The sequence below is a fragment of the Arenibacter nanhaiticus genome (genome assembly GCF_900141935.1).
In the GTDB taxonomy this organism is placed as follows: Bacteria; Bacteroidota; Bacteroidia; order Flavobacteriales; family Flavobacteriaceae; genus Arenibacter; species Arenibacter nanhaiticus.
Map to the genome: position 1 here is coordinate 120,880 of NZ_FQYX01000002.1, position 57,671 is coordinate 178,550.

48 protein-coding genes (1 of these 48 running past the window's edge) are annotated in these 57,671 nt (G+C 39.2%); 34 read left to right on the forward strand and 14 right to left on the reverse strand.

The genetic code is table 11. From position 1 onward, the window contains the following. Window positions 1-39: 39 nt before the first annotated feature. Window positions 40-138, forward strand: coding sequence for a fasciclin domain-containing protein (locus BUA16_RS19160; RefSeq protein WP_394333064.1), 99 nt, complete (start codon window positions 40-42; stop codon window positions 136-138). Window positions 139-418: 280 nt separating this feature from the next. Here the strand turns inward: BUA16_RS19160 and yidC are convergent, their stop codons facing one another. The 3 genes from yidC to BUA16_RS01830 all read right to left on the reverse strand — a co-directional run bounded on the left by yidC (window position 419) and on the right by BUA16_RS01830 (window position 4,310). Next, window positions 419-2,275, reverse strand: coding sequence for a membrane protein insertase YidC (gene yidC, locus BUA16_RS01820; RefSeq protein WP_072762930.1), 1,857 nt, complete (start codon window positions 2,273-2,275; stop codon window positions 419-421). Window positions 2,276-2,396: 121 nt separating this feature from the next. Beyond that, window positions 2,397-4,013: a CTP synthase gene (locus BUA16_RS01825; protein WP_072762931.1), complete on the reverse strand. Its 1,617-nt coding sequence runs from the start codon at window positions 4,011-4,013 to the stop codon at window positions 2,397-2,399. Window positions 4,014-4,076: 63 nt separating this feature from the next. Continuing rightward, complete coding sequence (locus BUA16_RS01830) at window positions 4,077-4,310, reverse strand: DUF3820 family protein (protein WP_072762932.1); 234 nt, start codon at window positions 4,308-4,310, stop codon at window positions 4,077-4,079. Between the two features lie 236 nt (window positions 4,311-4,546). Between BUA16_RS01830 and BUA16_RS01835 the strand changes: the two genes are divergently transcribed. Then, the gene (locus BUA16_RS01835; protein WP_084668388.1) at window positions 4,547-5,335 is read left to right on the forward strand and encodes a hydroxypyruvate isomerase family protein; all 789 of its coding nucleotides are present in this window, start codon (window positions 4,547-4,549) and stop codon (window positions 5,333-5,335) included. Between the two features lie 203 nt (window positions 5,336-5,538). Here BUA16_RS01835 and BUA16_RS01840 read toward each other — a convergent pair whose 3' ends face one another. Beyond that, window positions 5,539-7,698, reverse strand: coding sequence for a PBP1 and LysM peptidoglycan-binding domain-containing protein (locus tag BUA16_RS01840; RefSeq protein ID WP_072762934.1), 2,160 nt, complete (start codon window positions 7,696-7,698; stop codon window positions 5,539-5,541). Between the two features lie 148 nt (window positions 7,699-7,846). Further along, complete coding sequence (guaA, locus tag BUA16_RS01845; RefSeq protein ID WP_072762935.1) at window positions 7,847-9,379, reverse strand: glutamine-hydrolyzing GMP synthase; 1,533 nt, start codon at window positions 9,377-9,379, stop codon at window positions 7,847-7,849. A 364-nt stretch (window positions 9,380-9,743) separates the two neighbouring features. Between guaA and BUA16_RS01850 the strand changes: the two genes are divergently transcribed. Then, window positions 9,744-10,289, forward strand: a complete 546-nt coding sequence (locus BUA16_RS01850; RefSeq protein WP_072762936.1) for a pyridoxamine 5'-phosphate oxidase family protein — start codon at window positions 9,744-9,746, stop codon at window positions 10,287-10,289. Window positions 10,290-10,316: 27 nt separating this feature from the next. Here the strand turns inward: BUA16_RS01850 and BUA16_RS01855 are convergent, their stop codons facing one another. Together BUA16_RS01855 and bshC are read right to left on the reverse strand one after the other, a co-directional pair. Then, complete coding sequence (locus BUA16_RS01855; RefSeq protein ID WP_072762937.1) at window positions 10,317-11,690, reverse strand: pyridoxal phosphate-dependent decarboxylase family protein; 1,374 nt, start codon at window positions 11,688-11,690, stop codon at window positions 10,317-10,319. A gap of 159 nt (window positions 11,691-11,849) precedes the next feature. After that, complete coding sequence (gene bshC / locus BUA16_RS01860; protein WP_072763073.1) at window positions 11,850-13,451, reverse strand: bacillithiol biosynthesis cysteine-adding enzyme BshC; 1,602 nt, start codon at window positions 13,449-13,451, stop codon at window positions 11,850-11,852. Between the two features lie 328 nt (window positions 13,452-13,779). Here bshC and BUA16_RS01865 point away from each other — a divergent pair, with 328 nt between their 5' ends. From BUA16_RS01865 to BUA16_RS01905, 9 genes are all read left to right on the forward strand, one after another. Then, a complete protein-coding gene (locus BUA16_RS01865) occupies window positions 13,780-16,233 on the forward strand; it encodes a M14 family zinc carboxypeptidase (protein WP_072763074.1) in 2,454 nt (817 codons plus the stop codon). A 61-nt stretch (window positions 16,234-16,294) separates the two neighbouring features. After that, complete coding sequence (locus BUA16_RS01870) at window positions 16,295-17,653, forward strand: aldehyde dehydrogenase (RefSeq protein ID WP_072762938.1); 1,359 nt, start codon at window positions 16,295-16,297, stop codon at window positions 17,651-17,653. 144 nt (window positions 17,654-17,797) lie between these two features. Then, window positions 17,798-18,250, forward strand: coding sequence for a DUF1569 domain-containing protein (locus BUA16_RS01875; RefSeq protein WP_072762939.1), 453 nt, complete (start codon window positions 17,798-17,800; stop codon window positions 18,248-18,250). Window positions 18,251-18,431: 181 nt separating this feature from the next. Continuing rightward, entirely contained in the window at window positions 18,432-20,537 is a 2,106-nt protein-coding gene (locus BUA16_RS01880; RefSeq protein WP_072762940.1) for a family 20 glycosylhydrolase, read from the forward strand. A 217-nt stretch (window positions 20,538-20,754) separates the two neighbouring features. Then, window positions 20,755-21,489, forward strand: coding sequence for a 23S rRNA pseudouridine(2604) synthase RluF (rluF, locus tag BUA16_RS01885; RefSeq protein ID WP_072762941.1), 735 nt, complete (start codon window positions 20,755-20,757; stop codon window positions 21,487-21,489). A gap of 46 nt (window positions 21,490-21,535) precedes the next feature. Next, the gene (locus BUA16_RS01890) at window positions 21,536-23,062 is read left to right on the forward strand and encodes a carbon-nitrogen hydrolase family protein (protein WP_072762942.1); all 1,527 of its coding nucleotides are present in this window, start codon (window positions 21,536-21,538) and stop codon (window positions 23,060-23,062) included. A gap of 76 nt (window positions 23,063-23,138) precedes the next feature. Further along, window positions 23,139-23,714, forward strand: coding sequence for a PepSY-associated TM helix domain-containing protein (locus BUA16_RS01895; protein ID WP_072762943.1), 576 nt, complete (start codon window positions 23,139-23,141; stop codon window positions 23,712-23,714). 553 nt (window positions 23,715-24,267) lie between these two features. Beyond that, window positions 24,268-25,572, forward strand: coding sequence for a carboxypeptidase-like regulatory domain-containing protein (locus BUA16_RS01900; protein WP_072762944.1), 1,305 nt, complete (start codon window positions 24,268-24,270; stop codon window positions 25,570-25,572). Window positions 25,573-25,682: 110 nt separating this feature from the next. After that, entirely contained in the window at window positions 25,683-26,744 is a 1,062-nt protein-coding gene (locus tag BUA16_RS01905) for a S66 peptidase family protein (RefSeq protein ID WP_072762945.1), read from the forward strand. A gap of 138 nt (window positions 26,745-26,882) precedes the next feature. Here the strand turns inward: BUA16_RS01905 and recQ are convergent, their stop codons facing one another. Then, complete coding sequence (recQ, locus tag BUA16_RS01910) at window positions 26,883-29,084, reverse strand: DNA helicase RecQ (RefSeq protein WP_072762946.1); 2,202 nt, start codon at window positions 29,082-29,084, stop codon at window positions 26,883-26,885. 203 nt (window positions 29,085-29,287) lie between these two features. On the opposite strand from recQ, the gene BUA16_RS01915 reads away from it, so the two are divergent. The 4 genes from BUA16_RS01915 (at window position 29,288) to lptB (ending at window position 32,230) form a co-directional block, all read left to right on the forward strand. Further along, on the forward strand, window positions 29,288-30,253 hold the full coding sequence (locus BUA16_RS01915) for a KpsF/GutQ family sugar-phosphate isomerase (protein WP_072762947.1): 966 nt from the start codon (window positions 29,288-29,290) through the stop codon (window positions 30,251-30,253). Next, complete coding sequence (tatC, locus tag BUA16_RS01920; RefSeq protein ID WP_072762948.1) at window positions 30,253-31,092, forward strand: twin-arginine translocase subunit TatC; 840 nt, start codon at window positions 30,253-30,255, stop codon at window positions 31,090-31,092. Before BUA16_RS01915 ends, tatC begins: the two co-directional genes overlap by 1 nt. After that, window positions 31,076-31,420 (forward strand): carboxymuconolactone decarboxylase family protein, encoded by a 345-nt coding sequence (locus tag BUA16_RS01925; RefSeq protein ID WP_072762949.1) that lies wholly within the window; start codon window positions 31,076-31,078, stop codon window positions 31,418-31,420. Before tatC ends, BUA16_RS01925 begins: the two co-directional genes overlap by 17 nt. Window positions 31,421-31,489: 69 nt before the next feature. Further along, window positions 31,490-32,230 carry an LPS export ABC transporter ATP-binding protein gene (gene lptB, locus BUA16_RS01930; protein ID WP_072762950.1) on the forward strand — a complete coding sequence of 247 codons (741 nt, stop codon included), beginning with the start codon at window positions 31,490-31,492 and terminating at the stop codon, window positions 32,228-32,230. A 73-nt stretch (window positions 32,231-32,303) separates the two neighbouring features. On the opposite strand, the gene BUA16_RS01935 is transcribed toward lptB, so the two are convergent. Further along, the gene (locus tag BUA16_RS01935) at window positions 32,304-33,065 is read right to left on the reverse strand and encodes a CDP-alcohol phosphatidyltransferase family protein (protein WP_072762951.1); all 762 of its coding nucleotides are present in this window, start codon (window positions 33,063-33,065) and stop codon (window positions 32,304-32,306) included. Window positions 33,066-33,341: 276 nt separating this feature from the next. On the opposite strand from BUA16_RS01935, the gene BUA16_RS01940 reads away from it, so the two are divergent. From BUA16_RS01940 to secA, 6 genes are all read left to right on the forward strand, one after another. Next, window positions 33,342-34,529 carry an Lnb N-terminal periplasmic domain-containing protein gene (locus BUA16_RS01940; protein WP_072762952.1) on the forward strand — a complete coding sequence of 396 codons (1,188 nt, stop codon included), beginning with the start codon at window positions 33,342-33,344 and terminating at the stop codon, window positions 34,527-34,529. A gap of 7 nt (window positions 34,530-34,536) precedes the next feature. Beyond that, on the forward strand, window positions 34,537-36,417 hold the full coding sequence (locus BUA16_RS01945) for an ABC-F family ATP-binding cassette domain-containing protein (RefSeq protein WP_072762953.1): 1,881 nt from the start codon (window positions 34,537-34,539) through the stop codon (window positions 36,415-36,417). Window positions 36,418-36,525: 108 nt separating this feature from the next. Then, window positions 36,526-37,032, forward strand: coding sequence for a hypothetical protein (locus tag BUA16_RS01950; protein WP_072762954.1), 507 nt, complete (start codon window positions 36,526-36,528; stop codon window positions 37,030-37,032). Window positions 37,033-37,335: 303 nt separating this feature from the next. Further along, on the forward strand, window positions 37,336-37,914 hold the full coding sequence (locus tag BUA16_RS01955) for a cob(I)yrinic acid a,c-diamide adenosyltransferase (protein WP_072762955.1): 579 nt from the start codon (window positions 37,336-37,338) through the stop codon (window positions 37,912-37,914). Window positions 37,915-38,048: 134 nt separating this feature from the next. Next, window positions 38,049-38,273, forward strand: a complete 225-nt coding sequence (locus BUA16_RS01960) for a DUF2795 domain-containing protein (RefSeq protein WP_072762956.1) — start codon at window positions 38,049-38,051, stop codon at window positions 38,271-38,273. Window positions 38,274-38,458: 185 nt separating this feature from the next. Then, complete coding sequence (gene secA, locus BUA16_RS01965; RefSeq protein WP_072762957.1) at window positions 38,459-41,818, forward strand: preprotein translocase subunit SecA; 3,360 nt, start codon at window positions 38,459-38,461, stop codon at window positions 41,816-41,818. Between the two features lie 243 nt (window positions 41,819-42,061). Here the strand turns inward: secA and BUA16_RS01970 are convergent, their stop codons facing one another. Next, window positions 42,062-42,301, reverse strand: a complete 240-nt coding sequence (locus tag BUA16_RS01970) for a hypothetical protein (RefSeq protein WP_072762958.1) — start codon at window positions 42,299-42,301, stop codon at window positions 42,062-42,064. A gap of 771 nt (window positions 42,302-43,072) precedes the next feature. Here BUA16_RS01970 and msrA point away from each other — a divergent pair. The 10 genes from msrA to BUA16_RS02020 all read left to right on the forward strand — a co-directional run bounded on the left by msrA (window position 43,073) and on the right by BUA16_RS02020 (window position 53,329). Continuing rightward, window positions 43,073-43,738 (forward strand): peptide-methionine (S)-S-oxide reductase MsrA, encoded by a 666-nt coding sequence (msrA, locus tag BUA16_RS01975; protein ID WP_072762959.1) that lies wholly within the window; start codon window positions 43,073-43,075, stop codon window positions 43,736-43,738. A gap of 138 nt (window positions 43,739-43,876) precedes the next feature. Beyond that, window positions 43,877-45,259: a 3-keto-disaccharide hydrolase gene (locus tag BUA16_RS01980; RefSeq protein WP_143150432.1), complete on the forward strand. Its 1,383-nt coding sequence runs from the start codon at window positions 43,877-43,879 to the stop codon at window positions 45,257-45,259. Window positions 45,260-45,263: 4 nt separating this feature from the next. Then, window positions 45,264-46,592 (forward strand): Gfo/Idh/MocA family oxidoreductase, encoded by a 1,329-nt coding sequence (locus BUA16_RS01985; RefSeq protein WP_072762960.1) that lies wholly within the window; start codon window positions 45,264-45,266, stop codon window positions 46,590-46,592. A 254-nt stretch (window positions 46,593-46,846) separates the two neighbouring features. Then, window positions 46,847-47,755 carry an aldose epimerase family protein gene (locus BUA16_RS01990; protein WP_072762961.1) on the forward strand — a complete coding sequence of 303 codons (909 nt, stop codon included), beginning with the start codon at window positions 46,847-46,849 and terminating at the stop codon, window positions 47,753-47,755. A gap of 145 nt (window positions 47,756-47,900) precedes the next feature. After that, the gene (locus tag BUA16_RS01995; RefSeq protein ID WP_072763076.1) at window positions 47,901-48,467 is read left to right on the forward strand and encodes a DUF2911 domain-containing protein; all 567 of its coding nucleotides are present in this window, start codon (window positions 47,901-47,903) and stop codon (window positions 48,465-48,467) included. Window positions 48,468-48,526: 59 nt separating this feature from the next. Further along, complete coding sequence (gene meaB, locus BUA16_RS02000) at window positions 48,527-49,504, forward strand: methylmalonyl Co-A mutase-associated GTPase MeaB (protein WP_084668396.1); 978 nt, start codon at window positions 48,527-48,529, stop codon at window positions 49,502-49,504. A 164-nt stretch (window positions 49,505-49,668) separates the two neighbouring features. Then, on the forward strand, window positions 49,669-50,382 hold the full coding sequence (locus BUA16_RS02005) for a glycosyltransferase family 2 protein (RefSeq protein WP_072763077.1): 714 nt from the start codon (window positions 49,669-49,671) through the stop codon (window positions 50,380-50,382). Beyond that, on the forward strand, window positions 50,383-51,006 hold the full coding sequence (locus tag BUA16_RS02010) for a lipid-A-disaccharide synthase N-terminal domain-containing protein (protein WP_072762963.1): 624 nt from the start codon (window positions 50,383-50,385) through the stop codon (window positions 51,004-51,006). Continuing rightward, window positions 51,003-52,646: an ArnT family glycosyltransferase gene (locus BUA16_RS02015; protein WP_072762964.1), complete on the forward strand. Its 1,644-nt coding sequence runs from the start codon at window positions 51,003-51,005 to the stop codon at window positions 52,644-52,646. The genes BUA16_RS02010 and BUA16_RS02015 overlap by 4 nt, the downstream gene beginning before the upstream one ends. Further along, complete coding sequence (locus BUA16_RS02020; RefSeq protein WP_072762965.1) at window positions 52,643-53,329, forward strand: hypothetical protein; 687 nt, start codon at window positions 52,643-52,645, stop codon at window positions 53,327-53,329. Before BUA16_RS02015 ends, BUA16_RS02020 begins: the two co-directional genes overlap by 4 nt. Before the next feature lie 34 nt (window positions 53,330-53,363). Here the strand turns inward: BUA16_RS02020 and BUA16_RS02025 are convergent, their stop codons facing one another. The 4 genes from BUA16_RS02025 to mazG form a co-directional block, all read right to left on the reverse strand. Continuing rightward, a complete protein-coding gene (locus tag BUA16_RS02025; RefSeq protein WP_072762966.1) occupies window positions 53,364-53,933 on the reverse strand; it encodes a phosphatase PAP2 family protein in 570 nt (189 codons plus the stop codon). Window positions 53,934-53,939: 6 nt separating this feature from the next. Then, window positions 53,940-54,167, reverse strand: coding sequence for a hypothetical protein (locus BUA16_RS02030; protein ID WP_072762967.1), 228 nt, complete (start codon window positions 54,165-54,167; stop codon window positions 53,940-53,942). A 73-nt stretch (window positions 54,168-54,240) separates the two neighbouring features. Further along, window positions 54,241-55,632 carry an MATE family efflux transporter gene (locus tag BUA16_RS02035; protein WP_072762968.1) on the reverse strand — a complete coding sequence of 464 codons (1,392 nt, stop codon included), beginning with the start codon at window positions 55,630-55,632 and terminating at the stop codon, window positions 54,241-54,243. Window positions 55,633-55,780: 148 nt separating this feature from the next. Then, window positions 55,781-56,554: a nucleoside triphosphate pyrophosphohydrolase gene (gene mazG / locus BUA16_RS02040; protein ID WP_072762969.1), complete on the reverse strand. Its 774-nt coding sequence runs from the start codon at window positions 56,552-56,554 to the stop codon at window positions 55,781-55,783. Window positions 56,555-56,909: 355 nt separating this feature from the next. On the opposite strand from mazG, the gene BUA16_RS02045 reads away from it, so the two are divergent. Then, a complete protein-coding gene (locus tag BUA16_RS02045; RefSeq protein ID WP_245795501.1) occupies window positions 56,910-57,557 on the forward strand; it encodes a GDSL-type esterase/lipase family protein in 648 nt (215 codons plus the stop codon). Window positions 57,558-57,583: 26 nt separating this feature from the next. After that, a protein-coding gene (locus tag BUA16_RS02050) for a beta-N-acetylhexosaminidase (RefSeq protein ID WP_072762970.1) crosses the window boundary here: on the forward strand, window positions 57,584-57,671 show its start. It continues 1,496 nt past the right edge of the window; the window shows 88 of its 1,584 coding nt (coding positions 1-88); its start codon is at window positions 57,584-57,586; its stop codon lies off the right edge, out of view.

A 57,671-nucleotide genomic window follows, 5' to 3' on the forward strand; every position in this document is an offset into this window, starting at 1 on the left:
ACCTTTGTAATAGGAGATGCCTCGGACAACAACGCCAATATTACCGCTGCGGATATCGATGCCTCCAACGGAGTTGTTCATATTATAGACAAGGTTTTACTACCACAATCGGCCATAGATTTCGTTGCGTCACTGTAGGAAGTACTAAGAATTGTTCCCTTATTAATTCAAAAGCCCCTTGGCAACTTTGATACCAAGGGGCTTTTATTCCTTATCATCCTTAAACCACAAATGTATACCACATAACATACAAAAAATAAGCGTAGACAACTATTAGTTTAATGCTCCCTAAAGATTGCTAATATTTGTAGTCCCAAATGTTATCAGACTAAACCTAGGCAAAAAAAAGCTCCTTAAAGCAAATCTTCCGATGCGCATTAAGGAGCTTAACTTTTATAAGAAGTTCAAGTTTCTTGAATTATTTCTTACCTAGTTTTTTTTGTTCTTCAGCCTGTTCCATCATCTCTCTCATTTTACGCTGAAATTTATTCTCTTTTTTAGGCTTCTTTTTGTTCTCCTGAATCTGAGCATGAATTTTATCCTCGTCCAAAATAAAATTCTTAATGGCCAACATTATAAAGATGGTAATTAAGTTAGACACAAAATAATACAAACTCAATCCACTTGCATAGTTGTTAAAGAAAACCAACATCATTAATGGAGACAAATACAGTATAAATTTCATATTTGGCATTCCTGGTTGGGTAGGCATATTCTGCCCAGTAGTCATCATCATATAAAAGAAGATAGCCACGGAAGCCAAGATAGGGAACAAACTAATATGATCTCCGTAAAACGGTATCGTAAAAGGCAATTGAGCAATAGCATCATAAGAAGAAAGGTCTTCTGCCCATAGGAACGACTTTTGTCTCAAGGCAAAAGAGGTCGGGAAAAACATAAACAAAGCGTAGAAAATTGGCATCTGCAACAAAGCAGGTACACAACCGCTCATAGGGCTTACTCCGGCCTTGTTATACAATTTCATGGTCTCTTGTTGTTTTTTCATGGCATTGTCCTTGAACTTTTCGTTCAATTCCGTGATTTCGGGTTTTAACACCTTCATCTTGGCCTGTGACAAGTACGACTTATAGGTCACTGGAGACATTAACAATCTAACCAAAATAGTCATCACAACAATAGCAATACCAAATGGCAAGAACGAACTTAACAAGGCATATAGCGGAGTAAAGATATATCTGTTAATCCATCCAAAGATTCCCCATCCAAATGGGATAGAATCTTCGAGTCCTAGTTCTTTGTACTGAGCCAACACCTTTACATCGGTAGGACCGTAAAACCAATTGAAATTATAAGCTAGTTCTCCTCCTTTTAATTTTAAAGGTACTTCGGCAGCAAATTCTTTGGTATACCCTTGGGTTTTGCTATCGTCTTCTACCAAATTGATAGAATTTAGCTTGGCAGATTCAAAAGCTTCATCTGTAGTAAGTATAGAACTGAAAAAATGCTGTCTGTACGACAACCATTTAACATCTTTTTCTAATTCCTCATCTTCACTTCCCTCCGATAATTTACTAATTTTACCATCGTCGTGGTTATAGGTAAGCCTAGTATAGCGGTTTTCGTACTGGATACTTTTAGAGTGACGTATAGCCTTTAGGTTCCAATCTAATTTAATAGGGTTGGTATTATTGATCACCTGGTTCAGCCCTTGGGAGCGCACCGTAAATCCGACCAAATACTCATCGGATTTCATTTCGTAACGATATTCCAAAAACTTATCAGAAGCCACCTTTGCTTTCATGGAAAGCACTTGGTTATCAGCAACAGTAGTAAGGGTAGGCTCAAAATACAGGTCATTTGTATTTAACAATCTATTGTCCGTAGTAGTAAAAGTAAGTCCAAAATTGGCATTACCATCCTTCACAAGATAAACAGGAATTGAATCGTAGGTCACAAATTCCTTCATCTTTGCTTCAATGATCTGTCCACCTTTATTACTTATCTCTAAGTATACCAGGTCATTTTCTAATATGGTCGTCTCATTGGACGGAGCTGTAAAGCCAAATGCTCCAATAGCACTTTTGTAATTGGCTATTGCCGTAGAATCCTGTAGATTAATTTCCTTAGGCTCAGCGATTTTAAATTCCCCTGCTGCCTCTTCTGCTTTTTTTGCAGCTTGCAATTGTTCTTGTTTTGCCTTTTGGGCTTCAAGCTCCTCAGGGGTCGGCTGATTTTGCCAAAACATAAAAATAAGAATCCCGAAAATCAGCACAAAGCCGATTATGGAATTAATATCTAACTTCTTTTCTTCCATCTAATTTATAATTTTATGAGACCTATTGAAGAAGCACTCATCTATGAACAGGCTTTCAATAGGTCTAAATAATTTGCAAATATATGCCCAATTGTAAACTTTATGCCAAAGTGGCGTAAGTTTATTGTTGTTGATGTTCTAAAGCAGCCTTTACGAAACTTACAAACAACGGATGTGGGTTATCTACCGTACTCTTGTATTCTGGATGGTATTGTACTCCAACAAACCAAGGGTGGGTCGGTACTTCTACAATTTCCACCAATCCTGTTTTCTTATTGATCCCAGAGGCTTTTAGACCTGCTTCCTCCAACTGTTTTTTAAACTCGTTGTTAAACTCATATCTATGGCGATGTCTTTCTGAGATTTCTGAAGCCCCATTGTACACCTTCTGAACCAAGGTACCGTCTTCTAAATGACAATCCCATGCTCCAAGACGCATAGTGCCTCCTTTATCGGTAACACTCTTTTGCTCTTCCATAATACTGATCACAGGATACGGAGTGTTCGGTTTCATTTCGGTAGAACAGGCATCGGCCAGTCCAAGGACGTTTCTCGCATATTCTATCACCGCCATTTGCATTCCCAAACAAATTCCCAAGAATGGAATCTTATTTTCTCTGGCAAACTGTACGGCTTTTATTTTTCCTTCGATACCACGCTCTCCAAAACCAGGAGCGACAAGAATACCGTCCAATCCGGCCATTTTACCGGCTACGTTTTTAACCGTAAGATGCTCGGAGTGGATAGATTTCACCTTTACCTTTACTTGGTTAACTGCACCTGCATGTATAAAAGACTCCAAGATTGACTTATAAGAATCCTGTAATTCTACATACTTCCCAATAAGCCCGATAGTCACTTCGTTCTTAGGGTTTTTATGCCATTGCAAAAACTGGTTCCATTTGGTAAGATCGGGAACAACATTGTCTGGTAAGTCCAGTTTTTTAAGCGTCACCGTATCCAAGCCTTCTTCTTGCATAAGAAGTGGCACATCGTAGATAGTTGAAGCATCGATAGACTGAATCACAGCCTCTCTTTTAACATTACAGAAAAGGGCTAGCTTTCCTTTAATCTCATCAGAAATCTCATGCTCTGTTCTACACACTAAAATGTCGGCCTTTATTCCGCTCTCCATTAAAGTTTTTACGGAATGCTGGGTAGGTTTTGTTTTTAACTCCCCTGCAGCGGACAAATATGGAACAAGGGTAAGGTGAATAACAATTGCGTTGTTATCGCCCAACTCCCATAAAAGTTGACGTACCGATTCGATATAAGGCAAAGATTCAATATCTCCGACAGTACCGCCAATTTCGGTAATAACGATATCGTATTCGCCACTTTTTCCTAAAAGCTGAATACGTTCCTTTATTTCATTGGTAATGTGAGGAACAACCTGAACGGTCTTACCTAAAAACTCGCCCCTTCGTTCTTTTTCAATTACGCTTTGGTAAATTCTTCCAGTAGTAACATTGTTAGCTTGGGAGGTTCTTACGTTTAAGAACCGCTCGTAATGACCTAAATCCAAATCGGTTTCGGCACCATCTTCGGTTACATAGCATTCGCCATGCTCATAAGGATTTAAAGTTCCCGGATCAACATTGATATACGGGTCTAATTTCTGGATAGTTGTTTTATAACCTCTGGCCTGTAATAATTTGGCAAGAGAGGCTGCTATTATCCCTTTTCCAAGAGAAGAAGTAACCCCACCGGTTACAAAAATATATTTCGTTTGTGACATGAAGCGTTAGGTTGAATTCGTAACGCGAGCAAAAATACGAATTACTAGTACAATTTACCGATATTACTTGGGAAAATCTTTTTGAATTTTTCGAATTAAACCTTCTAGCCCATTTATTTTAATTTCCAACATAGATCTTAATAAGAGCCCAAGCTTTCCTGGGGGAAACCCACTCTGTTGAAACCATATCAAATACGGCTCTGGAAGCTCTACCAAATACCTGCCCTTAAACTTTCCAAAAGGCATTCTATAATGTGCCAACTCTATTAGCTGCTTGTAATCTGGAGTGATATTCATTATTAAATATATCCTCAAATATACTAACTACACCTTAGTTACCCTATCAATCTTGGACAGAAATAAACGTTTTTGCCAACATTGGCTTCCATTATTTTTTTGGAAGCACTCCCCATTAATTTCAATTCTAGTATCTTTATTCATGTATAAAATACATTTAATATTAAAAACAACCCCTTTAATGGCACAGTGACAGAGGTCTACGAGGCCATATTTACCTAAAAATCAGAAAAATAATGAAACCAAAGACAGAAAACCTTTTAAAATACAATATCAACCAAAGTGTATGTTACTGGTGTTACGACAGCATTCCCCTAGAAGATTTTTTAATTTCTTTGAATGGACTTGGAGTAAAGGGTATTGATTTAATTGGCGAGAAGGATTGGCCGTTACTAAAAAAATACAATATTGACAGCGCCATGTGCAATGGGGCCGAAATTAGCCTTACCGAGGGATGGTGCGATCCCAAATACCATGAAACCCTGATCGCCAATTACACGGAGATGATTCCTAAGGTGGCCAATGCAGGGTATACCAACCTAATTTGTTTTAGCGGTAACCGAAGAGGAATGAATGACCATGAAGGATTGGAACATTGCGTAAAGGGATTACAACAGATTCTTCCTCTTGCCGAAAAACATGGTGTAATTTTACATATGGAATTATTAAACGCCAAGGTAGACCACGAAGATTATATGTGCGATAAGACCGAATGGGGCGTTGCGCTCTGCAAGAAACTGGGATCTGATAATTTTAAACTACTATACGACATATACCATATGCAAATTATGGAAGGCGATATTATTAGGACCATACAAGAACACCATGCCTACATTGGACATTACCACACCGGAGGAAACCCTGGAAGAAATGAAATTAACCACAGTCAGGAATTAAACTACCCTGCCATTATGAAGGCTATTCACCAAACCGGCTATAAGGGATATGTGGCCCAGGAATTTATCCCTACTTGGCCCGATAAAATTGCGGCTTTAAAAGAAGGCGTCACCATTTGCGATATTTAAAAAGTCGGCATAAAAAAAGGAGCAAAATGCTCCTTTTTTTATATACTGTTTAACACGCTGTTATTTTTTTGCGTTAGGGACCGCGGCGGCATCCCCGCAGCGGAGCAAGGGATATAGACAAGGCCCCGCCCGACGAAGGAGGGAACGCCCAAAATATTCCACTTAAGGATATGAAAAATACCCTCTTATCTCGTAGAAATAAATTACTCCTTTATTTCTACAATACGCATCTTATCGAAACCAAGGATATAACCGCCTTTGTTAGAATAACCAGCGTTAAATTCTTTGACAAAATTAAATTTATTTCCTGTATAGCTAGTCTCCCCAACGCTATTGGTAGCTCCGATATAATCATTTTTATAGGCGATTTTTAAAAGGATATCCATAGTCAGATCAAAACCACGTACTGCAAAGGCATCGGGTTCCGCACCAAACCGCTTCTTGTAGGCTGCAACAAATCCGTTAGCCGCAACTTCCCTGGACGCCGAAGGATAGGTAAACCTAAGATTGGACAAGTGGGAATAGGAAACGACTTCTGCATCAAAAGCTTTGTTTTTATTCGTGGTAAACAACCTTAATTTCACATCCTTACTGATCGAAGAATTCAATACAGAACCTACATGATACACCAAATTGGCCTGATCTGTTTCTAGGAAAACCCAATTCTCACGATCCAAGACAAACAATTGATTTAACTTATCTATACTCAGGGTACGATCGTCTTTTAAATCTACCGTTTTAGCCTGTGGAAATTTACTTATCAAGGTTTGTTCTATACCTTTATTTTTTTGATCTGCAATAATAATGATGTTCTCATCGGTCTTCACCCTTGAGATATAAGCAAGCATTTGTTCTCGCAACACCTTTTCGGAAGGCATGGCAAAAAACACATTAGCGGGACTTTGAGCAGCACCATCTGCCAATGGCGCTATAACCGGAATATTGTAAGACGCCACTTGAGCGGCAACCTCATTCAACATTTTTGGCTCCAAGGGACCAAATACAGCAGAAACGCCATTTAAATTTTCCCTTTGCAGCACCCCTCTTACATGCGTCGCATCTAACTGAGTATCAATGGTCTTCACATCGACAGAAACCCCTAATTTAGCGATAGAATCCAGGGCCACCATAGCTCCAGAATACAATCCGAGACTATAGTTGACATCTTTTCTGTTTTCTATAGCCAACATAGTGCTTTCCTTATCATTGACATTTAAACGATCTAATCGGAAAGGCAATAAAAAAAGCAATTTAGCCCTATTCCCGGAACGGATACTATCCAATAAGGATATTTTATCTAAAATAAGGGCATTTCTAACATCGAAATCGCCCATTTGGGTTTTCGGCAATTTTAAAACCATTCCTTCTTTAAGCCCATCTTTTAAATCGGGGTTCAGAGCAAGCAGTTCGCTATATCCAATCCCTAATTTTCTAGAAAGTGAAAATTGCGTTTCCTTGGCTTTAACCTCGTAGAAAATAAAATTTTCCGTGGTAACCCCGGCAGCAGTTTCGGACGATTTTTCAGGGATGCGCAACACCATTCCTTCCTTTAAGCCTCCTCTTTCCTTTATTTCGGGATTTAGAGCTATAATATCTTTAGACGCTATTCCAAACTTTTTCTCAAGACTGTAAAATGTTTGTTTTGCCGGTACGGTGTACCAAATAAATTTTTGTGGATTTTGAACTTTCGTCCCCTCGGATCCTATTTTAGGAAGCAACAATTGTTGACCACCGGCAATATAGTTTGAGGTCTTGGATAATACGGGGTTTAACACCAATAAACTATCAATTGTAATCCCGTATTTATGGGCTATACTCCAACGAGTTTCTTTAGGCTGTACGGTATATATCTCATAGTCGGCTTCATCTATCTGCCGTTCTTTTGAGGTTTCGCGACGAAATTTAGGGATTCTCAATTCCATTCCTTTTTTCAATTGAATAGAGTACAATTCCGTATTGTAGCGCTTTAAATCGTCTTCGGATACCTTGTATTTTTTAGAGATACCATACAAGGTTTCCTTTCTACGGGTTTTGTGCGTATAAAAACCTACGGGTACTTTTTGTTTTTCGGCAGTTTCCTTCCCTGTAATTTCTTGTAACAAAGAATGTACAGAAACTACATTTGTCACAGGCTCTCCACTAACAGGAATTACCAAAATGGTGTTGGCCTTAACAGCGCCTCCTCTTTGAATTTCCCTATTCAATTTTAATATTGACTCTTGCGAAACCTTGTATTGTTTGGCAATACTCTCTAATGTTTCGCCCTGCTTTACGGCATGGGTCTTAAATTCTTGAGCAAAAAGACTACCGCTCAACAACAATACAAGCACCGTTAACAAAAATGTTTTCCTGTAAATTTTCACACGTTTTTATTTAAAAAATTATAAGAACACTAATCTAATTAAAATCCGAGAAGCTAAAAATGCTCCGGACCTTATTCTTACAGACCTCCATAAACAAACAATTCCTTCTAAAAAGGAATTGTTTGTTTTGGTTTTACCCACATCGTATTTATTCCCATTCAATGGTAGCCGGCGGTTTAGAGCTTATATCATATACAACCCTATTGACCCCTCTTACCTTATTGATAATATCATTCGATGTTTTCTGTAAAAACTCATATGGCAAATTCACCCAATCTGCAGTCATTCCATCGGTACTTTCTACCGCACGTAATGCCACACATTTCTCATAGGTACGTTCATCGCCCATAACTCCTACACTATTTACAGGAAGAAGCATTGCTCCTGCCTGCCAAACTTTATCATAAAGCCCCCATTCTTTCAATCCATTGATAAAAATAGCATCAACTTCTTGTAGAATAGCAACCTTTTCAGCGGTAATATCGCCCAAGATACGAATAGCCAAACCAGGACCTGGGAAAGGGTGTCTCCCTAAAAGCTCTGGATCTATGCCTAAACTAGCACCTACTCTACGAACCTCATCCTTAAATAACATTCGCAAAGGCTCTACTACCTTTAATTTCATATAATCTGGCAAACCACCAACGTTATGGTGGCTCTTAATTGTTGCCGATGGGCCTCCGGTTGCCGAAACAGATTCAATCACATCTGGATAGATTGTTCCCTGCGCCAACCATTGTGCATCCTCCACCAAGTGCGATTCGTCATCGAAGACTTCAACAAAGACCCTTCCAATGGCTTTTCTTTTTTTCTCTGGATCGCTTTCTCCTGCCAAGTTCTCCAAAAAGCGTGCCGAAGCGTCTACACCTTTCACATTAAGTCCCATTCCTTCGTATTGATCCAATACGCCTTGGAACTCATTTTTACGCAACAAGCCGTTATTTACAAAAATACAGTGTAGGTTTTTCCCTATAGCCTTGTGCAACAAGACGGCAGCCACAGTAGAATCTACACCACCTGACAGGCCAAGGATTACCTTTTCACCACCGATTTTTTCTTTCAACTCGGCGACCGTCGTTTCTACAAAAGAATCTGGTGTCCAAGTTTGGGCTACGCCGGCTATGGTGACCAAGAAATTTTCCAACAATTGTTTTCCATCGGTAGAATGATACACTTCTGGGTGAAATTGAATGGCATAAGTTTCTTCGCCTTCAATTCTGTAGGCAGCATTTTCCACGTCGTGCGTACTCGCTAATTTTTTAGCGCCAGTAGGCAAACTTTTAATGGTATCACTATGACTCATCCATACCTGGCTACCTACGGATATCCCGTTGAAAAAAGGCTCGTCATCTTCCACAAAAGACAACTTTGCCCTTCCGTATTCCCTAGTATTGGAAGGTGCTACATTACCACCATTAAAATGGGCCAAATATTGTGCGCCATAACATACGGCCAACAATGGCTTTTTTCCCTTTATTTGGGACAAGTCCGGATGAGGGGCATCTTCGGCTCTCACGGAAAATGGAGATCCCGAAAGGATTACCGCCTTATATGCCGACAAGTCTTCGGGCAGGTGGTTAAATGGTTTAATTTCGCAGAAAATATTAAGTTCCCTAACCCTTCTAGCTATGAGTTGAGTATACTGGGAACCAAAATCTAATATGAGGACGTTATTTTGCATGGGCAAAAATAGTCATTTGAAAATTTTGTAAAAATATCTTTAGCATTTTTTTTACTATTAAGCATTAAAACCAACAAACATAGGAAGTTAATTTTCAATCATCTGTTAATACCTCTGTTTTTTAGGGCTTTTAAAGGTGTTTTCAGCAAAAAAATTCTCACAATAATGATGATCATGCACTTCATATTCAGAATAAATAGTGCAATACCATCAGATTCGACACCTCAAAAAAACAAAACACCTACTTTGACCTTCTCTTTTAGTGCTTTTATAAGGCCTTTAATTTCTCCTCAGAAAGCTAGTCTACGATAAGCTTTGCACCAACTTTTATTTTTACCTTTATATACATTAAAATTTTCCAAGGATGACAAGTCATTTTTTTGAGCAAATAAAGGACGAACTGAAAAAGGGACCGACGGAACCAAAACATCCGTTCCGATTTTTTACTTTCGCCACAGTAGGTCTAGATCAGGTTGCCCGGTTGCGTACGGTAGTATTGCGAAAAGTAAACGAGGACTTAAAACTCACCTTTTTTACCGACAAACGTTCCAAAAAAATTACTCATATCAAAGAAAACAAAAAGGTTGGCCTACTTTTTTACAACCCCACAAAAATGCTACAGTTAAAAATTGAAGGCATTGCCACTTTTAAGGACGACGAAGGGACAAAAGCGCAATTTTGGTCGACCATAGCCCCAGCTGCCAAAAAAGCATATACCACCAGCATGCCCCCTGGTAGCGCCCTTACAAATCCTCAGAACCTTGAATTTTTAAACGAAGAAAATCATTTTTGTACTGTAGAGATCATTCCTTTTAAAATGGAGTATTTACAATTGGCCCAACCCAACCATATCCGTATTCGCTTCTCCAGGACCGAAACCCACTGGGAGGGGGAGTTTATAGTTCCCTAAACCGACTCCCCCTTATTTATATATTCATCACTCCTCCATTGACGCCAATATCATGGTAATATCTTCTTCCTTGGTATCTGGATTGATAAAACAAAAGCGCGCTACGGTTTCGTATACTCCGTCCTTTTTATATTTGGTAGGGGTTACCAAGGAAAAACCTTCTCTATGGTTTTTATAGGTCCAGTTGGTATAATCGGCGGGCGACCATCCTTTTCTACGGAATAAAACACAAGATAAGCTAGGTTCTCTGACCAGTTCTACCAAAGGATGTTCTTGGATAAGTTTCCCTGCTAAATTAGCTAATTCAATTCCCTTATCTACGGCCCAGGCATATTTATCGGTACCATGCATGGCCAAGGAGAACCAAAGCGGTAATCCCCTCACCCGTCGTGTTAATTGAATCTGGTAATCGGATGGATTAAATCCGTGTGCGCCTTCATCTTTAAAAATATCCAAATACGACCCATCTTGTGCATGGGCTTCCTTGGCTAGTTCGGGCTGTTTATACAATATGGCCCCACAATCATATGGTGAAAACAGCCATTTATGAGGATCTATAGTAATACTATCTGCCCTTTCTATACCTTTAAATAAATGTTTGCTAGAGGTAGAGGCCAAGGCACCGCCACCATAGGCGGCATCGACATGAAACCAAAGATTTTCTTGTTCGCAAATCGCTGCGATCCCCGACAAATCATCGATGATCCCTGCGTTTGTAGTTCCGCCTGTTCCCACCACGGCAAATAACCTATGTCGTTGTTGTGGGTCTAGGGATCTTATTTTTTCTTGCAAAGCCACCGCTGTCATTTCCTCTTCGGTTTCTACCAAAAGCACATCGCAATCGATCACCTTTGCCATTGATTTTACCGAAGAATGCGCCCCGCTTGAGGTTATGATCAATCCTTTTACGTTTTGGTGTTTTGGATTTTTACGCCAGTTCTCCCTTGCCGTTACCATTGCCGAAAGATTGGCCGCGGTACCCCCGCTGGTAAAAACCCCAAAAGCCCCATCGGACATTCCGGTAAGGGACACCAACCATTTCATCGCTTCATTCTCACAGAAGATACCTCCGGCGCCCTCCATCCAATACGCGCCATGGATACTGGAAGCCGAGGTCACCAAATCGAACATCACCGCTGCTCTGGTCGGGGAGGCCGGTACAAAGGCCAAGTGTCGTGGGTGATCTATGGGCACGGTGGCTTTTACCAAAACATCTTTGAACAATTGAAAGGCTTTTTCTCCTCCAATGCCCGCTTCCGTAATAGTTTCACCTACCAAAGCTTTTAATTCCGCTTCTTTTTTGGGTTTTCCTAATTCTGGTGAAGGATGTGTTATTCTACCGATGGCGTATTTCATGACATCTAAGGTCATTTCCACCATTTCAAAATCTACTTTATGCATGGATTCGTTGAGTTTTCACCAAAGATAACTTTTTGAAAAATTTTATAACCCCAAACACAAACTAATCCTTTCCATAGCATCACATCTATGCCGATAGGTAAGAAATCACTACAACAACACAAATCTTAATACTGGGCTTAAAAGAAGTGAGGTATTGGACTAATCCATGATAACAACAGTAAATTCGGCCTTTAACGGCTCAAGAGCTTGCATAAGATTTGGGATCAATTCTTGCCCATATTCTAAATATAGTTCAGAAAAATTAAGGTTCCGCTCTTGCAGGGATTTGTTAGGAAAAAGTTCGTTCTGAATTGCGGTCATACGTTTCACATGATCTTCCAATTTGCGTTTTTGGGCTTTCAACAACCGCTTCTCAAGGTGCTCTAATCCTTTCAATTGTTTAATTTCCTGAGCTTTTACGGCTCCAGTAAATGAGGGATCTGTTTGGGCTGCTAGTTCGTACATCCCTGTAAACTGTTCTTTTAAAAGATTTTTTTGTGGTGTGAAATCGATATCGATATTCGAGATCTCCCGGATTTTCTTATTGATAAAACTGCTCTGTTTTAGAAATATATCGGTTAAGGAAACTCCCATCCGTTCTAGTTTTCCAAATTGCTTTCCTGTAATCACCAAGGCTGAGTTACGCAACAACAATATAGGAAAAGGCACTTCCATGGCCGAAAAAGTCTCTTTTAGTTCTAACCAATAGGCCAGTTCTCCCCCGCCGCCGATATAACAAAGGTTTGGCAATATCACTTCTTGAAATAAGGGCCTACAGATTACATTGGGGGAAAAGCGCTCGGGGTGATTGTTAAGTTCTGTTAAAATTTCGTCTTGAGAGAATTCTATTTTGGTATCGTTCACGTAATACCTTCCCGATTGCTCTATAATCCGCTCCCGAAGACCATCCTTTATATAAAAGTAATTTATTTCCCTAGGGGTCACCTGTATCCCATAATTTTCTGGTAAGCCCTGCAGTTTTTCTATGGTCGTCTTCACGTTTTCGAAGGATGTTTTTCCCAGTAATTCCTTCTTTACATAGGGTATCATTAACTGCTTCAATGCTACATCGTCACCATCCAAAATCACCAAGCCATACTCTCCAAAGAGCTCATTGGCCAAGAATCGGGTAGCATCCGTTAGGTTATTATGCTCCAGATAGGCCTTTTGGAACATTTCCTTTAACTTATTAGCCTGGTGGCTATTCCCAATTTCGTTAGAAAAAGCTTCCAATATCGCTTCCAAACCATCGGTTTCCAAAAGCCCTACAGCTCCAGAAGTTTTTTTATTCCACTGTAATTTCTTTCCCCTAAAATTAAAATAGTTGATTTCTTCGAAGTCGTGGTCTTCGGTAGCCATCCAATAAATGGGTACAAAATTATACTCGGGATTATCTCGCTTTAATTCCTTCGCTAGATTAATCGTGGAAATAATTTTATATAGGAAATACAAGGGTCCGGTAAACAAATTTAACTGGTGCCCGGTAACCACAGTAAAAGTAGATGGTGCTTTGAGTAAAGAAATATTGGTGGCTGTATCTGCAGAAGTCTGGGTAATCGCGTACTGCCCAATAAGAGCATCGTGCAAAACATCCCTATTGCTTTGTGAAAAACTTTTCTTCTCTATTATCTGTTCCTTAAATTGAGCTAAGGTAGGCTGCCTATTGTAAAATGGAGACAAAGTTTCTTTCCCGTTTAGATAGTCACATATTAAATCGGAAAAATAACCGGTATTTTTAAAAGGTATGCCTTTAACTTTCATGAGCAGATATTTATTGTTTTTATTAACGGTTATATGTAATTCGCATTTCTTCCTTGGTATTTGCAAGCAGTTTTCGGCCATGCCCATTTCATGGAAACGTTCCTAATTGTCGCGTAAAGGTAAAATTATCCCTTTTTTGAAAGCCTAAAAATACGTTAAGAAGTTTAATAATCCATATCCGTATATCCCCAAGGCCTCCAACCATTGTCTTACAGTGTTTTACACAAAAATGCCCCTTAGCAAGAAAGGTATAGCTTTCTTGCTACCCTTAGTTTTGTTATCACTTATATTTCTTAGTTTTGATAAAAAGTCTATCAAGAAAATTAACATGAAAAATCTATTCATTGTCCTTATCCTTTTGATCTCAACCTTCGGGATTTCTCAAACCATCAGCTCCCCTTCCGAATTTTTAGGGTATGAACTGGGATCCGAATTTACACGTCACCACGAGGTTGTAGATTACTTCAATCATATTTCGAAAAACGCTTCGGATAGGGTTAAATTAATAGAATACGGTAAAACCAATGAACGACGGCCTTTGCTATTGGCCTATATTTCTTCGGCTGAAAACATCGACAATATAGAAGATATAAGGTCAGAACACTTAAAGGCCACCCAAGGCCAAGGGAACCCCAACAAGGCCATTGTTTGGCTGAGCTACAACGTACACGGCAATGAAAGCACCAGTACTGAGGCAGCCATGCAGACCATTTATGAGCTATTGACTACCAACGCCTCTTATTTAGAGAACACCGTTGTTATTATGGATCCCTGTATAAATCCTGATGGACGTGACCGCTATGTCAATTGGTATTACCAATATAAAAACACTCCTTTTAACATAGACCCAAATAGCAAGGAACACCATGAAGGCTGGTTAAATGGGCGGCCCAACCATTATATGTTCGATCTTAACCGAGATTGGGCATGGCTAACCCAAATAGAGAGCCAACAAAGAATAAAACTTTACAACCAGTGGTTACCACACATCCATGTCGATTTTCACGAACAAGGGGTAGACAACCCTTATTTCTTTGCTCCTGCGGCCGAACCCTTTCACGAAGTTGTTACCGATTTTCAGCGAGCGTTTCAGGAAACCGTGGGAAACAACCACGCCAAGTACTTTGATGCCCAAGGTTGGTTTTATTTTACAAAGGAGGTTTTTGACCTGTTATATCCTAGTTATGGAGACACCTACCCTACCTACAATGGCGGGATTGGCATGACATACGAACAGGGCGGCAGCGGACGTGCCGGACTAGGGATAACTACAGGCATAGGCGATGTCTTAACCTTAAAGGATCGGATGATTCACCATATCACAACGGGCTTATCAACGGTAGAAGTAGCTGCCAACCATAGCAAGGTATTAAACGATGAGTTTAAGAAATTCTACCAGCATAAAAATTTCAAATACAAGAGCTATGTTTTAAGCGGCGATGAGGATAAGATTAGCGCCCTTGCCCATCTTTTAAACCAACATGAAATTACCTATGGCCGTGCCAAACCAGGATCTGTAAAAGGGTATGATTACCGTAGCGGAAAGACTTCTACCCGCAAAACCACCGCTAATAGCATGGTTATTTCGACCGACCAGACCAAAGGGACCTTGGTTAAGGTGTTGATGGAACCGAACACCAAATTAAGTGACTCACTTACTTATGACATTACGGCTTGGTCCCTTCCCTACGCCTATGGATTGGAGGCTATTGCTTCTGAAAAGAAGGTTTTAGCCGATGCTGTAGAGAATTGGAACATACCTACATCAAATTATACCCTCCCTGAAAATGCGCTCGCCTTTTTAACGGATTGGAGCAGTATGAGAGATGCCCGATTCTTAAGCGATCTTCTTAAAAACAAAATACGGGTACGCCATGCCAGGGAGCCTTTTACTATGAACGGAAAAGAGTACCACAGGGGAAGTTTAATCATCTATCGTGCTGACAACAAATCAAACCCTAACTTTATTAAATCCCTTACGGAGATTGCTAACAATCACAACATAAACCTCGCGGCAAGCAATACTTCATGGGTAGAAAAAGGGAAGGATTTTGGCTCTAGTTCCGTTTCTATGATTCCGCACAGCAAGATAGCCGTGTTATCGGGAGCGCCTACAAACACACTACAATTTGGTGAAGTTTGGCACTTTTTTGAGCAACAATTGAAGTATCCCATTGCCATACTAGACGCCGATTATTTTAAAGGGGTAAATTTATCTGCCTACGACGTTCTTATATTACCCAATGGTAATTACGGTAGTTTTATAGACCAGGAACTGTTGGATAATTTAAAGGAGTATGTTCAAAATGGCGGTAAAATCATTGCTATGGAAGGTGCTATTAATGCCTTCAAGGGCGAGGATGGATTTCAAATAAAAGCAAGAGATTTTAAAACAGACAGCACAGCAACCCTACTTCCCTATGCTGAAACAGAACGGGAGGGCATTAAAAACATTATCACCGGTGCCATTTTTAAAACCAAGGTAGACCACACCCATCCTTTGGCCTATGGGTATGACGACACCTACTTTAGCTTAAAACTCGGGCAGGATGCCTATGAATATTTAGATCGTGGCACCGTTGTTTATTTGGAGAACGACCCGAAGCCAGTATCTGGTTTTGCAGGGAGCGAAGCCAAGAAAAAAATTGGGAATACCCTTGTTTTTGGCGTAGAAGAATATGGTAGGGGACAAATTATATACATGGTAGACAATCCAGTATTCAGAGGGTTTTGGGAAAATGGCAAACTATTCTTTGTAAACGCCCTTTTCATGGTTCAATAAAAAAGTCATAAGCAAGATTGCAATTAAATAATCAAAGGATCACTGAGTAACAAGGAACAAGATGCAAGAACTAGTAGATTTACAAAAAACATTCTTCAATACCAACGCCACCAAGGATATTAGCTTTAGGATAGCACAGTTAAAAAAAATGCAGTCCCTACTCAAGGCCAATGAAGAAGTCTTGCATCGGGCAATCTACGCCGATTTTAAAAAATCGGCCTTTGAAAACTATACGGCTGAATTAAGTTTGCTTTATCACGATATACAGCAAGCCATAAAAAAGGTAAAAAAATGGTCGGCTGTCAAAAGGGTAAAGACCAATCTGGTCAATTTTCCCGCCAAATCGTATATCATTCCAGAGCCCTTAGGCGCCACCCTTATCATTGGGGCTTGGAACTATCCCTACCAACTTTCCCTTGCTCCGGCCATTGCCGCCATTGCTGCGGGAAACACGGTTATATTAAAACCAAGCGAACTGCCCGTACACACCAGTAATGCGATGGCCAAACTTATCAATGAGAATTTTGATCCTTCTTTCTTTAAGGTCGTTGAGGGAGGTGTCCCAGAAACTTCAGCGCTCCTAAAACAAGCATTCGACAAAATATTCTTTACGGGAAGCGTACAAGTAGGTAAGATCGTCTATCAGGCAGCTGCTAAAAACCTAATCCCGGTCACCTTGGAACTCGGAGGAAAAAGTCCGGCCATCATCACGGAAAACTGCGACCTCAAAGTATCTGTAAAACGCCTTATTTGGGCCAAGTTTTTAAATGCTGGCCAAACCTGTATAGCACCAGATTATGTGGTGGTCCATACTTCTAAAAAAGCTGAATTTTTAGCATTGGCGAAAAAAGAAATCGAAGCGTCCAATTTTTTGATCGAAGCCGATAACTACGTACAGATCATCAACCAAAAAAATCTAGAACGACTACTAGCTTTAATTGATAAGGACAAGGTATTCTATGGCGGAAACCACGATATAGAAAATAGGCTATTATCGCCCACAATCATGACCGATATTACTTTTGAGGACAAGGTTATGCAGGACGAAATATTCGGTCCTATTTTACCAGTTCTCGAATATGACAACCTAGATGGCATTCTGCAACAAATAAAATCGCGCCCAAAACCTTTGTCCTGTTATGTTTTCACCAATGATAAAAAAACAAAGCAGAAGGTCTTAAATGAAATTTCTTTTGGCGGAGGTGCCATAAATGATGCGCTTATGCATATTACCAATAGCCATATGGGGTTTGGTGGTGTCGGCGAAAGCGGCATAGGATCGTATCATGGCGAGTATGGCTTTAAAACTTTTTCGCATTACAAGGGCGTGCTGGACAAACCTACCTGGTTAGAGCCTAATATAAAATATTACCCCCATACCAATTTCAAACTAAAATTGATAAAACTCCTCTTTGGCTAAACCATTCTAATACTCTTTTAATTAGACCATCTATGCTACCGCTAGGCCGAAAGGGCAAAACACCCCGCGTTTGACCAAAAAAAAGTTAAACTTCCTTCTCGGAATAGTACAATTGAAATAACGACAACCTTACAACCTCTTACCGTGAAAAATGTTTTTGACAAAAACGATCTTACAGAAATTATCGATAGAATACAACAACTTAATCCGAAAAGCAAAAAGCTTTGGGGTACAATGAACGTTGCCCAAATGCTGGCTCATTGCAATGTCACCTACGAAATGATCTATACGGACAAACATCCAAGGCCCAATTCATTCATGCGGTTTATTCTTGCCCTTGTCGTAAAACCTATGGTCGTTAGCGAGAAGCCTTATAAAAAAAACATTAAAACCGCTCCACAATTTATAATTGCAGGGAAAAGGGATTTCGAAATCGAAAAAAAACGCCTTATAGATTATCTTATCCAGACTCAAGAGCTTGGGGAAACGCACTTCCATTTAAAGGAATCGCATTCCTTTGGTCCTTTGACAAAGACAGAATGGAGCAATTTGTGCTACAAACACCTAGACCATCATTTAAGCCAATTTGGCGTATAAGCACCCCTAATGGCTAATGGTGTCCTTTTTTCTATGAATTCTTAATGACCTCAATAATAAATTGTTTTTGGTTCCTTTTTCAAAAGAACGTATCTTCAGCAGTCGTTTTAAAACCAAATCCAAGCCTGTTAAGGTTTAAAACCTACGGCCAGGAATTCTAATAACCAAATACCGATCTATTATGAACAAAACTAATTGTATTTATCTCTTGACTATTGTTGCCCTGATGTTCTCGTGCACACCTAAAGAAAACAAATTAGGTGATTTTAAGATTTTACCCTTGCCACATGAATTCGACATTCAAGGGGTAAGTTCAATTTCCTTTGACACCCCTTTAAATTATGAGGCATCTATTTCCCCAGCGCCTCCTGTTTTTAACAAGGAATTAATTGTACTTAAGGAAACAAAAGACAATTCCCTGCCACAAATAAAGTTTTCCATCGATGAGTCCCTAGGCATAAAACCTCAAGGCTACACTTTGAATATATCGGACAACGAAATCATTATTAATAGTAAAGACGAAGCCGGACTCTTTTATGCTTTTAAAACCTTAGAGCAACTCTTTACCGATGCTAGGGACCAAAAGGTAAACCTTCCTCTTTGCAAGGTTACGGACTACCCCGCCTTAGCATATAGATCTATACAATTGGATGTAAAGCATCATTTGGAAAAAAGCGATTATTACTATCAGTTAATGGACAAACTGGCTAGTTATAAGGTGAATGGAATTATTATTGAAATTGAGGACAAATTAAAATACAAGCGACAACCAATGGTGGCCTCTGCCGATGCTTGGAGTATTGAAGATTGGAGAAAATTAAGCGATTACGCCAAGGAGCGGCATATAGAAATTAGCCCTTTGGTTCAAGGACTGGGACACGCCTCTTTTATCTTAAAGCACGAGGAATATAAAAACCTTCGAGATAACTTAGAAAGCGACTGGGCTTTTAACCCGCTCGACCCAAAAACATACGAGGTACAGTTTGACCTTTATTTAGACGCTATGGAAGCCTTTCCTCACGGAAAGTATTTACACGTAGGGGGCGATGAAGTACACACTACAGGAAGGGGCAGCAAAGAACCCGCCTTAAAACTTCAGTTGACCTGGTTAAATAAAGTTGCCAAATTTGCCGAAGAACACGGAAGGACCCCTATTTTCTGGGACGATATGCCTCTCCGACAAGCCGATGTTTATAGCCCCATGTTTAACAAGGATTTGACCCAAGAAGAGGTAGACAAGGTTTGGGAAGAAAACGAGCATAAGCTACTGCAGTTTTTAGACTTATTTCCAAAGAACTGTATCTATATGCGTTGGAATTACAAATCGCCCCAAGCATTGGGAAACATAAAAGCCATGCAATGGTTTTCTAGTCACGATTTACAGGTTATGGGGGCCACTGCTGGGCAAACCAGATGGGTACTGATGCCACAGGAAGACAGCAATATAGAAAATATCAGGTCCTTTGCCGAGAGCTCTATTAAAAGTGGACTTCCCGGATTATTATTGACCTTATGGGACGATGATTCTCCACATTTTGAATTATATATGCGTGGTATTTTAGCTTTTTCAGAATACGCCTGGTCTGGTGACAAGCAATCTAAGGATGCCTTAAAATCTGCCATTAGGCATAGACAATATGGTTATACTATGGCGGGAGAAGAGAATACCTTCATTACCGAGCTTGAACAAGCTGTTGCCTTCTGGAAAAACGCTTTGCTCCAAGGCAACCAGCGCAATTACCTTCCTTCTATGAAAAACGCATTGGAGAAGGCCGTCATAGATTTTCCAGACCCAAACAATAAAGGTGCATGGAGCACAAAATATGCCGAGCGCCTACAACAAGCATCGGAAATAAAACAAACGACCGATAGCATCGCTAAAAAAATTGAGGCCTCTAAAGCCAAAGCCCTAAGAAACATTTATACCTTAGAGGTCTACGAGCAAGTAAACAAATTGGCCCAATTTAGTCCACAAATCCTTTTAGCCTTACAAGCGTACGACAATGCCGGGAACCAAGAACAATTGGCACTGGCAGCTACTAATTTAAAAGAATTGCAAAAAACATTCACATCCTTGAGAGGGGAATTGGAGGAAGTTTATGGAAAAACGCGTATCTTATCAAAACCAGACAACTATATTCTAGATCAGGACCATCACGCTCATTTGGCCAACCAGTCCCTTAATTTTGACTGGCAATTTAAAGCAGAAATACTGTTCTTCGAAAAATTAAATCAGGAGATGAACAAAGAAATTTTTATGGAACGCGCAGATGCCTTAAAAAAATAAACACACTCCTATCCAACCTAGGTCCTAGCAAGAACCAGGTTGGACATTTTAGACAGCTATGGCCACATGATTTTGATAAGATTACAGAGGAAGCCGTTATTTTTTAATAGGGCAACAAATCAAAAAAAGCCATAAATTTGCTATTAGTTTCTGAACCATTTCAACGAAAAGGTTCGAGAAGGGATAACGCAATTTATAGAGCATTAGGAGTGTAAATATGGAAGAGAAGGAGGGCAAAAGAATTAATAAGTTTTTAAGCGAAATGGGATATTGCTCCCGCAGGGCTGCAGACAAGCTCATAGATCAGGGACGTGTAACCATTAATGGAAAAGTTCCGGAAATGGGGACAAAAATCACAACTGCAGATGACATTCGGGTAGATGGGAAGCTTATTTCCGAAAAGAAAGACAAACGTGTTTATATAGCCTTTAACAAGCCTTTAGGTATTGTTTGTACAACGGACACCAGGGTAGAAAAAGACAATATTATAGATTACATTAATTACCCTAGCCGTATTTTTCCCATCGGTCGATTGGACAAACCCAGTGAAGGCCTTATACTTTTGACCAATGATGGCGATATTGTCAATAAAATTCTTAGGGCTAGAAACAATCATGAAAAAGAATATATCGTAGAGGTAGACAGACCTATTACACAAGATTTTTTGGAAAAAATGAGCAATGGGGTCCCTATTTTAGATCGGGTTACCAGAAAATGCCATTTAGAAAAAATAAGTAAATACCAATTTAAAATCATCTTATCACAGGGGCTAAACCGTCAAATTAGAAGAATGTGCGAATACTTCAACTATAATGTAGTGGCCCTAAAGCGCATAAGAATTATGAATATAGAATTGGATGTCCCAGTCGGAAAGTGGCGCGATTTAACCGAAAAGGAACTAAAGGACCTGGAGGACTTAATTTCGAACTCCCAAAAGACCCACCACAAATAAAAACAGCCTGCCAACCAGCAGCACCTTCTTTTAAAAGGCTATTATCATGAATATGGAAGATATTGAAAATGTTGAATTAACCTATTTGAGTCTAGACGACTATCAAGAGTTAAAAAAAGTCATGATAGCCTCCTACAGCTCTATGCCCAATGCTTATTGGAGAGAAAATCAGATTGAAACATTGATCAATCAATTTCCAGAGGGACAGGTAGTCATAAAAGTAAACGATCAAATTGCGGGCTGTGCCCTCTCTATAATTTTGGATTATGCGAAGCTTGATGACCACCACACCTATGAGCAGATCACTGGAAACTACACTTTTAACACCCATACTGCGGAGGGGGATACCCTCTATGGTATAGAAGTTTTTATAAAACCCGAATTTAGAGGCCTTAGATTAGGACGTAGACTATACGATTACAGAAAGGAATTGTGTGAACGTTTAAATCTTAAAAGGGTCGCTTTTGGCGGAAGAATACCAAACTATCACAAATATATGGACACCTTATCTCCAAAGGCCTATATAGAAAAAGTGAAGCGTAAGGAAATCCAAGACCCTGTGTTAAACTTTCAGATATCCAATGATTTCCACCCTAGTAAAATCCTAAAGAACTATTTGGAAGGAGATTCGGATTCCAATGACTATGCGGTTCTGATGGAATGGAACAATATTTATTACGAGAAGAAAAACAAAAATGCTACTGCGACCAAAAAGATCGTACGCCTAGGGCTCATACAATGGCAAATGCGCCCGTATAAAAATTTAGAGGAGGTATTACAGCAGGCAGAATACTTTATAGATGCCGTTTCTGGCTACCGTTCAGATTTTGCCTTGTTTCCCGAGTTTTTCAATGCGCCTCTTATGGCCGAAAACAATCATATGTCCGAGCCCGATGCTATACGGGAACTAGCGAAACACACCGCAACTATCATACAGAGGTTTTCGGAATTGGCAATATCCTATAACATCAACATCATTAGCGGAAGCATGCCCGAAATCCAGAACGGAATGCTTTATAATGTAGGGTATGTCTGTAAACGCGACGGAACCAAGGAACGCTATGAAAAACTTCATGTCACCCCAGACGAAGCTAAAGTATGGGGCTTGCAAGGAGGATCCGAGATTAAAATTATCGATACCGACTGTGGAAAAATAGGCGTTCTTATCTGTTATGACTCCGAGTTTCCTGAACTAAGCAGGCTTTTGGCCGATGAAGGCATGGACATCTTATTTGTTCCCTTCCTTACCGATACTCAAAATGGTTTTTCTAGAGTAAGACATTGCGCCCAGGCCAGAGCTATAGAAAACGAATGCTACGTAGCCATTGCCGGAAGCGTTGGAAACTTGCCTAAGGTTCACAATATGGATATTCAATATGCCCAATCTATGGTTTTTACCCCCTGTGACTTTGCTTTTCCTTCCAACGGGGTGAAAGCAGAAACCACACCAAATACCGAAATGATCCTAATTGTCGATGTAGATTTAGACCTACTAAGACAACTCAATCAGTTTGGTAGCGTACGAAACCTTAGAGACAGAAGAGTAGATCTATTTCAGCTCAGCAAAAAGTAAACACTTACCTATGGGAATCCATGTCCCCTAAAAATTTGGATTCCCATTTTATTTTCAAATAAACCACCCTTCAACCGTGCAAAAAAATAAGAGGCAAAAACAGGCCAAGATTTTAAGAACATTCAGGAAAATTCATAGAACATCGGGCGCACTGTTATTTGTCTTCTTTTTTATCATCTCCATTTCGGGCTTACTATTGGGCTGGAAAAAACACAGTGGCGATTTAATTTTGTCCAAATCCCGTCAAGGAATTTCCACTGATCTTAAAGATTGGCTCCCTTTGGACGCGCTCCATACCAATGCCGTTAAAATATTTCAAGATTCCATTTCATCCACCCATTCTTTAGCCTTGGACCGCGTAGATGTCAAAAAGGACAAGGGAATGATCAAATTTATTTTTGAGCAGGGATATTGGGGCATACAGCTCGACGGCGCCTCCGGAAAACTACTACATATAGAAAGAAGGCGAGGCGATTTTATCGAGCAATTACACGATGGTTCTATCCTAGATAAATTCCTAAATACGGGAACAGGCCTTATTAAACTTGTGTATGCTACCATCATGGGGCTCGCTCTTTTTGTTTTTACCGCCACCGGATTTTGGTTATGGATAGGCCCTAAACGAATGCGAAAAGAAGCAGTCAAGGCCTAAATTCATCTTACATATTCCGTAAGGTACACCTAGTATTTTTTTTAAAAAAACATCTTATTTTAGGAGCATTCGCAATTTTTTAAACAATAGCCTAAAAATCCCTAGACGGTAGTTTCGCAGGCCGGGCATCAAAATTTGTTTAGGCCGAATCATCTTTTTTTGGGCGTTCCCTCCTTCGTCGGGCGGGCCCTTGGCTATATCCCTTGCCTTGCTGCGGGGATGCCGCCGCGGTCCCTAACGCGAAAAAATCAATCAATGTAGCCTTTCCTAAAAAAGGTAGTTAATCAGTTAAGAAATGTAGGACTCAGCCACTGAAGTTGCACCCTCCAAATACGACAAGGCCTGATTTACTTTCTTTGTCTAAAAGCAAAAAACCAATAATTTCTCGAAACCTCCACCATCTTCCTTACTATTTAACAAGTTAAACCTACCAAACACATAAGCCTCCTCCTTCAATTAAAAACGTTAATTCAATAGCATATCACCCTATAAATCATTAACTTAGAATTCAGCTGACTGATTAATCAATTGTATTAATAATAAGAAACTAATCATGATCAATGTCTACAAAAAAAACACTTTGCTAACAGCCATATTTATATTGTCGTTCATCAGTGCACCATATTTTATATCTGCTGCCCCTTTTGTTCAGGATTTACAGGAACAAGAAAGTCTTTACAACCAATACAAAGGAAAAATCGTAGATGGAAAAACCAACAAACCCTTGGTATTTGCCTCTCTTACTATAGAAAACACCAACATCAGTACCGTGAGCAATACCGAGGGCGAATTTATCCTTAAGGTTCCCAAGGCCTTGGACAAAGAGAACCTTATCGTATCTTTTTTAGGTTATAAAACAAAACTCCTATCCTTAGAAGAATTAACGGCGGAAAAAAATATAATAGCCTTAGAGACTTCGGTCACCGAACTTACTGAAGTGAGCCTTGCGATCCCCAAAAATGCCGCGAACCTTGTCAGGGAAACCCTTAAAAAAAGAGGGGAGCATTATTTTGACAAACCAACTCTTATGACTGCCTTTTATAGGGAAACTATTAAAAAGAGGAGGAAAAACGTCTCCCTGTCCGAAGCTGTGGTCACCATATACAAATCAGCCTATACTAATGACCGTAAGGATGTGGTTGAAATGTATAAGTCACGTAAAAGTACGGATTATAGCAAACTAGACACCCTTACCCTAAAACTTCAGGGAGGCCCATTTAATACCTTATTTGTTGATATGGTGAAATATCCCCAGTATATATTTACCGAAGAAACATTGGACTATTATGATTTTACAGTTTCTAGCTCTACCATGGTAAAGGACAAAGTGATTTTCATTATCAATTTTAAACAAAAGGAGACTATTAAGGACCAGTTATATCAGGGAAAACTATATATTGACGCGGAAAACAAAATTCTAACCAACGCCGTATATTCATTAAATATTACCAACAGAGACGAAGCGGCCAAACTCTTTGTCCGAAAAAAACCTGCCAATGCAAGGGTATGGCCCACCGATGTAGCCTATAGGGTAGACTATCGCGAAAAAAATGGCAAATGGTATTATGGCTATAGCAATGTACTATTGGAGTTTAAGATAAATTGGGACGATAAGCTATTCAATTCCGTTTATTCCTTAACTTCAGAAATGGCCATTACAGACTGGAGTGAAAACCCTACGGGTGAAGTTCCTAAACCAAGAAACCGATTAAAATCATCCATCATTATGTCGGACGAGGCTTCTGGATTTTCGGATCCTGATTTTTGGGGTGAATACAATATTATTGAACCTGAAAAATCCATAGAATCTGCCATCAAAAAAATCAAAAGACAATTAAAAAGATCTAGTGCCAAATAAGAACGGTCGGCCTATTGCTACCCTCTCGCAGTCATAATATTCAAACTGCTAAATTGACAGTCATATCTTAATGGGCAATGTTGTAAATTTAGCCCATTGACACTACAAGCATGAAAAAAAGGAGACAGTTTTTTAAAACAGCTTTGGGGGCTTCTGTAGCAAGTCTACTCCCCTCTACCATATTCGCTACTTCCACCCCCAAAAATCGACCAGACACACCCCCTGTTAAAGCCAAGGCGTTAAGAAAGGGCGATACTATTGGACTAGTAGCTCCAGGGTACTCTGTAAAGCCAGAGATGTTGGAAGAGGCCAAGGCCACTCTGATCAGCATGGGGTTTATTCCCTACCATACCGAGCGTATTATTGGGAATCATGGTTATTTCAGCAATACGGACGAGGAAAGGATCAAAGACCTTAATGAAATGTTCTCCAATCCCAATATCGACGGTATTCTTTGTGCAAGAGGCGGTTACGGATGTACTCGAATAATAAATTTGATCGATTACGAAAATATAAGACAAAATCCCAAAGCCTTTATTGGCTTTAGTGATATCACAGTCTTATTGAACGCCATCAACCAAAAAACAGGCTTAATCACCTTCCATGGCCCCGTAGGAAGCACGCTTAACGACGATTACAGTATAGCGCAACTACAAAAGGTAATCATGGCCCCTAGGGAATTTCAAGCTTTGGAGAACAAGGACTTGAGCGGTGAAAAAAAATATAGGCATCCGCAGTACGACCGTTATACTATTACCCCCGGAATAGCGAGCGGAAAATTGGCAGGAGGGAGTCTAACCATGGTCACTTCCCTGATGGGAACCCCACATGAGATAGATTTTACCAATGCCATTATATGCTTAGAAGAAATAGAAGAAGCCCCCTACCGCATAGACCGCATGTTGACCCAATTGATGCAAAGCAAAACCTTTTGTAAAGCTTCTGGAATTGTAATGGGTGTATTTGCCGGATGCGATACGCCACCAAACCGCCATAAGTTTACCTTAAAAGAAGTGATCATGGATAGAATCAAACCATTAGGTATTCCAGCGGTTTACGGTATGACCTTTGGCCATATAGACAACAACTTTACCTTTCCCATTGGAGCAATGGCTAGCTTGGACAGTGAAAAAATAAGCTTGGAAGTGTTAGAACAACCAGTGCTACCATAAGCAAAAAGAGTCTTATGGATTTTTAGCTGCCACATACTAACGACAACACTTAATAAAACAACCGCCCCTAGGGTTAAGAGCGGTTGTTTAGAAATAATCATTTTGACAATTAAAGCTTCGCTTCAATCAATAGAACTATTAGTTAGCTACCTCGCTAATAAACTTTAGGCGATATAGTCTCAGTTCCTCTTCTTCGTAATCTCCGTCGAACTCTTTTAGAGCTACTTTCAGGTCATCTGTTGTAGCTTCTAAAAAATAGTCGTGAATTTCTTCTTGCTGATCTTCATCCAAGATTTCTTCGATCCAATAATCAATGTTCAATTTCGTTCCGCTAAAAACGATCTGTTCCATTTCTTTTATAAGCTCATTCAGCTCTAGTCCTTTTGCCGAAGCAATATCATCCAAAGGCAGTTTCCTATCGACATTTTGAATGATATAAAGTTTAAGGGCAGAATTGGCCCCTGTACTTTTCACCACCAAATCATCGGGTCTTAAGATATCGTTCTCTTCTACATAGGTAGCAATTTCGGCAACAAAAGGTTTACCATATTTTTTGGCTTTTCCATCTCCTACCCCATAAATATTCACTAATTCTTCTATAGATATCGGATATTTCAAGGCCATATCTTCTAAGGAAGGATCTTGAAAAATAACAAATGGGGGCACTCCTAATTTTTGCGCCTGCTTTTTTCTTAAATCTTTAAGAATCCTCAACAACTTATCATCGGCCACACCACCTGCAGTTTTTGCCGCACTAACGATAGCATCGTCTGTCGCTTTATTATACACATGGTCGCGGGTCATCATAAATGAAGTAGGGTTTTCTAAAAACTCTTCTCCTTTAGGCGTCAGATGTAGTATTCCGTACTGTTCAATTTCTTTTTTCAGTAAACCGGCTACCAAGACTTGGCGAATCAGGGCCATCCAATACCCCTTATCCCTATCTTTTCCGATACCAAAGAATTCTTTTTCATCGGTTTTATGAGAAGCGATTAAGGCATTTACTTTCCCTGTCAAGGCCTTGACAATCTCTTTCGATTTAAATTTCTCACTGGTCCCTTTAACGACACTGATCAATTTAACGACATTGTCTTTAGCTTCGTGTTTTTCTTTAGGATTTCTGGTATTGTCATCCATATCGGCGCCCTCACCATTCACCTCATCAAACTCCTCTCCAAAATAATGTAAAATAAATTTTCTTCGGGAGATTGAAGTTTCGGCATATCCAACTATTTCTTGTAATAGTGCGTTACCGATTTCTTGTTCGGCTACGGGTTTTCCGGACATAAATTTCTCTAGTTTTTCTACATCCTTATAGGAATAAAAAGCTAGGCAATGTCCTTCTCCCCCATCTCTTCCTGCCCTACCAGTTTCCTGATAATAGCTCTCAATACTCTTGGGAATATCGTGATGGATTACAAAGCGCACATCGGGTTTATCAATCCCCATTCCGAAGGCAATAGTAGCTACAACGACATCTACGTCCTCCATAAGAAACATATCCTGGTGCTTTGATCTTGTTTTAGCATCAAAACCGGCGTGATAAGGCACTGCACTAATTCCGTTTACTTGTAACACTTGTGCCAACTCCTCGACTCGTTTTCTACTCAAACAATATATAATTCCAGATTTTCCCGAATTTTGTTTTACGAACCGAATAATATCACTGTCGACATTTTGGGTTTTTGGTCTTACTTCATAGTACAAATTAGGCCTGTTAAAACTTGCTAAAAATATTTTAGCATCGTTTATGCCCAAATTTTTAATGATATCTTCTTGTACTTTTGGCGTTGCGGTAGCTGTAAGGGCTATTAGGGGTATATTATCTCCCAACCTATTGACAATCGCTTTTAAATTTCGGTATTCCGGTCTAAAGTCGTGACCCCATTCTGAAATACAATGTGCTTCATCTACCGCTACGAAGGAAATTTTTTCCTTCTGCAAGAAATCGACATACTCTTCCTTTGTAAGCGACTCTGGTGCCACATACAACAGCTTTGTAACGCCACTACTAATATCTTTTTTTACCTGTTTTATCTCTGTTTTAGTCAAGGATGAGTTCAACACATGAGCAACCCCCATTTCTGAAGACAGCCCACGGATGGCGTCTACTTGGTTTTTCATCAAGGCTATTAAGGGAGACACTACAATGGCCGTTCCTTCCTGCATCAGGGCAGGTAATTGGTAACAGAGCGATTTTCCTCCACCAGTTGGCATTATCACAAAGGTATTCTCTCCCTGTAATATTGTTTTAACGACCTGTTCTTGTAAGCCTTTAAATTGGGAGAACCCAAAATACTTTTTCAAAGAGACACGTAAATCAATTTCATTTAATTTCATACAGTACTTGACCATTTAATAAACTCATGTTACAGCAACTGCAAAAATAAGATGCTTTAATAAGTTTTGGAACTTTAACTCCAATTTTTATTATAAATAAATTTGTTGAAATTTTAAATATTCTATAAACTTAAGTTTATGTAATTTTGTACACTAAATATAAGATTTCTTTAAAGAAAAATCACCATTAATCATAAATTACTTTGAGCGATACCAAAGCCATATTGGCTACAGCTAAAAAAACTATTGAAACGGAGGCCGATGCAATACACCAACTGGCTTCTTATTTAAACGAGGAGTTTTCCAGTGCTGTGGAATGTATTCGCCATTCTAAGGGACGTGTTATCATCTCTGGGATAGGAAAAAGCGCTATCATCGCATCCAAAATCGTAGCGACGCTGAACTCTACGGGCACTCCTGCGATTTTCATGCATGCCGCGGACGCGATTCACGGGGATTTAGGCACCATACAAAACCAAGATGTGGTTATCTGCATTTCTAAAAGCGGCAATACCCCTGAAATTAAAGTATTGGTTCCCCTCATAAAAAATGGCGGCAACAAATTAATAGGGATGACTGGGAATAGTGAATCATTTTTGGCCAACCAGGCCGATTTTGTCTTAAACACTTTTGTCGAAAAAGAAGCCTGCCCCAATAATTTGGCCCCTACCTCGAGTACCACGGCTCAATTGGTAATGGGAGACGCCTTGGCCATATGCCTGTTGGAATTAAAAGGTTTTGACAGTAACGACTTTGCAAAGTACCATCCTGGTGGTGCCTTAGGGAAAAAATTATATTTAAGAGTTTCCGATATTGCCAGCAATAATCTGATACCACAGGTAGATGTCGATGCCGATGTTAAAACGGTCATCGTAGAAATTTCCGAAAAAATGCTGGGCATTACCGCGGTATTAAAAGACAACAAAATAGTGGGCGTGGTTACTGATGGCGATATCCGTCGTATGTTGAACAAACATGACAATATCAGTGGCTTGACCGCTAAGGATATTATGAGCACTAACCCCAAGACCGTAGCCACAGATGTACTGGCTGTTAAAGCCCTGGAATTACTGCAAGACAAGGGAATATCACAATTACTAGCCGTGGAAGGCGATAATTACAAAGGAATAGTACATTTGCACAACCTAATAAACGAAGGCATATTATAATGACTAAAAAATTGAAGACCCCCAATGAAATGTCTTTCTTAGACCATTTAGAAGAATTAAGATGGCATATCATACGATCTGTTTTTGCTATAGTGATCATCGCAACCGTAGCCTTTTTAATGAAAGATTTTGTTTTTGGCACCATCATTTTTGGACCAATGAATCCAGAATTCCCAACCTACGATATCTTTTGTAGCCTATCGCAAAAATTAGGTTTCAATGAAGCTTTCTGTAATACGGAACCTGCTTTTACCGTTCAGAGTAGACAAATGTCCGAGCAGTTTTCTGCCCATATCTGGACCTCTATTTGGGCCGGTTTCATCCTTGGATTTCCCTATATTTTATATGAAATGTGGAAATTTATTTCCCCAGGGCTATATGACAACGAAAAACAAAACGCTAGAGGTTTTATTGCCATTGCATCTTTTCTTTTTTTCAATGGAGTATTATTCGGATACTATATTGTAGCGCCATTATCCATTAACTTTTTAGGAAGCTATTCTATTAGTGAAACCGTTGTTCGTGAGATCGATTTAAGTTCGTACATATCAACTGTTAGGGCCGCCGTAATTGCATGTGGACTAATCTTTGAATTGCCAATTATCATTTACTTTTTAACCAAAATAGGCCTGGTAACACCAGAAATACTGCGCAAGTATCGAAAAATGGCCTTGGTAGTTGTATTGATTCTTTCTGCCATCATTACGCCACCGGACGTTGCCAGCCAGATTATTGTAGCAGTACCTATTTTGATCCTATACCAAATAAGCATCTATATATCCAAAGTTGTTTTAAAAAGACAAGCTAAAAAAGAGCGAAAAAATGTCAAAGCAAATTGAAGAATTTAACGCCTATCGTTCTAAAATGAACGAGAAGTTGTTAGCCGACAACAATAAAATTATTAAAAGAATTTTTAACCTAGACACCAATGCCTATGCTGCAGGTGCCCTAGATGTTAAGACCAAGGAACTATTAGGATTGGTAGCTTCTGCCGTTCTGCGCTGCGATGATTGCGTAAAATACCACTTGGAGCGATCCTATGAAGAAGGCGCGAACAAGGAAGAGGTCATGGAAACCCTTGGCATTGCAACGCTCGTAGGAGGTACCATTGTGGTCCCTCATTTAAGGAGAGCATACGAGTTCTGGGAAGAACTTGAAAAACAATAAGTTAAAAAAAACTACATTTTATTTTTCTTGAAAAATATAAAGTTTAGTTTTGAAGGATAGCAAGATACTATGAAGCTAAGAGCAGAAAACATAATGAAGTCCTACCGAGGACGACAGGTAGTAAAGGGAATTTCTTTAGAGGTCAACCAAGGTGAAATCGTGGGTTTATTAGGCCCTAATGGCGCCGGAAAAACTACTTCTTTTTATATGATCGTAGGATTGATCAAACCAAATGGAGGCAGTATTTATTTGGACCAAAAGGAAATTACCAAATTCCCTATGTACAAGAGGGCTCAAAACGGCATTGGCTATTTGGCACAGGAAGCCTCTGTGTTTAGAAAATTAAGTATCGAGAAAAATATATTGAGCGTATTGCAACTGACCAAGCTCAGTAAAAAAGAGCAGTTGATGAAAATGGAATCGCTCATCGAAGAATTTGGATTGGGGCATATTCGAAAAAACCGTGGCGATTTATTGTCGGGGGGCGAAAGAAGGCGAACCGAAATAGCCAGGGCATTGGCAACAGATCCCAAATTCATACTCTTGGACGAACCTTTTGCTGGGGTAGACCCGGTAGCCGTAGAAGACATTCAACGTATTGTTGCTCAATTGAAAGACAAGAACATAGGCATTCTTATTACCGATCATAACGTACAAGAAACGCTGGCCATTACAGAGCGCTCTTATTTAATGTTCGAAGGTGGTATATTAAAATCGGGGATTCCCGAAGATTTGGCGGCCGATGAAATGGTCCGTAAAGTATATCTAGGACAAAATTTTGAGTTACGGAAGAAAAAACTTGACTTCTAAATCCATAAGAATAGAAATAAAAAAAGGCCGCGAATTGCGGCCTTTTTTTATTCATGGTATGTAATAATGAGCCTTACACCTTATTTTTAGCACTAATATTACTCACTATAGAGCTGCCCACATAAAAGGCAAGAATAGCCGGAATTGCCATAAATTTCATCGTCAGTAAAAATACCACACTGACTATTAAAAAGATATAACGATTTGCATTGTCCCTAAGGCTCCAGTTTTTAAACTTTAAGGCAAATAAGGAAATCTTAGCATTCAGCAAAAAGGCACTGAAAAGCGTCACCCCAATTAAAAACCATTGATTTAGGATCAACTCATTTAAGAAGTCGTTATTGTGGTAGATTAACATTAGGGGAAAGGACAGTATCAACAGGGCATTGGCTGGAGTTGGCAAACCAACAAAAGAAGAGACCTGATTTTCATCAAGATTAAATTTCGCCAATCGGTATGCGGAGGCCATGGTTATAATAAATCCGAAAAATGGCAGCAACGGCATCTCAAACAATTCCCAAGATATACTTTCTGTAGCCCCGTTGGCAACATTGAGGTTCCACCCCCCGGTGTAAGACATCCTCAATAACTGAAACATTGCTATACCAGGAACCAATCCGCTAGTGATCATATCTGCCAAGGAATCTAACTGTAGCCCCAATTCACTTTTTACGTTCAGTACCCGTGCTGCCAATCCGTCGAAGAAATCGAAAAATATGCCCAGAAAAACGAAGCCTGCAGCTACTTCTAATTTGTTAGAAACTGCAAATACCGTGGCAATGCAACCACAGAGTACATTTAATAAAGTAATGAAATTAGGAATATGACGTTTCATCTGTATGTTTTTTTGTTTGAATATTAATAGACTACCCTTACTATTTAGGCTAGGTTTATATGAATTAATTAGCGGGTCCGGAGGCGTAAATTCTGGTGTGCCATTTCACTTGCTACGCTATTTTCTTCGCACCGGACAGCGGTAAAAATAACATTAATTAAAAAATGCCGTCTATTTAAATCCGCTTTTTTATAATACAATAGCCCATAGTTCCTAAATCCTATTATTTATTCGATATTTGCGGTAACTATTTCAAAGGTAGTCAGTACTGATATTATGCGCTTAAAGATCCTTTTAATTACATTTCTACTGGTGGGGCTCCCCCTGTATACTATTGCCCAATTAAAACCACTTTCGTCCAAGGCCGAAGTCAGTGTCATTACCTGTGGCGCAGGTGATGAACTCTACTCTACTTTTGGACATAGTGCCTTTAGAGTTTATGATCCTGTGAATGGTATAGACGAGGTATACAATTATGGCACTTTTAATTTTGACACTCCAAACTTTTATCTAAAGTTCACGCAGGGCAAGCTGCTTTATTCCTTAAGCAAGCAGGACATGCCCTATTTCCTATATGCCTACCAGGTAGAAAATCGCTGGGTAAAAGAACAAGTGTTACATCTAGACAGCAGTGAGAAAAATGAATTATATGAGTTTTTAGAAAACAATCACCTTCCCGAAAACAGGGATTACAAATACGATTTTCTCTACAACAACTGTTCTACAAAAATCAGGGACGTATTGGAAGAAACCTTGGGAAAAAACCTAAGTTTTAAGGAAAACCATCTGGAAAAAAGATATACGTTCAGGGAATTGATCCATCAAAACCTGAGACTCAATTCTTGGTCTAGTTTTGGCATAGATCTGGCCTTAGGAGCTGTCATAGACAAAAAGGCTACCCCACAAGAGCATATGTTCTTGCCAAACTATATAATGTACCAACTGAGCAATACCACCTTAAACTCGACCCCCTTAGTATCCAAGGAGCGGACTATTTTAAAAGAAAAAAGCATTCCAAAGAGCAATTCCTTTTTTACTACCCCCCTATTTTGGTTATCGGTCTTTTCAGTAGGCATCCTTATCCTTACTTATTCAGACTATAAAAACAAGAAACGAACAAGAGTTTTCGATTTCCTATTGTTTTTTATATCGGGAGCAGCAGGAGTTCTATTGCTGTTTTTATGGTTCCTGACGGACCACACTGCTACCGCCGTCAACCTTAATGTTTTATGGGTATTTCCGTTTAATATTATTGTGGCCTTTGCAATTATTAAGAAGCAACCTCCTATCAGTTGGTTGTTAAAGTATCTAAAAACACTTTTTATCTTACTTATTTTAACGATCTTATTAGGAGTGTTTAAAATTCAGAACTTCTCTCCTTTAATTACCCCTATAATTATTGCCCTTACGGTGAGATACCTATTTTTATGGAGACATCTCCAAAACCAATTCAGTATTAAATAAAGACAAAATGAACCTACTTACTGTAGAAAACATATCCAAATCATTTGGTGAACTGGTCCTTTTTTCGGACATCTCTTTTGGAATTAACAAAGACCAGAAGATAGCTTTTATCGCCAAAAATGGAAGTGGAAAAACTTCCATTTTAAATATCCTTTCAGGAAAAGACACTCCAGACACCGGGCAGGTCAACTCCCGAAAAGGCATCAGGATTTCTTTTTTGGAACAAGAACCGGACTTAGATCCCAATTTAACCATAGAAGAAACCATTTTCGCCTCGGACAACGAAGTGTTAAAGGTTATACGCAACTACGAAAAAGCCTTGGCCAGACCTGAGGAGGAAGACGCCTACCAAAAAGCTTTTGAAGCCATGGAGCGTTTTGATGCCTGGGATTTTGAAACCCAGTACAAGCAAATTTTATCTCGCCTTAAGCTAGACGATATCAACCTAAAGGTAAACTTACTGTCCGGTGGACAAAAAAAACGTATTGCCTTGGCCAATGCCCTGATCAATAGGCCCGATTTATTGGTGCTCGATGAACCGACCAACCATCTGGACCTGGAAATGATCGAATGGTTAGAGCAGTACTTCGCTAAAGAAAACATCACCTTGTTTATGGTTACTCACGACCGTTATTTCCTAGAAAGGGTATGTAATGAAATTATAGAATTGGACAATGGCCAGCTGTATTCGTACAAAGGCAATTACTCTTATTACTTAGAAAAGAAGGAGGCTAGACTAGAACAAGAAGCGACAGAGCAACATAAATCCAAACTGCTCTTTAAAAAGGAATTGGATTGGATGCGAAAACAGCCCAAGGCACGAACCACCAAGTCAAAATCGAGGATAGACGACTTTCAAGATATTAAGGAAAAGGCCAGCAAACGAAGAACGGAGCACCAAGTACAATTAGAAATCAACATGGAGCGCATGGGAAGTAAGATCCTTGAACTTCATAAAATATCAAAATCCTTTCCCAACAAGCCCATTTTAGACAAGTTTGAATACAATTTTCTAAAAGGCGAGCGCATAGGGATTATCGGAAAGAATGGTACTGGAAAATCGACTTTCCTTAATATCCTTACCGGAAAAGACGAGCCTGATAGTGGAAAGGTAATAATCGGCGACACTATTAAATTTGGTTATTACACCCAGGCGGGGATCAAAATAAAAGAAGGCCAAAAAGTAATCGATGTCATCCGTGAATTCGGAGATTACATCCCTTTGATGAAGGGGCGTCAAATTTCTGCCCAGCAGCTATTGGAACGTTTTCTTTTTGACCGTAAAAAACAATATGATTTTGTCGAAAAATTAAGTGGTGGGGAACGAAAACGTCTTTATTTGTGTACCATTCTAATTCAAAACCCAAACTTTTTAATTTTGGATGAGCCCACTAATGATTTAGACATAGTAACCTTAAATGTTTTGGAAAGCTTTCTATTAGATTTCCCAGGCTGCCTATTAGTGGTTTCTCACGACCGTTATTTTATGGATAAGATCGTAGATCATTTATTTGTATTCCGTGGAAAGGCGGAGGTCGAAGACTTTCCTGGCAACTACTCCGATTTCAGAGCTTATGAAGATAGCACCGAGCAAGAGAATAAAACTGCCAAAGAAAAATCTGGGGATAACAAAAATCAAAAAAACACCTGGAAAGAAGAAAACACAGCCAACAAGCTTACTTTTCAAGAACAGAAAGAATACAAGCAATTAGAAAAGGATATCCAAAAATTAGAGACCAAAAAATCGGCTCTCCAAAATATGTTCTTAGACCCGTCGCTTAGCGGGGAGGAAATCTCAAAACTATCTATTGAACTCACTGAGATCAATAACGCTATAGATCTAAAATCTGAACGTTGGTTTGAACTTGCCGACATCAGGGATAATTAAGCATTATCAGCCTTTGAATTTCTTTACAAAAAGGAACTTCAAAGGCTGATATTCTTATTAAGATCGACCCAAAAAAAACATCCTCATTTAAAATAAATATTGTCGAGAATGCTCTTCCGATTTTTAGCCCATATAAGGTTTCTATTAAACTCAACCAATCACCACGGAGTCCATTCTCCTTTTATATTTAAATACGTCACTAAGGGTTTATATAGCACCCAAGGCTTTAAAACCACCAAGTCCCTTAACATCGTCTTAAAAACCCTTCTTTTTTTTAAAATAAAGCGCGTTCAACTTATCACTAAAAATGGTGCGACCAAAGACCTGATTTTAAGACACAACAAGGACATTTCATTTGTCGCGGCCTCTGAAGAATTTATGTATTGGGAGCAGCCTAGCGCAACACTCATCAAACATCAAATCACCGATAACAAGCATCTGGCCCCTACATCAATCCTTTTTATTGATAACATCCACAATTCTAAAGAATCGGAGATCTTATGGGAGACCGTAAAAGATCTGGAAATAGTTACCGTTACCATAGACCTATTTTATGCCGGAATAGTCTTTTTTAGAAAGGAACAAGCCAAGGAACATTTTAAAATACGATTTTAAACTTGTAATTTTAAGCAAGATTCAAAGATTATAACAAGCATTATTAATGGATTATATTGTTTACATAGTACTAGGTATTTTAGTTATCATTTATTTAATAGGACAAGCTACCAACAAAAGAAAGTCGAGGTCAAGGAAATCGAGAAAATTTATGGAAGGGTCTACACTAGCAGATAAAAAGCAAAAGAAGGACCAAAAATCAAAAGGCCTATAGCATTTGACTATACTACAAAGGCTTTTTATAAATTCCTTTTTGTAATTTCAGATCGTTCTTTGGAGAACCACATAAACATTTAACAGCTGATGAAAATTTACACAAAAACAGGTGACGATGGCACCACTGGCCTATATGGAGGCACAAGGGTTCCCAAATACCATCTGCGTATTGAAAGTTACGGCACTGTAGACGAACTAAACTCGTGGATAGGCTTAATCAAAGATCAGGACATTGCCGATTCACTTAAAAAAACGCTCCTCGTACTTCAGGATAAACTTTTTACCATAGGGGCTCTTTTAGCGATAGACCCTAAAAAGGAGAAACTTAAAAACGGTAAGGACAGACTTCAAATTACCAAAATATCCACTGCGGACATTGAGGTATTGGAACAGGAAATAGACCAAATGGATACCTTATTACCTCCTATGACACATTTTGTATTGCCTGGCGGTCACACAACAGTGTCATATTGTCATATTGCCCGTACAATATGCCGTAGGGCCGAGCGTTTGGTTACAGAGCTTCATGCCATGGAACCTTTAGATCCTAGCTTGTTGTCCTATCTGAACAGGCTTTCAGATTTTCTATTTGTATTGGCACGAAAATTGACTTATGATTTGGGAGCTGAAGAAATAAAATGGATCCCAGAGAAAAAGAACCAATAATCAGCTTATAGATTCGGTATCAAATTATTAAAAGCGATCAAATTGTTTATAAACAAGTTGAATTTTATCAAAAAAAACTTGCCTATATCAGTTTAAAAATTACATTTGCAAAATATTATAATAAATTTATTACAATGTATTGGACATTAGAATTGGCATCTTACTTAAGTGATGCACCCTGGCCTGCCACAAAAGATGAGTTAATAGATTACTCTATTAGAACCGGAGCTCCTTTAGAAGTTGTAGAAAATCTGCAATCTATGGAAGAAGAGGGCGGGGAAATTTATGAGTCAATCGAAGAAATATGGCCAGACTACCCTTCAGAAGAAGATTATCTTTGGAACGAAGACGAGTATTAAAATATTAACTGAATTACAACAAAAAAGTCTCATAAGAGGCTTTTTTTTTACGTATTTTTGAAATCACAACACTCCCTATCTTAGGATAGGAACGAACGCATAGCCCCAAAAATCAAATAAAATAAGCTATGCTATTTCATAATAAAAGACCTCTATGAGGCCTTTCTTTAACAACAGTACATATTATGAGTTTTATAAATTCGATATTAAAGGTTTTCGTAGGCGACAAGTCCGAAAAAGACATCAAGGAACTCAAACCCCTAGTCGACAAAATAAAATCTTTAGGTCCCGCGATGGAACAGTTAAGTAACGATGAACTTCGTGAAAAGACCGTTTCTTTTAAGGCTAAGATTGCAGAAGATTGTAAGGAAATCAATCTGAAGATTGAACAACTTTTAAAAGAAGTCAAATCCTCCTCGGATATAGACAAAAATGAAGACATCTATGCGGAAATCGACACCTTAAAAGGAGAGATTTACACCATTTCGGAAAAGGCTCTAAATGACATTTTACCAGAAGCATTTGCTGTAGTCAAAGAAACAGCCAGCCGTTTTGCTCACAATACTACTATAAAGGTAACGGCTTCGGAAAATGACAGATTATTATCGGGAACCAAGGACTATGTAAGTCTTGAAGGCGAACACGCGATTTGGAAAAATTCTTGGGATGCCGCTGGGAAGCAGGTTACTTGGGATATGGTACATTACGATGTACAGCTAATTGGTGGAATTGCCCTTCACCAAGGGAAGATTTCTGAAATGCATACTGGGGAAGGAAAAACTTTGGTTGCATCCCTACCTTTATATTTAAACGCCCTTACCGGAAATGGCGCCCACCTAGTAACGGTAAATGATTATTTGGCAAAAAGGGATAGCGCATGGATGGCTCCATTGTTCGAATTCCATGGTCTTACGGTAGATTGTATAGACAAACACCAACCAAATTCAGAAGGCAGAAGAGCGGCTTATAACGCCGATATTACCTACGGCACCAACAATGAATTTGGTTTTGACTACCTAAGGGACAACATGGCACACACCCCGAAGGATTTGGTTCAAAGACCACATAACTACGCCATTGTGGATGAGGTAGATTCCGTGCTTGTCGATGATGCCCGTACTCCTCTTATTATTTCTGGTCCAGTTCCTGAAGGAGACCGACATGAATTTAACGATTTAAAACCTAAGGTAAGCGATATCGTTTCCAAACAACGAGCATATTTGACAGGCGTTTTGGCCGAAGCTAAAAAACTTATCCAAGAAGGGGACACCAAAGAAGGTGGTTTCCTATTGCTCAGGGTATACAGAGGTCTTCCAAAAAATAAGGCCCTGATAAAATTTTTGAGTGAGGAAGGAGTAAAACAATTGCTTCAGAAAACCGAAAATTTCTATATGCAGGACAACAACAGGGAAATGCCTAAGGTAGATGAAGAACTGTTATTTGTTATAGATGAGAAAAACAACCAGATAGAACTTACTGAAAAAGGAGTTGAATATCTTTCTGGCGATGGGGACAAGGATTTCTTTGTAATGCCCGATATAGGCAATGAAATTGCCAAAATTGAAAAGCAGGAATTAGAGATAACCAAGGAGGCCGAATTAAAAGAAACCTTATTTAAGGATTTTGCCATAAAAAGCGAACGTATCCATACCATGAACCAGCTATTAAAAGCCTATACCCTTTTTGAAAAGGATGTAGAATATGTGGTCATGGACAATAAGGTAATGATCGTTGATGAGCAAACGGGCCGTATCATGGATGGCCGTCGTTATTCTGACGGACTTCACCAAGCTATTGAAGCCAAGGAAAATGTTAAGATTGAAGCCTTGACCCAAACCTTTGCGACGGTAACCCTACAGAATTACTTTAGAATGTACCGAAAATTATCGGGGATGACGGGTACTGCTGTTACCGAAGCTGGGGAATTCATGGAAATCTATAAGCTAGACGTTATGGAAATCCCTACCAATAAACCAATTGCAAGGGATGACAGACAAGATTTGATTTATAAGACAAAACGTGAAAAATACAACGCCATCATTGATGAAGTAACAAAAATCTCCCAGTCTGGAAGACCTGTGCTCATTGGTACTACCTCTGTTGAAATTTCCGAATTGTTATCTCGAATGTTGACCATCAGAAAGGTTGCTCACAATGTGTTGAACGCCAAACTTCATAAGAAGGAGGCCGATATCGTTGCGGAAGCTGGTAATGCCGGAGTGGTAACTATAGCCACCAACATGGCCGGTCGTGGTACCGATATTAAATTAAGTCCGGAGGTTAAAAAAGCAGGAGGATTAGCCATCATAGGAACAGAACGACATGATTCTAGAAGGGTAGACCGTCAGTTAAGAGGTAGAGCAGGACGACAAGGTGATCCCGGAAGCTCACAGTTCTATGTGTCTTTGGAAGATAACTTAATGCGTTTGTTCGGATCGGACAGAGTTGCCAAATTGATGGATAAAATGGGCTTGGAAGACGGAGAAGTCATTCAACACTCCATGATGACCAAATCTATTGAACGCGCACAGAAAAAAGTAGAAGAAAACAACTTTGGTGTTCGAAAAAGATTGCTGGAATACGATGATGTTATGAACGCCCAAAGGGAAGTTGTCTACAAAAGAAGGAGACATGCTTTGCAAGGTGAACGTCTAAAAGTAGACATCGCTAATATGATCTACGATACCTGCGAAGTAATCGTAGAGACCAATAAGGGCGCCAATGATTTCAAAAATTTCGAGTTTGAACTTATTAAGTTTTTATCCTTAACCTCTCCCGTTTCCGAAGATCAATTTGGAAAAACCGGAGTACAGGAATTGGCCAACATCATATACAAGGAAGCGCACCAGCAGTATGTAAATAAAATGGAGCGTAATGCCGCTACCGCCTTTCCGGTGATAAAACAGGTTTACGAAGACAATGCCAGCAAGTTTGAAAGGATTGTAGTGCCTTTTACCGACGGAATTAAATCCCTAAACGTAGTCACCAATTTACAAGAAGCATACGAAAGTAACGGAAAGCAACTTGTGACCGATTTTGAAAAGAATATTTCTTTGGCTATTATAGATGAATCTTGGAAAACTCACCTTAGAAAAATGGATGAGTTAAAACAATCGGTTCAATTAGCGGTTCACGAACAAAAAGACCCATTGCTTATTTATAAGTTTGAGGCATTTGAACTTTTTAAAGGAATGATCGAAAAGGTAAATAAAGAAATCGTTTCCTTTTTATTCAAAGCCGAGCTTCCTAATCAAAGTAATGAAATACAAGAAGCCGCCAATATTCGCAGACCTAAAGAAAATTTAACGGTCAGCAAGGAAGAAATCCCTAATGTAGATGAAATGGCTGCCAAGAGCAGAGCTGTGGGACAAAACCAAGGCGGTAGACCGCAGGTTACGGAAACCATTATCAGGGAACACGCCAAAATTGGCAGAAACGAGAAGGTTACTATTAAAAATGTAATCTCTGGGGAAAGTAAAACACTAAAGTTTAAACAAGCCGAGCCCTTAGTAGAACGAGGAGAATGGGTAATCGTAGAAGAGTAAAAAACTTACGCCCCAATTCCCCCGAGTAATCGGGGACTATATATCTATAAAAAAGCGACAACTCATATCAGTTGTCGCTTTTTTTATTCCCTCCTATTAATTTCTAATAATAAGTCATTACAAATGTAGTTTCCTATCCTTACTCGTATTCTAGGTATTCCCTAAAAGCCTGATGAGCTTACAAAAGGCGACAGAATGGCCTATTTGGTTTTAGCTTACTAATATTGGTGATTATAGGAACATTTAAACGAGTTTAGCCTTGTTCCTTTTAGTCGTGAAGGCCAATGCTTTTTTCACCCTATAATTTTTATCCATGTAAAGACGCGCTACATCTTGTTCTTTGTCTAAAGAAAACTCCATTTTCTCTGAAGCGATTACCACTTCCATTATTATAGTTTCTTCTTTAAGGTCGTTCTTTGGACATTGTGATTGAGCGGAAGATGCGATAAAAAAAACAAAGATCAAGGTAAAAAGTGCTTTCATAACTAGTAGGTTTCTTATGTAAAAATAACACCTGTTACATCTAAGAATACCCCTCAAATCGCCAAAAACCCTATATATTTCGGTATCTGACAATTCTCTAGATTAAGTGCTGAATAAATCGGATTATGGTTTTGAGCCTAATTATTATTTATCGAATTATTGCGTCTTTTGTCGAGGTTTTAGAAGGAACGCTCGGAAGAGAGCTGTCCATAAAATTGACGGTCTGCATCGCAATCCGGCTATTTTAAGTTATATACTTGACTATTATTGTTGACGTAAGCAACCTTAGCTCCCAAAGCATCGCAAGCACCCTATAGTGTTGCTGTTAAACCAAATCATTTCATACCCGCTACAATTTTTTTTTTGCGTTAGGGACCGCGGCGGCATCCCCGCAGCATCGCAAGGGATACAGCCAAGGGCCCGCCCGACGAAGGAGGGAACGCCCAGATTAAAACAGCTATAGAGCATAAAAATCTAAGGTCTGCAACCAATAAAATTCGATTTAACAACAACTAAAAGAAATCGCTCCTCCTCTATTATTTTTTCATAATCACTCTCTATAAATTCGAAAAAGTATCATTTTAAACCATTTATTGCCATAAAACCGTAAGTATTTACACCCAATAAGAACTAAGTAGCAGGAAGACTTACAATTTTCTCCTTCAATAGCGTAAAAACAAAATTCTTGGGATACCTTTAAGGAGGTGAGGCGTGATTTTAGAATCTTTCTTTAAAGCAACCCCATAAAACTATTAAACCAGGATATTTACTATGAAACTATTAAAAATTATTTTGTTTGTGATTATAGGTTTTAGCGTTACCAATTGTAATTCTATAACCAAGAAAGCTGAACAAACACTTCCCGATCTTGAAAAACCGCCACAACAACATCAGAACTTTGAGACGGCATATTTTGCAAGTGGTTGTTTTTGGTGTGTAGAAGCTATCTTTGAAAGTGTAAAAGGCGTCCAAGAAGTTTACTCTGGCTATGCAGGTGGCACAGAAAATAACCCAACTTATGAAGCCGTAAGCTATGGAAAAACTAGCCATGCCGAAGCGGTAGAAGTCTATTATGACCCTAAGGTTGTCTCCTATAAAACATTGGTAAAAGTGTTTTTTGGATCTCATGACCCCACTACCCTAAATCAGCAGGGTCCCGATCGTGGCCCCCAATACCGCTCTATTGCATTCTACAAAAATGAGGAAGAAAAGAACATTATTAAGGATTATATTCGACAATTAAACCAAGACAAGATTTACCAAAACCCTATTGTAACAGAGATAAAACCACACACTTTATTTTATAAGGCCGAAGAGTACCATCAAGATTACGAGAAACGACACCCTACTAATTCATATATCAAAAATGTATCGGTTCCCAGGTTAAAAAAATTCCAAAAAAACTACCCGGATCTTTTAAAGAACAACAAACATTAGAGCCACTTCTTTGTTTAATTATCAACAAAGTCGACTTATTTTAGGGCGTCTTTTTTTTATTATAGGAATTAGATACTATATTTAAGCTTTTATATACCAATTTACGTGTACGCACACTATTATCCAACTATAATTAAAATGATGAAAAAAAATCACGCTAAGACATTGACCCTTATGCTATCCCTAATTGTTTTTTGGGGTTGCTCGGAAACAAAAAAAGAAACTACCCCTTGGGTCTCCCTATTTGATGGAGAAACCCTGGAGGGATGGAACCAAAAAGGAGGCAATGCGAACTATGAAGTTAAAGATGGGATACTCGTTGGGACTACTGTTCACGACACTCCCAACTCCTTTATGACCACTGATAACATGTATGCCGATTTTATTTTGGAATTGGAATACAAGGTAGATTCTACTATGAATTCTGGCATTCAAATAAGGAGCAATAGCATTCCTCACTATAGAAACGGGCAAGTGCACGGGTATCAAGTAGAAATTGACCCTTCGAAACGAGCTTGGAGTGCGGGTATTTATGATGAGGGCAGAAGAGGTTGGTTGCATCCTTTGACGGATAATTTAGCTGCCCAAAAGGCTTTTAAACAAAACGATTGGAACCATTATAGAATTGAGGCGATTGGGGATACTATAAAAACCTGGATCAACCAGGTTCCTGCTTCCTATTTAATCGACGATAAAACGGCCAGCGGTTTTATAGGTCTTCAGGTGCACAGCATAGGGAAGGACAAAAAGGAAGGCACTCCTATTATGTGGAGAAACGTTAATATTATGACGGAGAACCTAGACCAATATGCCAGAAAGACGCCCTTATCCCCTATTGTAACTAAAAACCAACTTACCATTGACGAAAAAAAGAACGGCTGGGAACTGTTATGGGACGGAGAATCGACCAAGGGATGGCGAGGTGCCCGTTTGGAGGAGTTTCCTGAAAAGGGATGGGAAATAAACAATGGCGAACTAACCGTTCTATCCTCTGGAGGCGCAGAGTCGGCTGCAGGTGGTGATATTGTGACCACCGACCTCTATGGCGATTTTGAACTGAAAGTGGATTTCAAAATTACCGAAGGAGCCAATAGTGGCATTAAGTATTATGTAAATACCGACCTGAATAAAGGTCCGGGATCTTCGATTGGTTTAGAATATCAAATTTTAGATGACAATCGCCATCCCGATGCCAAAGAAGGAAGCCATGAAGGAAGCCGAACCTTAGCCTCTCTTTACGATTTAATACAGGCCGATACAAACAAACCTTTTCATGGAGTGGGTGAATGGAATACCGCTTATATAAAATCTATTAACAACCATGTGGAACATTGGTTGAACGGCACAAAGGTTCTTGAATACGAGCGAAAAAGTCCGGCTTATAAAAAACTGGTTTCTGAAAGCAAGTATTCAAAATGGCCAAATTTTGGCGAGGCCGAAAAAGGGTATATTCTCCTGCAGGACCACGGAGATAAAGTGACCTTTAAAAACATCAAGATCAAAAAAGCAACCAACAACTAAAATTATGGCGACCAGAAGAAACTTTATAAAAAAAACGGCTGCGGGCAGCGCCGTTATGACATTGGGGGGGTTACTACTTCCGAACATGGCAAATGCAAAAATATTGGGCGCTAATGACCGTTTAAATGTGGCTGTCATTGGAGTAAGGAGCAGAGCAAAAGCTCATATTATTGCCATTCACCAAGATCCGAATGCGAAGATTATCTACAATTGTGATGTAGATGATCAGATTATAGAAGAGCACAATATATGGTGTGAAAAAAATATCGGCTATGTCCCCAAGGTAGAAAAGGATTTCCGAAAAATCTTGGACGACAAGAAGATTGATGCGGTATTTATTGCTACTCCAGAGCATTGGCATGCCCCGATGGCCATTATGGCCTTACAAGCCGGGAAGCACGTATATGTAGAAAAACCCTGTAGCCACAATCCGCACGAGAACGAATTATTAGTGGCCGCCCAAAAGAAGTACGGCAAAAAAGTACAGATGGGGAATCAACAACGATCTGCCCAAAGTTCTATGCTGGCCGTCCAAGAAATCAAAGAAGGTATAATCGGTGAAGTTTTTAAAGGCGAAGCGTATTACTCAAATAATAGGGGCTCTATTGGGGTTGGCAACAAAATTGACGTTCCCAAAACCTTAGATTGGGATCTGTGGCAAGGACCAGCCCCAAGGGAAGATTACAGGGACAATATTCACCCTTATAACTGGCACTGGTTCCGCACTTGGGGAACCGGGGAAGTCCACAACAACGGCACCCATGAGATTGATATTTGTCGTTGGGCCCTAGGAGTAGATTTACCCGATAGCGTAACCTCTTTTGGAGGCAAATACGCCTATAAAGACGATTGGGAATTTGTAGACAACCAACAAGTAACTTATAAATACGGCGGCGATAAATTTATTACCTGGACCGGTCATAGCAGGGGCCTTATTAAACCGGAGCAACCCGGTAGAGGTGCCACTATTTACGGTAGTAAAGGAATGATAACCCTTAGTAGAAACTCCTATGAGCTGTACAGTTTGGATGGTAAGCTTATTAAAAAAGTAGAAGAAGGAGTAGAAAGCGCCACAACCAATACTTTAGGGATGGGTGGTCTAGACGTGAACCATGTCTTCAACTTTTTTGATGCTATTAGAAAGGATAAAATTCAGAATTCACCTATCGCAGATGCTAGTATTTCTACTATGCTCTGTCATTTGGGGAATATTGCCCAGGACGTAGGAAGAACAATCCATATAGACCCTGTTACCGGAAAAATAAAGGACGATGCCGAAGCGATGTCGCATTGGAAAAGGGAATACGCCAAGGGATGGGAGCCTAAAATATAGTTACTGACAATTGATTAAAACACAGAGTACGGAAGACCGGTATTTTTTTGCTAAAATACCGGTCTTCCGTACTATTAAGGAACAGAAGAAAAAGCCCCGTTAACTGTTTCGGAAACTTTAAATCAGTTTAAAAGCGTAATGACTACGGCAATAAGGCGATATCACTAGTTGACAGCATTTGATATTTTTCTAAAAATCCAATAATTATCGCTCCATAAAAAATAGTAATTTTAACAAAAATTAAAAGCAATACCTTGAATCAAATTACCATAAGGAATAGCTTTATTAGTCTAACCGTTTTAGATTATGGCGCTATCATCCAAAAACTAACCGTAAAAAACAAAGAAGGTCAAGACATTAATGTTGCTGTCGGCTTTGAAAACCCTATAGCTTATTTAACCGACACCAAATCGCTAGGTGCTGCCATTGGCCGGTATGCCGGCAGGATATCTAAGGGTGGCTTTGAGCTAAACGACAAATCGTATTCGCTTTTTTCCAATAACGGCGTCCATTTACACGGGGGCAAGGAAGGATTTGCGAAAAAGTATTGGAATATAGAGCAAGTGCACCATGGCGATAATCCATATATCACCTTGTCCTATTTCAGTAAGGATATGGAAGAAGGCTACCCCGGTAATTTAGAAGTGCAGTTAACCTACAAGCTAGAAAACAACGCACTTCATATACTGCATAGCGCTACCACGGACAAGGCCACTCCGGTAAACCTTACCAACCACACCTATTTTAAGTTGGATGATCAAGACCAGATTGATGAGTATTCATTACAATTGGCCTGTTCCCAATACCTGGATACGGATGAAGCCTTAGTTCCAAGCGGTAAGTTAAACAGTGTTGAAAATACGGCCTACGATTTTTTAACGGCAAAAAAGATCGGCAAAACCCGATTGGACACCCCCTTTGTCCTGAATGGCGGTTTGGATAATAAAACATGGATAGCTTCAAAAAAATCGGGAATAAGCATGGAGGTTTCCACGAATCAGCCCAGTATTGTGGTGTATACTCCCTTAGAATTTGCCGCCATCTGTTTTGAAACACAAAATTTCCCCGATGCCCCAAACCATCCCCATTTTCCCAATAGCATCTTGAACCCGGGAGAAACTTATGAGAATAACAGTATATTTAGATTTGGTTTTGTAAATTAGGAATACCATAAAACCAATTAAATATATCTCTAGGTAATGGGCATAACCGAAAAATGGTCGCAAATACAAATTCAATTATTTGAATTACATGCTTGTACTGAGCGCAGCCGGAGTATACCCGTTAAAAAACAATAAACATCCACATATGAAAATTCTAAAATGGATTATTGGCATTCTCGTTATCCTTCTTTTAGCCTTCTTTCTTGGTGGAAAATCTTATTTAAAAGAACAAACCAAAAAGAACAGCCCTGAACGAACCTCAACCTATAAGCAACAAGGTGTAGATTTAAAGGTTCGCTACAGCAGTACTTCCAAAATGGGAAGGGTCATTTTTGTTGAACTGCTCCCCTACGATATGGTTTGGAGAACTGGCGCCAATGAACCGACCAGTTTTACGACTGCTGCGGACATAAAGGTAAACGAAAAAGACTTAGCTGCCGGAAGCTACTCCCTATGGACCATCCCGGGAGAAAACAGCTGGAAAATACCATTTAACAGTAAAATTCCGGATTGGGGTGTTACCATTTTTAGCGGGGGCCAGAAAACCACTAGAAATCCAGCTACCGATCTCCTTCAACTAACCCTTAGCGCGGAAACCATATCGGAACCCGTAGAAAATCTATCGATGGATTTTGAGGATAATGGACTTCTTTTTTTTAATATCATCTGGGACCAAACCAAAGTAAGCGTCCCTATTAACCCATACATTTGACCACTTCAAAAAATATAGGCTCAAAAAATATTTCGAAAATCAAATCCTTTCGAAAGACAATGCCTACCGCAGCAGAATTGATTCAAGGGATTTTAACGGGTGACCGCTCGTCTTTGGCCAGGGCCATTACCATGGTCGAAAGCACGAACACCAAACATTTAAGTATTTCGAATGAAATCATCGAGGCCTGTTTACCCCACAGTGGCAAAAGCATCCGCTTGGGTATCACAGGTGTTCCTGGTGTAGGAAAAAGTACCTTTATAGAGGCTTTAGGCACCCGATTGACCTCTCTAGGTAAAAAAGTCGCTGTTTTGGCCGTTGATCCTTCCAGTACGCTAAGCAAAGGAAGTATTTTAGGCGACAAAACTCGAATGCCCGAACTAGTAAAAAACAACAATGCCTTTATTAGGCCCTCCCCATCGAGTTCCTCCTTGGGCGGGGTAGCCAGAAAGACCCGAGAATCGATAATTCTATGTGAAGCCGCCGGGTATGATACCATTTTAATAGAGACCGTAGGGGTAGGACAAAGCGAAACGGCAGTCCATAGCATGGTTGACTTTTTTTTGCTTTTAAAAATTACAGGTGCCGGAGACGAGCTTCAAGGCATAAAAAGAGGCATCGTGGAAATGGCAGACGCCATTGTAATCAATAAGGCCGATGGCCAGAACATAAAACAGGTGGATTTGGCTAAATTAGTCTTTACAAAAGCCCTTCATCTTTATCCTCCAAAAGAAAATAATTGGGTACCACCAGTACTCAGCTGCTCTTCTCTCACCCACCAGGGCATTGCTGAAATCTGGGAGATGATCCAGAACTATATAACCAGTAATCAAAAAAGCGGCTATTTCTATACCCATAGAAAATCACAAAATAAATATTGGCTTTTACAAACCATAGAGGAACATTTACAGCGTCAGTTTTACCAAAATAGTAATGTAAAAAACACTTTAGACAAAATGATACAAGAGGTAATTGACGGTAAGATTTCGCCATTTTCTGCAGCTGAAAAATTAATACGACTGTCAAAGGAAAGGTAGTTGGACACAGTCGTTATTATAGTTTTCCTGTATTATTATTATAAGCTGGCTTGGGAAAGTTCTTTATCTTTGCGCCTTCCTTTGGCTTCTTTAAGTTTATAAAACAAGCAAAAAGGAAACAAAACACTAAAAATAAGCTAAATAGCACTTATTATATTAAAACAATGAATTACGAATTTACCATAATTATTCCTGTTTACAATGAAGAAGATAATTTGGAACGTGTAGAAAAAGAGCTTCTCCACTACTTGGGAATCAGTACAAAAAACACCAAGGTATTATTCGTAAATGACGGCTCAAAAGATAATAGCCAAGCATTAATCGAGGCCATTTGCCTTAGAAATGAGGCTTTTAATTATATTAAATTCAGACAAAACAAGGGGTTGAGTGCGGCCATAAAAGCCGGGTTTGACCATACGGACACTCCTTTGGTCGGCTATATAGATTCTGATTTGCAAACCTCACCAGAGGATTTTAATTTACTTTTAGAACACATAGGCGCCTATGATTTGGTTACAGGAGTAAGAGCCGACAGAAAAGATTCATTTATAAAAAATGCTTCCTCTTCCATTGCCAATTCCATACGAAGGAGCTTCACCAATGATGGCATGGATGATACCGGATGTCCCCTAAAAGTAATTAAGACCGACTACGCCAAGAGAATCCCCATGTTTAAGGGGCTGCATCGTTTTTTACCAGCAATGATCCTTCTTCAGAACGGCAGTGTGGTTCAAATACCTATCCGGCATTTTCCACGAATGGCCGGACAGGCAAAATTTGGATTATGGAATAGGTTACTAGGACCATTAATGGACTGTTTTGCTTATTTGTGGATGAAAAAAAAGTATATTAATTACGAAGTAGAGAAAATAGGATAAATGGCAGATTGGATTATTTATTCCATAGGTTTCTTAGCCCAGATTCTTTTTTCGAGCCGTATGTTGGTTCAATGGATCTTATCTGAAAAAAACAAGAAGGTACTCACTCCGAGGTTGTTTTGGCAGCTTAGTTTATTCGCCTCTTTTTTATTGTTTGTCTACGGTTGGCTACGGGACGATTTTGCCATTATGCTGGGTCAGGCCTTGACTTATTTTATTTATATCCGAAACATACAGTTGCAGGGCGAATGGGAGAAATTCCCGAAACCTATCCGCATTTTTTTGTGGGTTTTCCCTGTATTGGTTATTATGTACGGGTATAATAACAATGCCTACGATATAGAAGCTATTTTTAATAACGATGCCATTCCTATATGGTTATTGGCTTTGGGAAGTATCGCTCAAATTATTTTCACCTTGCGCTTCGTATATCAATGGTTGTATTCGGAAAAAAAGAAAATTTCCAGTCTACCTTTTGGTTTTTGGCTTTTGAGTCTTATAGGAGCTTCCCTTATACTTACCTACGCTATTTTTAGGAAAGACCCAGTACTTTTTCTTGGGCATAGCCTAGGGCTGATTGTTTATATCAGAAATTTATTTATTCTAAAAAATCAGGTCATATGAAGTGGTTGGAAAATAATCCCCAATTAGTAATTTTACTAGTTGGAATTTCTATTTTTCTGTTCAATTTGGACGTAATTCCGGTGACCATCATGGAAGCCCGAAATTTCATAACAGCACGGGAAATGGTAACGGACGGCCGCTGGTTGTTAACCACCATGAACGAACTTCCCAGGTATGAAAAACCCCCCTTGCCTAGCTGGATCACTGCCATTTTTGGTAGTATTTTTGGATTGGACAATATTATAGGACTACGCCTACCTACCATGCTTATGGCTATTGCATTGGGGTATATTGCGTATTTGTTCTCCTTAAACCTACTACAGAACAAAAAGCAAGCCTTCATAAATGCCCTTATTCTATTAAGCTCATTTTATATCATTGCCATTACTATTGAAGCACCATGGGACATTTATACCCACGGCTTTATGTTAGCCGCAATATATTTTTTATATGACTTTTTTCGTCAGGATAGCCACCACTGGAAGAATGCTCTTTTGGCCCCCATTTTTATAGGCCTATCTTTTATGAGTAAGGGCCCAATAGCTTTTTATGGCCTGCTACTCCCCTTTTTATTGGCATATGCTTTCGTTTATAAATTTAAGGAGTTTAAAATTCGAAACAACTACCTACAATTATTAGCGCTTATAACTGTTGCCACTACAGTCGGCCTATGGTGGTTTGTTTACGTGCGTTTGGCCGACCCTGATGCCTTTCTTGCCATTGCAGAAAAAGAAACTGCTAACTGGACCAGTTACAATGTTCGTCCGTTTTATTATTATTGGAGCTTTTTTGTACAAAGTGGGCTGTGGACAATTCCGGCATTTATGGGATTGCTATATCCTTACTTAAAAAATAAGGTGAGCCATAAAAAAGCTTACCAGTTTACGTTCTTATGGACCGTATTTTCCGTGATACTATTATCTATCATTCCCGAAAAAAAAGCTCGTTACTTGGTTCCGGTATTAATTCCATTGGCATTAAACACAGGTTTTTATATCGACTACCTGATACGCAATTTCAAAAACAAGCTTACGGGAAAGGAAAAGATCCCTGTTTATTTCCATTTTGGTTTAATAGGGGTATTGGGTCTTGTTTTTCCATTTGTTGCCTACTTTTTTCTACACGATAATTTAGGGGATTTTTGGTTATATTATGGACTCTCCTCTACCGCCTTATTTGCCGTTGGTATTTTAATTATAATTCAACTCAAGAATAAAGAGTTATTTAAAGCGTTCCTATATACCATAGCCTTTATTGCTATCATTAAGGTCTTAGCACTACCCATGGCAGGGGCGTTGCAAAAAAATCCCGCCTATCATAATATATCGGACCTTAGATCGACTGTTGCTACAGCAGGCATGGAAATATATGTCTATGAAGAAATTGCCCCTGAGTTGTTGTGGGAATACGGCGGTGCTATCCCCCTTCTTAAAAACGAGCAACAGCTAATTATTCCGGAAACCAGTCAATTTTACGTCTTGGTTTCCCCTGTAGATGAATCTGATTTTAAGCGTATCTTTGATTCTAAATTCAGCTATGAATTAAAAACCGTGTACGATTTTAACAATAACGCCGGTCCAGGCGCTAAAGGACATAAAAACCGCTTAATAAGTAATTTATATTTAGTTAAAAAACAATGATTCGAAACCTGACAAAATTTGAAAAAACTGCCTACGGCTTATTAGCTTTATTAGCCCTGATAGGTCTTTTACTTGGCTTGACCAATGAGACAATTTTTGATACCAAATACGCCCAAGAAGATGGTCCGGTAGAATGGGGAACCGCCATTTTGTTATTATGTATTTCCGTGCTTTGCCTTTTTCGCTTAAAAAGATTTTGGAATCACAAAAAGGCCTTATGGAAAATAGGGACTTTTATATTTGTCATTTTGTTCTTTTTTGCCGCTGGGGAAGAAATTTCATGGGGCCAGCGCATTTTAGGCATTGAGTCTGGGGAGTTCTTTATGGAAAACAACGCGCAAGGAGAAACCAACTTGCACAACTTGGTAGTTGGCGAAAAGAAAATCAATAAAATTATTTTCAGCCAGTTATTATTTGCCGTTATGTTCCTTTACCTTATTGTAACTCCTATCCTTTATAGGAAATTAAATTGGGTTAAGAATCTGGCAGACAATTTTGCGGTACCAGTTGTAAAATGGCACCATACCATTGCCTTTCTTATAACGACTGTTTTAGTGGCCTTAAATCCGGCCGACAGAACATGGGAAGTGTACGAACTGGCTTTTGGAATTATCTTTTTCATGATATTCCTGCGTCCCTTAAATCAAAGTGTCTTTAAAATAAAAAGCCCAGAGCAACAATAAAGTCTCTGGGCCTATCATCTTAATTTGGGTTGTTTTATAATTTAAAAACTGGCAGTGCCTTCAAATATAAATTATAAAACAACCAACTTAAGAAAAGTCCAATTAGGGTACCGGTCAGTACATCTAAAGGAAAATGGACTCCTATATATATCCTACTATACCCTACAATGAGGGCCCACAATAGTAAGAACACTCCTATATAGCGGTATTTAGCCCTTAATAAAGCGGTAAAGAAAAAAGCAACGGCAAAAGAATTTGCCGCATGGGCAGAAAAATACCCAAATTGTCCTCCGCAGCTTTTCTTGACCAATCTCATTAATCCACTTAAATCCATATCGTGACAGGGCCGCAATCGCTGTACCCCGTACTTAAATAAGTTGGCACACTGATCGGTCACCAAGATCAACAAGGCTATTGTCACCATCACAACCCCCAACCTCTTAAGGCCATAGCTCCTATACACAAGAAAGGCCAATAAAAGATACAAGGGAATGGCACTAAACTTATTGGTCATAAAAAGCCAAAAACCATCCCAATGGGCCGTCCCTAAATTATTTAAAAAAAGAAATAACTCTTTGTCGTACTTTACTAATTCTTCCAACATATCTGCTTAATCCTCATAACGGGAAATTTCCCTATCATAAAATGCTACTGCTTGCTCAATAAGGTTTTCGGCTTCTGACTCTAGTTCCTTTTCATCTTCTTGAGAAAAATCTTCAAGCCACTCCACCTCATCATCTTCTAGGTTTATTATAAACCTTGGATACTCTGTATGCACTACAAAAATTGCTGTTGGATAATCAGTATTGTCACCTAATAAAAATTTCGGAAATTCCATATATATCACTTTTTTATAATAAAAATAACTTCGCCTTTAAAGTATTGAGCGAAGCCTCTAATCAATTCTTCAATTACGCTGTTGTTGCTTGGATGGTTGATGACCGAATCAATTTATTGGTCAAATAATTAAACCTAATATACAACAATATCGCAGAGGCGGTAAGACCTGCCAACAAACCTATCCATATCCCAATACTTCCCAAGGAGGTATATATACCTAAATAAAAACTAATAGGAAAACCAATCAACCAATACGCTATAAAGGTCAGCAAAGTAGGTATTTTAACATCCTGGAGCCCGCGTAAGGCTCCCAGTACAACCACTTGCAACCCATCGGAAATCTGAAATACCGCTGCTACCAATAAAAGTTGGGACGCAATGCTAATAACTTCCATATTATCGGCCATATTCACAGCCTCATTTACATCTAAATAAATACTTGGCAACCAGTTTTTGAAAAGGATAAACAAAGTTGCAAAAAGTATTTCCAAGAATAAGGTGAGTAAGAAAATAGACTTGGCTATACGTCTCAACTCTTTAAAATTATTCAATCCCTTCTGGTTTCCTACCCTAATCATTGCTGCTACGCCAAGCCCCATTCCTACCATAAAAGTCATACTACTTAAATTTAGGGCTATTTGATTTGCCGCTTGGGAGTTTTTACCTAACACCCCGCTTATCCACACTGCCGAGGTAAAAATAGCAACCTCGAAAAACATTTGCAAGGCCGATGGAAAACCTAGGTTGACGATTTTGGTCATCATCTTTTTCTCCAAGGATTTAAAATTAAAACCCGTCACATAATCGTGAAATTTCTTTTTGTTCTTTAACAGATACCAAAGCAAAATCACCATTACCACCCTAGAGACCAAAGTACCTATGGCTGCGCCTATAATGCCCATTTTTGGAAAACCAAAGGAGCCAAAAATAAACAAGTAATTGAGCACTATATTCACCACATTGGCAATTATATTGGCATACATGGGGTATTTGGTTTGAGACAACCCTTCTGAAAATTGTTTAAAGGCCTGGAATATAATCAATGGCACTAAGGAGAAAGCGACCAGATTTAAATATGGCATCGCCAAGGCTACCACTTCTGGAGATTGTTTCATCATATACATCAAGGGCTTCCCGATCATAATAATTCCGAAAAGCGCAAGTCCCAATACAGTACATAATACCAAGCCGTGTTTTAAGGCACTTTTAGCATTGGACATATTCCCGGCACCATCGGCCTCGGCTACCAGTGGTGTTATTGCCGTAGAAAAACCGATTCCCAAAGACATGGCTATAAAAACAAAACTATTTCCTAAGGACACAGCTGCCAATTCTGCCGTTCCCAACTGCCCTACCATTATATTGTCTGCAAAGGCCACAAAGGAATGCCCCAACATCCCCAGTATCACAGGAAAAGATAGGGTTAAATTATATCGAAACTCTTTGGTGTATTTTTCTAACAAAATGCTATAATTTGAGGTGGCAAAGATATGTTTTTACCCTTCTTACATACTGCTCTTTTTTAGTTAAATAGCCGTTAATTAATCTTCTTAATACAAGCTGCTTTTATTGATTCCTTATTTGGAACAAGCAATTCAAACAACGAGGGTATTACAAGGTTTTGGCCTCTTCCCAAAAGACATCCATTTCTGCGAGGGTCATATCTTTTAGGGCCTTCCCCTTCTCTTTGGCTTTAGATTCCAAATATTGAAAGCGATGTATAAACTTCTTATTCGTTCGCTCTAAGGCATCTTCAGGATTAATTTTCAGAAAACGGGCATAGTTGACCATAGAAAACAAGACATCCCCAAACTCGGCCTCCATGGCATCGGTATTTCCGTCCTTCACCTCTTTCTGCAGTTCTTGTAATTCTTCCTGGACCTTTTCCCACACCTGTTCTGGTTTTTCCCAATCGAAGCCTACGCCGGCCACTTTATCTTGTATGCGACTGGCCTTTACTAGGGCCGGAAGCCCTTTAGGCACCCCTTCCAAAACACTCTTTTTACCTTCTTTTAATTTTAACCGCTCCCAATTCTGTTTTACTTCTTCTTCATCCTTAACCGTTACATCGCCATAAATATGTGGGTGTCTGCTGATGAGTTTTTCACAAATATCATTAGCGACATCGGCAATATCAAAATCGTTGGCTTCACTTCCTATTTTAGCATAAAAAACAATATGTAATAACACATCGCCCAGCTCCTTTTTAACTTCTTCCAAATCATTGTCCAGGATGGCATCGCCCAACTCATATGTTTCTTCTATGGTCAAATGACGTAGCGATTGCATGGTTTGCTTTTTGTCCCAAGGACATTGAGCTCGCAACTCGTCCATTATAGTCAATAAACGATCAAATGCTTTTAATTGGGCCTCTCTATTGTTCATGATGAAAAATTTTGACAAAAATACAAAGACCAAATCGTTCCTTTTAAGGATAATTGGCAATTTTTGAATTGCTTTTATTTTTAAAAAAGTATAACATGTTTTTCTAGGGCGTACAACGCACTATTAACTTCGCAGAATTATATTCCAAACTTCTCAGCCCTTAACCCATCTTCTTGTATGACATATAAAAAATCAAAAGGAATTAAAAGAGCATCAAAACCAAGCTAGCCTTACTGTTAAGAGCATTCAAACGGCCCAAGGCGTTATAAGAAGGAAACCTTTATAAAAAGACTTAGAACAAAATAATTTGTCGCCTCCTTAAAAATGAATTATATTCATCCATTAATTGAAAAAAGTGAGCAGAATTCTTTATTTATCCCTCCTTCTATCAGCATTTATTGGTTATACCCAACAAAATATTGATTTTAGGAATGAAGTATTAGCAATACAGCAAAAATACGATACGCTATGGGATTCTTCTAAAGAAACAGTGGTGTTTACCGGAAGTTCTAGTATCCGGACCTGGAAAAACCTAGAAAGTATGTTTCCAAACCATCAAATTATAAATACGGGGTTTGGCGGTTCGGAATCGCTCGATTTATTGGGATATCATCACGAACTTATCCTTCGATACAACCCCAAGAAAGTTTTTATCTACGAAGGGGACAATGATATTGCCCGCGGAGTATCGATAAAAAACATCATGACTACGACCCGGAAAATTGTACAAAAATTAAAAGAAGAAAATAAAGATATCCAAATCGTACTAATCTCTACAAAACCCAGCATAGTACGTTGGCATTTGAAAAAAAAATATTTGAGATTGAACAAAAAAATCGAAAAGCTTTGCAGGAATGACCCTAAGGTTTTTTATGCCGACGTTTGGACACCTATGGCTCATGACAACAAGCTGAGAAAAGACATTTTTATGAAGGACGGTCTCCACATGAACGATAGAGGGTATTCCCTTTGGTTTTCCGTCATCAAACCTTTCATGTATTAAACAACCCCATATATAAATAGTATCCAATGAAAAAAACAACCTTTTTAAGTGGCTTGGGCCTAATAGTCTCTATTTTCGCCTTCACATCATGTCTGGAACAAGAAAAACCTATAA

Coding starts and splice junctions, on each gene's coding strand:
- yidC (WP_072762930.1), bottom strand. CDS start 2,275: ATGGAAGAAAAGAAGTTAGATATTAATTCCATAATCGGCTTTGTGCTG.
- BUA16_RS01825 (WP_072762931.1), bottom strand. CDS start 4,013: ATGTCACAAACGAAATATATTTTTGTAACCGGTGGGGTTACTTCTTCT.
- BUA16_RS01830 (WP_072762932.1), bottom strand. CDS start 4,310: ATGAATATCACTCCAGATTACAAGCAGCTAATAGAGTTGGCACATTAT.
- BUA16_RS01835 (WP_084668388.1), top strand. CDS start 4,547: ATGAAACCAAAGACAGAAAACCTTTTAAAATACAATATCAACCAAAGT.
- guaA (WP_072762935.1), bottom strand. CDS start 9,379: ATGCAAAATAACGTCCTCATATTAGATTTTGGTTCCCAGTATACTCAA.
- BUA16_RS01850 (WP_072762936.1), top strand. CDS start 9,744: ATGACAAGTCATTTTTTTGAGCAAATAAAGGACGAACTGAAAAAGGGA.
- BUA16_RS01855 (WP_072762937.1), bottom strand. CDS start 11,690: ATGCATAAAGTAGATTTTGAAATGGTGGAAATGACCTTAGATGTCATG.
- bshC (WP_072763073.1), bottom strand. CDS start 13,451: ATGAAAGTTAAAGGCATACCTTTTAAAAATACCGGTTATTTTTCCGAT.
- BUA16_RS01865 (WP_072763074.1), top strand. CDS start 13,780: ATGAAAAATCTATTCATTGTCCTTATCCTTTTGATCTCAACCTTCGGG.
- BUA16_RS01870 (WP_072762938.1), top strand. CDS start 16,295: ATGCAAGAACTAGTAGATTTACAAAAAACATTCTTCAATACCAACGCC.
- BUA16_RS01880 (WP_072762940.1), top strand. CDS start 18,432: ATGAACAAAACTAATTGTATTTATCTCTTGACTATTGTTGCCCTGATG.
- rluF (WP_072762941.1), top strand. CDS start 20,755: ATGGAAGAGAAGGAGGGCAAAAGAATTAATAAGTTTTTAAGCGAAATG.
- BUA16_RS01890 (WP_072762942.1), top strand. CDS start 21,536: ATGAATATGGAAGATATTGAAAATGTTGAATTAACCTATTTGAGTCTA.
- BUA16_RS01900 (WP_072762944.1), top strand. CDS start 24,268: ATGATCAATGTCTACAAAAAAAACACTTTGCTAACAGCCATATTTATA.
- BUA16_RS01905 (WP_072762945.1), top strand. CDS start 25,683: ATGAAAAAAAGGAGACAGTTTTTTAAAACAGCTTTGGGGGCTTCTGTA.
- recQ (WP_072762946.1), bottom strand. CDS start 29,084: ATGAAATTAAATGAAATTGATTTACGTGTCTCTTTGAAAAAGTATTTT.
- tatC (WP_072762948.1), top strand. CDS start 30,253: ATGACTAAAAAATTGAAGACCCCCAATGAAATGTCTTTCTTAGACCAT.
- BUA16_RS01925 (WP_072762949.1), top strand. CDS start 31,076: ATGTCAAAGCAAATTGAAGAATTTAACGCCTATCGTTCTAAAATGAAC.
- lptB (WP_072762950.1), top strand. CDS start 31,490: ATGAAGCTAAGAGCAGAAAACATAATGAAGTCCTACCGAGGACGACAG.
- BUA16_RS01935 (WP_072762951.1), bottom strand. CDS start 33,065: ATGAAACGTCATATTCCTAATTTCATTACTTTATTAAATGTACTCTGT.
- BUA16_RS01940 (WP_072762952.1), top strand. CDS start 33,342: ATGCGCTTAAAGATCCTTTTAATTACATTTCTACTGGTGGGGCTCCCC.
- BUA16_RS01945 (WP_072762953.1), top strand. CDS start 34,537: ATGAACCTACTTACTGTAGAAAACATATCCAAATCATTTGGTGAACTG.
- BUA16_RS01950 (WP_072762954.1), top strand. CDS start 36,526: ATGCTCTTCCGATTTTTAGCCCATATAAGGTTTCTATTAAACTCAACC.
- BUA16_RS01955 (WP_072762955.1), top strand. CDS start 37,336: ATGAAAATTTACACAAAAACAGGTGACGATGGCACCACTGGCCTATAT.
- BUA16_RS01960 (WP_072762956.1), top strand. CDS start 38,049: ATGTATTGGACATTAGAATTGGCATCTTACTTAAGTGATGCACCCTGG.
- secA (WP_072762957.1), top strand. CDS start 38,459: ATGAGTTTTATAAATTCGATATTAAAGGTTTTCGTAGGCGACAAGTCC.
- BUA16_RS01970 (WP_072762958.1), bottom strand. CDS start 42,301: ATGAAAGCACTTTTTACCTTGATCTTTGTTTTTTTTATCGCATCTTCC.
- msrA (WP_072762959.1), top strand. CDS start 43,073: ATGAAACTATTAAAAATTATTTTGTTTGTGATTATAGGTTTTAGCGTT.
- BUA16_RS01980 (WP_143150432.1), top strand. CDS start 43,877: ATGATGAAAAAAAATCACGCTAAGACATTGACCCTTATGCTATCCCTA.
- BUA16_RS01985 (WP_072762960.1), top strand. CDS start 45,264: ATGGCGACCAGAAGAAACTTTATAAAAAAAACGGCTGCGGGCAGCGCC.
- BUA16_RS01995 (WP_072763076.1), top strand. CDS start 47,901: ATGAAAATTCTAAAATGGATTATTGGCATTCTCGTTATCCTTCTTTTA.
- meaB (WP_084668396.1), top strand. CDS start 48,527: ATGCCTACCGCAGCAGAATTGATTCAAGGGATTTTAACGGGTGACCGC.
- BUA16_RS02005 (WP_072763077.1), top strand. CDS start 49,669: ATGAATTACGAATTTACCATAATTATTCCTGTTTACAATGAAGAAGAT.
- BUA16_RS02010 (WP_072762963.1), top strand. CDS start 50,383: ATGGCAGATTGGATTATTTATTCCATAGGTTTCTTAGCCCAGATTCTT.
- BUA16_RS02015 (WP_072762964.1), top strand. CDS start 51,003: ATGAAGTGGTTGGAAAATAATCCCCAATTAGTAATTTTACTAGTTGGA.
- BUA16_RS02020 (WP_072762965.1), top strand. CDS start 52,643: ATGATTCGAAACCTGACAAAATTTGAAAAAACTGCCTACGGCTTATTA.
- BUA16_RS02025 (WP_072762966.1), bottom strand. CDS start 53,933: ATGTTGGAAGAATTAGTAAAGTACGACAAAGAGTTATTTCTTTTTTTA.
- BUA16_RS02030 (WP_072762967.1), bottom strand. CDS start 54,167: ATGGAATTTCCGAAATTTTTATTAGGTGACAATACTGATTATCCAACA.
- mazG (WP_072762969.1), bottom strand. CDS start 56,554: ATGAACAATAGAGAGGCCCAATTAAAAGCATTTGATCGTTTATTGACT.